Source organism: uncultured Anaerovibrio sp. (genome assembly GCA_902786545.1).
Classification (GTDB): domain Bacteria; phylum Bacillota; class Negativicutes; order Selenomonadales; family Selenomonadaceae; genus Anaerovibrio.
Window position 1 is genome coordinate 1 of the sequence record CADACU010000006.1, and the last position, 57,671, is coordinate 57,671.

Sequence of the window (57,671 nt, forward strand, 5' to 3'; positions counted from 1 at the left end):
TAATGTGCGTCGTTTTTTGGTGAAGAATTATATTGTGTACTATCTTGTGGATGATGAGGCTAGGAAGATTGTGGTTTTGCGCTTTGTTTATGGCAGGAGAAAGCAAGAGGTAATTATACAATCATTATAAAAATGGTAATAGCTTACTGCTAGTATGATTTAGTGGACACAAAAAGTGCGACACATTTTTTGATATCAGATCAAGTAACAATAATGACGAAAATGTGACCATTATGTGTTATACTGTATCTTAGCTACAAGGTTTATTGAAATAGTTTTTTATTTTATGATAGGAGCAAAAAATTGGACGAACAGGATTTTCGGCGAATTTCCGAAGTAAGCTACCTTAATACAGAAAATACCTGGCGTTATCGCTCAATACTGCATTTTTGTTTTAAGCGCCATGAGCACATGCAGACCTATGTTTATCCCGAGGATATATTTCATGAATTAAAGCGGGATCCTATTTTTCGGGAGTATTCTTTTGAGCAGCTGGAGCAGGATTTGACCACTTTGGTTGGCTGGAAAAATCTCATTCCTCATCAGGAAACCAGTCGGGCTAAAACCATAATGGATTTTAAGAAGAAACGATATCGCTATCAGTGTACGCCATATACCGTAGAGATAGAGCGCATGGTGGAAAAGCTTAAATCTATTGGTGAGGAGTTTAGTGGTTCTCTGGAAACCACCCAGTTTGATCGAATTTTGCGTGCTTTACGGGAGTTTTTGACGCCGGACAAACCGGTATCTAATAAGGAGCTTCATCAGATTTGGGAGGATTTGCAGCATTATTTTCATACAATGGTGGAAAATTCCTCTGACTACCTGGCTCATTTAAAAAGCACCAAGGTGGAGGAACGGATGCAGACTATGGCCTTTATAGTATACAAGGACCGTTTTACTCAATATTTACAGAATTTCGTTATCGGTTTGCAGCGTTCAGCCCAGAAAATGGAGAATTTGTTTAAAAGCAGTAATTCAGAGCTGGAAGCTATTTTGTTTCAGCGGTTAGCGGATTATCAGTTATCCATACCCCGTTTGGGTGAGGAAAAAAATGCCCAAGAATATTTTGATGATTTTCAGGAAAGCTTTTTGGTTATGCGGGAATGGTTTATGGGCACCAGTTATCGTGAAAGTGAGTTGTCGGTGCTGTCCAAGGAGACAGTGGATACCATTCGTCGTATTACTAAATTCGCCCAGCGGTTGGCTGAACAAAGACAAGCTTCCCGTAGCCGTAAGGCTGAGTATTTGCATCTGGCCCATTGGTTTTCTCAGGTTAGAAGCAAGAATGAGGCTGATTGTTTAAGTGCCATTGTTTTTGGGCCGGCTGGGGGACGCCATTTTTATGCGGAAAGCCGGGAAATGGAGGACATGAACAGCCATATTGAGGAAGAGCTGCCAACGAGAATTGAGCTTAAGCCACGGGTGAGTACCTATCGTGAACGTCAGCGCCAGGTGCCAATTCAGGACCATGGACAAGCAAAAAATGCAGTACGAAAGGCTTATTTGGATGAACAAAGAAAACTGGTGGATACCATAAATGATCTCGCTTCAGATGGTGTTATTGATTTTGCTGATTTGCCAGTTTTAAGCAGAGATGTTAGGCAGATCCTTCTTGGGTGGGTAGCCAAGGCATTGCACAGAAACCCTGTCCGTACTGAGCTGGGAACCTTGATTGAGCTGGTTTATGACAAAGGAAATCCTACTTCCATTGTGCTTCATTGTGATGATGGGGATTTTTCCATGCCGAAGATGCGGTTTTATATTAGGAAAGGACAGCAGTGATTTATGGTAGAGGATAGTGAGCAGGAGGAGCTGCGGCGGGCGGCCCAGATTTTGTTGGAAAATCGCTGGATTAGTCGCCGAGAAATGCCGGATGAATATTTGTTGATACGCCGTAACGAGAAAACGCTACGGCAATTTTTTCGTGAAAAATGTGGCTGGCCACTCTTGGTAACGGCACATTTTTACAAGTTGGAAAAAATCCCTGCCAATCCATGGCCGTTTATGGGGATTACTGCCATGCAAAGTATAGAGGATTATGTTTTGCTAGCTTGTGTGATGGCTTTTTTGGAGGAATATGAATCCGGGGGCCAATTCCTGTTAGGTGACTTGGCTGAGGCCATGTTGGCCTACTATCCCGAAGATGCGCTTACGCCACGATTAAATTGGGAATCCTATAATTGGCGTAAGTCCCTTATAAGAGTACTGAATTTTTTGGCGGAGGAAGGTATTATTAATATTGTGGACGATGAAAGCACTGGTTTTGTCAATCAGGGCTTTGATGCCGATGGGGTTATTGCTGGTGAGGCATTATATGAGGTAACCAATTTGGCTAGCTATTTCTTGCGATCATTTCCTAGGGAGCTATCGGATTATGATTCATGGGGGGATTTGCTGGAGGCTGATTATGTTACGGATGCCAGTGAGGAAGCCAGATCACTGCGGCATCATCGCAATCGGATTTATCGGGAATTATTATTGAAGCCGGTGTTTTATCGTCAGGAGGAGTATGAGGCTGACTTTTCTTATTTGTGCAACAGGCGGGGCCGCCTGGAGGATATTATTCAGGATTGGTTTGGTCTTCATTTGGAGCTGTATCAAAATGGGGTTATGGCGGTATCCCATGAGCAGTCCACTTGGTTTAATGATGTATTTCCCGTACATTTTCGTGGAATTCACGATATTATTTTGCACTTATCTCATTATTTTCGAGAGCTTTCTCCAGAGCAGGTGAAACAGCCCATGACTATTATTCAATGGCAAGGGCATTTGGAACAGTTATCTAAAAGTACTAAAACTGGCTGGACAAAGGAGTATCGGGAGATGAGTCTGAAACGGCTATCAGAAAGATTGCTGGAGGAAACGACTGCCTGGGGTATGGTAAAGGTTGATGAAGACGGTCTGATTATTGTACAGTCGGCCCTGTTTCGCCATGAAGGGGTATATCCTACTGGTTATACTGGCGAAAAAGAAAAGAAAAAGGCCAAATCGGGGGACGGAGAATGAGTGAAAATAGATGGCAGGCTTATAGAGCTGGTATTTTAAATTATTGGTATTATGACGAGGTGGAATTCTATTTTGCTGATGGCCGGTTGCTGCTGCGGGGCAGTAATGGCTCCGGCAAATCCGTTACCATGCAAAGCCTGGTGACTGTTTTGCTTGACGGTGTGAAACGGGCGGACAGGCTGGATAGCTTTGGTTCCAAGTCCCGGACTATGGATGATTATCTGCTGGGTGAAAAGGAAATCAGTGATTATGATGAGCGCACCGGCTATCTGTTTTTTGAATATAAGCGGGAAAACAGTGACCAGTATATTACTACCGGTATAGGTCTTCATGCCCGCCGTGGCTCCTCAAAGGTGGACTTTTGGGGCTTTATATTGCAAAATGGACGTCGCATTGGTCATGATGTTCAGCTATATCATGTGAATAAAAATCCAGAAACTGGACATGAGCAACGGATTCCTTTGACGAAACGGGAATTAGAGAATGCCATTGGTCAAGATGGACGGGTGACTACTGAACAACGCGAATACATGACCATGGTTAATCAATATATCTTTGGCTACAAGGATATTCAAAAGTATGAGGAGCTTATGAAGCTGTTGATTCAGCTGCGCAGTCCCAAATTATCCCGGGATTTTAAGCCAAGTGTAATATATGAAATCCTGAATGGCTCATTGCCAACCCTTTCTGATGATGATTTGCGTCCTTTGGCGGAAACTCTGGAAAATATGGAAAAAACCCGCTTGGCTATCGAACAGTTAAAACGGGAACAGGGCGCCTTTCAGGCTATTTGTAATGCCTATACCACCTACAATACAGCTGTATTGGCTGAACGGGCTATGGGAGTAGCCAGATGCGACAATATATTGAATAGTCTTGGTGAGAAGGAAAAGCAGCAACGGGAGCTGCTGGCCAATGTTTCAGAACAGGCGGAAAATGCCAGGGAAAGACAACAGGAATTGGCTGTGGAGGAACGGGCCTTGCGTCAGGAACAGTCTGATCTTCAAGAAAATGAGGCTTATAAGGCAGCAGAGAAGAAAAAGGAAAATCAGCTGACACTGGAAAGGGAAGAACGGGAGCAGAACCATCGGGCACAGATGCTATCTGATAAGCGGCGACGGGAGCTGTCCTTATCTGAACAGGTTAAAGGTGAGGAATATAAGCTATATGAGGTTGAAAAACAGGTAGCTGAGGTTTTGGATGATTTAGAAGGTTTAGCCCAGGAGGCGGATTTTTCGGCGCATGTAGCCATTAGCCAGGGCTTTAAGCTAACTGACGATGATGTGGCTGGTCATTTTATGCTGTGGCGCAATGAACGGCAAAATTATATTAAGACCCTACAGCAGCTGCACAAACGGCTTTTGGAATACGAAAATATTCAACAACGGGTCCAGCAAAATGAACGGGAGTTGGGTGAAGAAAATCGGCGCCTCGACCAATATTCCTATGAATATCAGCAATTACTGGAGGAATTGGAGCGGGAACGGGAAAATATTATTAAGGCCTTTTACGAGTGGAAAACCAGCTGGCAGGAGGTTGTTTCCTTCACTGGGGAGCAAGAAAATCAATTGGTGGGCTGTCTGCGGGAGCTGTATTCTTCCAGTCAATGGCTTGAAGTGGAAAAGCATTTAAGCGATGTGGTCAGCTACCATCAGCGGGAATTGGATGGGGCCATAGGTAAGGTGCGGGCCGACATTCAGCATATCGAGGCTAATTTAATCATTGAGCGGGAGGAATTGCGGCTTCTTAGGGAGAAGAAGGAGGCAGAACCGGAGTTAAGTGAAGCATATAAGCAGGCTAGAAACTCTTTGAAGGATAATAATATTGCCTTTTTACCATTATATGAGGCTACGGAATTTCGGTCCAATGTTCCAGAGCATGTCCGTGAGCGTCTGGAATCGGCTCTGTTGGAAGCTGGTCTGCTGAATGCCATTATTTTGGAAAATAATGAAATGGCCAATAAGCTGCCGGAGAATATGCGGGGCAATGTGCTGTTTAGTGGTGAATTGGTTATGCTGGCGGATTCTCTGATAAATTATTTGGAGCCCGTTCCGGGGGATAGCGGTCTGTCACCAGCCCGTATTGCTGACATTCTGTCCAGTATTATAGTGGATGATAATGTGTATCCGTCCAGTGGTGGTACTTCACTGAATCTGGAAAAGGGTGGTTATTGTCTAGGCAGTATTGCCGGACGGGCAGCTGAGCGCTCGGAGGCGTTATTTATCGGTAAGCAGGCTCGGGAAAGGTACCGGCGTCAGCAAATCGAGACCAAGGAGCAGGAAATAGCTGGCTTGACTGATCAGTTAATCAAACAACAGGGCCTGGAACAGGAGCTGCTGTTGAAGAATGAAAGATTGGGTCGGGCAAAGCAGGAATTCCCCTCTAACCAAGAGGCCCAGCAGCTTTATGATAAAGCCAGAGGCAAGGCTAATGAAATAGAGCAACAACGGCTTCGCCTTCAGGAAAAGGATGAGCAGCAAAAAAGGCTAACATTGGAGCTGCGACGGGAACGGTTGGAAATAACGGAAATGCGGGGAGAAACTACATTAGGTTTTTCTGTCCAAGCCTATGAGGAAGCATTGGCCTATATGAATGAATATGGGGAAGCGTATAACAGCCTAACCCTGTTGCAGGCCGATTACGCTCATACGGCAGAGCTGGTAAGTCAGCACAAGCAAGATGTGGAATATGTCAGTGGTGAAGTGGATATATTGAAGGGTGAACTGCAAAACAAAGAAAATGCTATTTTGCAGTTAAAGAAAAACATTGAGGCCTTGACCAGACAGCTGGAGGAAATGGATGCAACCTCTGTTGAGGCTCGTATTAGTGCGGTTATTTCTCGTTTGGCTACAATATCTCAGGAGCTGATGGCTGTTTCCAGATTGGTGGGGGAAAACGAACGAAATAAAGCCACTATCACCGCGGAGTTAAATCTTTTGACCCGGCATCAGACTATTTATAGCCAGCTTCGGGAAAGATGGAATGGCCTTTTACAGGCTGAGCTGCAACGGGGATTTTTTGCGGGTGACAAGAATGATTTGCAGAAAATAATTCAGGAGCGTCAGAAAGCGCGTGATACCCAAAGTCTCCATTCATTGGCTCAACGGGTGGAAAATCAATACGCGCAGCATAGGGATGAAATCGCCGAATATCGCTTCTCACTGCGGGAGGTAATGGATGATGTGGGAGAATTTATTCCTCTGTCACCTGAGGAAGAGCAGCAGTTTTTACCGCCTTGGGAAGCGCTAAGGGATTATGCAGTACGTCAGTTGGCAGTTACTGACATAGGTGGTAAGGGATTAAGTCCTTATGAACAGCTGGAGCAGCTAAAAAACCATTTATTGGAACAGGGAAATCTACTGTCGGAGCAGGATAAGCAAATTTACCAAGAGATTATTCTCAACAGTATCGGTCGGACTATCAGTGAAAAAATATATGGTGCTGAAGACTGGATAAAGAAAATGAATAAGCTCATGGATAAGAGTGAAACCTCCAGTGCATTGAGGTTTAGACTGGAGTGGAAGCCATTAACCGGTGACGATGATGATGAGCTGGATACGGCAGAGCTGGTGGAGTTACTCCATAGTGATCCGGAGCTGATGAAGGATGAGGATATGCAGCGATTGGAGCAGCATTTCTCCACCCGTATCCGAAAGGCTAGGGAGGCGGCGGAAATAATGGAAAAGGATGCCGATGCTTTCCAGGCTTCCGTTAAGGAACAATTGGATTATCGTCGGTGGTTTAGATTCCGCCTATATTACGATAAGGGAGAACATATAAAGCGACGGGAGCTGACGGATAAGGCCTTTTTCCGGCTTAGTGGTGGTGAAAAGGCCATGGCTATGTATGTGCCACTGTTTTCTGCGGCTTACTCCCGCTATTTGGATGCTGGTAGCGATGCTCCGCGACTTATTACACTGGATGAGGCCTTTGCCGGAGTAGATGAACAGAATATGCGGGATATGTTTAGATTGGTGGAGCAAATGGGCTTTAATTACATTATGAATTCCCAGGCAATATGGGGGGATTATGATGTGGTGCCAAGCCTGAATGTATATGAATTGCTTCGGCCCCTCAATGCCAATTATGTTTCGGTATTGGGGTACCACTGGGACGGCAATACAAAGCAGGTGATGGTGGAGGACACAGCAAATGGGTGATGGATTACAGGAAGAGGCAGTTAAATATTTTAAGGCCCATCAAGTCCTTTTTAGGCTGGTAAGGGATTTTTCCCAAAAATATCGTAGCCTGGGTCATTTCGGAGGTAGTGTCAGCCTAAGTTCATTATCAGACACGGAACAACGGGATTTGGGGGCATTTTTGCGGCGGGAAATTAAGGGGCAAACTAGAGTGTCCTTCCGGGAGTTGTCCAATGCTTGGAATAAAACCCGCTTTGAGGGGATTGATATAGAGAATTTTATATTGTCATTGTTGCCGGATAATTTTGTAAGCAAGCAGGAAGAGCGACGACAAAAAGAAAATAAACGGCAGTTAATCCTTGATCAGCTTTTGCGTGAACATTCGTCCGAGTTGGCTACAAAATGGCTACAGTCTTTGAAGGATGGCCAGTTAAGGTTGTCCAAACGGGATTTAAATTATAATATGGAACTGTTGAATGATGTGGCCACTGGTCTTGATCATATTGTTGATGTGTATGAACGGTTGCCAGTATTTGCCAATAGGGCAACCGGCAATCCTCATGCCTTTGATTTTGACCAGCCAGCCGGTCGGCTATTGCTACAGGCGATGGCTTTTCTTCGTGGCTCCAATGTGCCGATGGCAGCTGATGAGCGAACTAGCTTATTATATCAATATCATGTTATTAGGGATGATATATTAAATTTTGCCACGGTGTACGGTTTAGTGGCGTACAGAAAAACAGGGGCAGAAATTGCCTATTGGCGGGAGAGTACAAAATCCTTCTCTCCACTAAATATTCCTTTACGGGAAATAATTCAGGCCCATAAAATAGAACCTATAGGTGGAATAGATATGCCTGTTTATATTGTGGAAAATTCAGGGATATTTTCGGCTTTGATGGATACATTGATAGCTATAGGCAAGGTCCTGCCCTTGATAGCCTTTCATGGTCAGCTTAAGGCGGCTTCCTGGGCCGTTCTTGATCGCCTTGGTAAGAGTGGGGCGAAAATCCTTTATGCTGGCGATTTGGATCCGGAAGGTATCGGTATAGCGCAGCATATTTTGTCCCGTTATGATAATGTGGATTTGTGGCATATGTCGGTGGATGATTATAAAGAAGCAGTTACCGATTTGCCAGATGGGCGCCTGCAAAAGTTGCCTTCATCTGTGCATCCTAAATTGACAGACTTGGTCCAGGAAATGAAAATGCGCAAAAAAGCTCTGTATCAGGAAAGTTTATTGGATAAAATGGTATATGATATCGAGAGGTTATAGTAGTGAGCGGTTGAGATTATGATGCTGTTAGTATGATTTAGTGGACACAAAAAGTGCGACATCAAGTTTTGTCGAATGTTTTTATTAGGCAGCCTGCGGGCTGCTTTTTGTTTGCTGTTGAGACATACTATATTTTGACGATTATAGCAAAATCTGAACAATTGCGTTATGTCGAGTTATATTTATACTTCGACGAAACGCTAAAAAGAATATTTTCCTATATAAATATAGGAAAATCTGCGTTATAATGTATTGGTTAAGTTATGAGATTTTGTAGGAGGGTCCTATGGGAAAGATATTAGGCACACTGGCGGCGCTGATTGAGGGCGCTGAGATTATTGGGAACAGCGATACGGAAATTAAGGATATAGAGCATGATTCGAGGAAGGTTACCGAAGGTACCCTGTTTGCCTGTATGGTGGGTGCCCATGTTGATGGACATGATTTTATTCCTCAGGCCAAGGAAAAGGGCGCAGTGGCCATTATCACCGATAATGAGAATGCCTTTATGCCGGCGGGGATGGATGTGCTTCTGGTGCCAAATCTTTCCGAGGCATTGAAGGTGATTGTGCCATTTTTCCATGATTATCCGGCTCAGAAAATGCGGGTAATCGGCATTACCGGGACCAACGGTAAGACCTCCATCAGCTATATGATTCGGGCTATGCTCCGGAAAATGGGCTTTCGGGTGGGGCTTATCGGTACTATTCAGATAATGATTGAGGACGAGGTGCTGCCTATTCACAATACCACCCCGGATGTGGTGGAGCTGCAGCATACCATGGCCATGATGCTGGAAAAGAACATGGACTATGTGGTGATGGAGGTTTCCTCCCATGCCTTGGACCAGAACCGGGTGGCCGGGGTGGAATTTGATACGGTGGTATTTACCAACCTGACCCAGGATCATCTGGATTATCACAAGACGCTGGAAAATTACAAGCTGGCCAAAGCCAAGCTGTTTGATATGGTGGGCGCCAAGACCAATGTGAAAAATGGCAAGACAGCGGTGGTGAATGTGGACGATGAAGCCGGAGCCTTTATGCTCAGCCATGCGGATTGTCGCCATATTACCTACGGCATTGATAATGCGGCCTTTTTGAAGGCGGAAAATATTCAGGTGCTGTCCAGTGGGGCCAAGTTTGATATTAAGCATAAATTTGGCGTATTGCCATTGGATTTAAAGATTACCGGTATTTTCAATGTATATAATGTAATGGCAGCAGTAGGAGCTGCTATGGCCGAAGGCGTGCCATTGCCGATTATCAAGGCGGCACTGGAGGATTTTACCGGTGTGCCGGGACGGTTTGAGCTGGTACGGGGCGGACAGGATTTTGCCGTAATCGTGGATTATGCTCATACGCCGGATGGCCTGGAAAATATCATCAATACGGCCCGGAAGATTTGCGATAAAAAGATTATTACGGTGTTTGGCTGCGGCGGCGATCGGGACCGGACCAAGCGGCCGATTATGGGCCGGATTGCGGCCGAGCTGTCGGATATTGTTATTGCTACCTCAGATAATCCTCGCACCGAGGATCCGGCCTTTATTCTCAGCCAAGTGGTTGAAGGAGTTGAGGAAGCCTGCGGTGATAAGCAGCATGAGTCGATTATAGACCGGAAGGAAGCGATTTTCCGGGCGGTTCGTCTGGCCGAGGCCGGGGATATTGTGGTGATTGCCGGCAAGGGGCATGAGGATTACCAGATATTAAAGGATAAAACCATTCACTTTGACGATAAAGAAGTGGCAATGGAAGCTATAAAAGCAAAATTGGGAGAATGATTATGCCAAAATTTTCTTTAGCCGATATAGAGCAGGCTTTGGGCCATATTACTGTTTTGGAACATGGACAGCAGGAATTTGCTGATGTGATTACCGATACCAGAAAAATTACCTCAGGGGCGTTGTTTGTGGCCCTGAAGGGGGAGCGGTTCAACGGAGAGACCTTCGTGGAGGAGGCCTTTAAGCAGGGAGCCGCTGGGGTGCTGGTCAGCAATGAATATCAGGCGAATGGTGATAAGCTGGGTGGGACGATTATAAAGGCGGATTTTGATACCCAGACGGCGCTGCAGAAGCTGGCTCATTTTTGGCGGATGAAGTTTGATATTCCTGTGATTGTTATTACCGGCTCCAACGGCAAGACTACCACCAAGGATTTAACCGCCTCAGTACTGTCAGCCAAGCTGCCGGTGTTAAAGACTCAGGGGAATTTCAATAACGAGATTGGTTTGCCGCTGACTTTGCTGAATATGGATGAGACTCATCGGGCCGCTGTAGTGGAAATCGGCATGCGCGGGCTGGGCCAGATTGCAGCATTGGCTCCTGTGGCAGCACCAAGCATTGGTATTGTTACCAATGTGGGGGAAACCCATATGGAGCTGTTAGGGTCTATGGAAAATATCGCCAAGGCCAAGGCCGAGCTGGTGGAGGCTATTCCAGCCGGTGGTACGGTGATTTTAAACAATGATAATGAATATACGGCGGCTATGAAGGACAAGTGTCATAGCGGTGTCAAGGTCATAACCTTTGGTATAGATAGAGAGGCTGATATTAAGGCCTCTGATGTAACAGGAACGGCTACGGAAACTATCTTTAAATGCCGTTTGGGGCAAAAGGGCGAAGTAGCGGAGTTTACTTTGCCAATGGTGGGCCGGCATAATGTGTCCAATGCACTGGCGGCAATTGCGGCTGGTTGGCATTTGGGCCTGGATGCTAAGGCTATTCAGTACGGTTTGACTAATTTACAGATGTCCAGCATGCGGTTTGAAACAAAGCGGATGGGCGAATATAACATTATCAATGATGCCTACAATGCCAGTCCTATGTCCATGGAGGCCGCTATCAACACTTTGCAGGAAATTGCCAAGGGGCGGCGGATTGCCGTGCTGGGGGATATGCTGGAACTGGGTGAGGTCTCGGTGGCGGCCCATCAAAAGGTGGGACGGCAGGTAGCCAACAGTGGTGCTGTTGCCCTGATTGCTTATGGAAAAATGGGGCAGGAAATTGCCAATGGGGCCAAAATGGCCGGGATGGAAAATGTTTTCCATGTGGAGAGCCATCAGGCGGCCGCCGATAAGCTGCATGAAATGCTGCAGCCGGAGGATACCGTGCTCTTTAAGGGATCCCGGGGCATGCAGATGGAAAAGATTATAGAATTAATGTAAAATGAGACTTACTCAGTTGGTTCTTTAAAATCCAACTGAATGTAGTCGAATAAATCCTGGGATTTATGGGTGCTTTACTCCCACTTAAAGGGTGGGAGCCTTAGCACCCGTTAGCACAGGGTAAATTTGGAGGCTTTTACTAAATGTTGTTGGAATTTACAATAGCTGGGACGAATTTTGTGCTGCCAATGAATGCGGCTTATGCGTTGGCCCTGGCCTTTATATTGGTATTGGGGGCTGGCCCGTGGTTTATTCCCAAATTGCACGCGCTGAAGTTTGGACAGAGTATCCGGGAGGAGGGCCCACAGAGTCATCAGGTCAAAAGCGGTACCCCAACCATGGGGGGCATGATGATTATTTTGGGGCTGACGGTGGCCACTCTGGTGTTTTCTCCTTGGACCAAGGAAGTTATGCTGGCGCTGTTTGTGATATTGGGCCATTTTCTGTTGGGCTTTCTGGATGATTATATCAAGGTAGTCAGAAAGCATAATGAAGGGCTGAAGCCTAGGCAGAAGCTGCTGGGACAGATTATAATCGCCGGATTGGTGGCGGTGTTTGGCGGACTGCCGACGGATTTGTGGGTTCCATTTGTGGGAAATATTGATTTTGGCTTTTTCTTTTATGCCTTCATGATGTTTGTTATGGTGGGGATTACCAATGCGGTAAATCTGACCGATGGCTTGGATGGACTGGCTTCCGGTACGGTGGCAGTGGCTTCCTTTTTCTACATGCTGGTCTGCGCAGCCATGGGCAAAGGTGAGCTGGCTGTTATGCTGGCGGCGACGGTGGGGGCCTGTCTGGGCTTTTTGAAATTCAACTATCATCCGGCCAAAATATTTATGGGTGATACCGGTTCCCTGGCTTTGGGCGGCGTTATGGCGGCGGCTGGTATATTGACCCATACGGAGCTTTTGCTGGCCTTGATTGGTTTTATTTTTGTATGTGAAACCTTGTCGGTAATCATTCAGGTGGCATCCTTCAAGAGTACCGGCAAACGGGTATTTTTGATGAGCCCGATTCATCATCATTTTGAGCTGAAGGGCTGGTCGGAGCTTAAGGTTGTCTGGGTGTTCTGGACCGTGGGCCTGGTAATGGGAATTTTGGGCCTGATGGTGTATATGTTTGGGAATTAGGAATTTAGTGCTAATTATGAATTAGGAATGATGAATTAGGAATTAGGAATTAGGAATGGGGATTAGGAATTCCTAATTTATGATAGGGAGATGTAGAAGATGGATTTTCAGGATAAAAAGGTATTGGTAGTGGGTGTTGGCATTAGCGGAAATGCTGTGGCCAAGATTGCCAAGCAGATGGGCGCCGAGGTTACTCTCAGTGATTCCAAGGCGGAAGCCGACATTAAGTACGATTTGCAGGAGTTGCGAGATGCCGGCGTAAAGCTGGTGTTTGGCAAGCAGGAAAATACCTTGCTGGATGGGGTGGATATGGTTATTCTTTCCCCGGCGGTGCCAGTTCGGATTCCTTTGGTTCAGGAAGCCTACAAGCGGAATATTGAGGTTACATCTGAGGTGGAGGTGGCCTACAAGCTGGCCAAGTCACCAATTTTGGCAGTAACCGGTACCAATGGCAAGACCACTACCGTAACCTTGCTGGGCCAGCTGATGCGCACCCGGTATCCAAATGCCGGTGTGGGGGGCAATATCGGTGTGCCACTGTGCGAGGAGGCGTTAAAGGCTGGGGAAAACAGCTGTGTTGTAGCTGAGATTTCCAGCTATCAGATGGAAGCGTCCAAGGACTTTAACCCTCATGTAGCAGTGGAATTGAATGTTACCCCGGACCATGTGGTACGTCATGGCAGCCTGGAAGTTTATCAGCAGATGAAGGAGAAAATGTTTGCCAACCAGACCAAGGACGATTTTTTGGTACTGAATTATGATGATCCAAAGACCAGAGATATGGCTAATCGGGCCAAGGGACAGGTATTTTTCTTCAGCCGGAAGGAAGCTTTGGCAGAGGGAGCGTTCCTCTGTGATGGCTGGCTGACTATCGTATGGCAGGGACAGACCTGCAAGCTGTGCAAAGCGGATGAATTAAAGATAAAGGGTGGCCACAATATTGAAAATGCGCTGGCGGCCGCCGCAGCAGCTTTCCTGGGTGGTGTGCGTATCCCGAAAATCGGGGAAACCTTGAAGGCTTTTGAACCGGTGGAACATCGGATTGAGCCGGTAGCTACTGTAAATGGTGTGCCTTATTACAATGATTCCAAGGCCACCAATACTGATTCTTCCATCAAGGCACTGGAGAGCTTTGACGGACATCTTATCCTGATTGCCGGTGGTGACGACAAGCACACTGATTTGACCGAATTTATGACTTTGGTCAAGGAAAAGGTTGATGAGCTGATTTTAGTGGGGGATGCCGCGGAACGCTTCAAGGAAGCGGCACTTTCTCTTGGATATGCGCCGGAGCATATTCACGAGGCAGGCTATTCCATGGACAAGGCGGTAGAGATTGCCCACCAGGTTTCCGGCATACCACAGACCGTGCTTCTGTCCCCGGCCTGTGCATCTTTTGATATGTACACCGGCTTTGAGGAACGGGGCCGTGACTTCAAACGATTGGTAAAGGATTTGCTTAAATGAAGATAATTGTATCTGGTGGTGGTACTGGCGGGCATATTTATCCAGCCATTACCATCATACGGGCGTTGAAGAAACAAATAAATGATTTGGAGGTCCTTTATGTGGGAACCAGTACCGGCCTGGAGGCGGATATTGTGCCCAAGGAAGGCCTGCCATTTAAGACAGTTGATTTGCAGGGCTTTAAACGGAGTTTGAGCCCTGTTAATATTGTTCGCTTTTTTAAGGCTATCGGGGGCGTTTTCAAGGCGGCGGGGATTGTGCGGTCTTACAAGCCGGATGTGGTAATCGGTACCGGCGGTTATGTGTGTGGGCCAATTCTTATGGCGGCCAGCCTGATGGGGATACCTACCCTTATTCAGGAGCAGAATGTGGTGCCGGGGATAACCAACAAGATTTTATCCCATTTTGTCAGCCGGATTGCCACCGGGGCCATTGAGGCCAATAAGTTTTTCCCACAGGATAAGGTGATATTTACCGGCAATCCTATCCGGGATGAAGTGGTGAATACTGAGAAAATGCCAGGGTATGAAGCCTTTGATCTTGATCCGGCGAAAAAGACGGTACTGGTTTCCGGCGGCAGCCGGGGGGCCCGCAGCATCAACCGGGCGATGGTAGGTGTGTTAAAGCACTTTGCCGGCAGCAAAACGGTGCAGATTTTACACGCCACCGGCAAGGCCGAGAACGGGGATATAATGAATCGGATTGCGGAGGCTGGGGTGAACTTGCAGCAGTATGACAATCTGAAGGTTGTGCCCTATTTGTATGATATGCCGCAGGCCATGGCGATTGCTGACTTGGCCGTGTTCAGGGCTGGGGCTACCGGCTTGGCGGAGCTGACTGCCAAGGGAATACCGGCGGTGCTGGTACCATATCCTTATGCAGCGGAAAATCATCAGGAGTTTAATGCCAGAGCCATTGAAAAGGCTGGGGCTGCCCGGGTGATTTTGAATCAGGACTTGAATTCTGATATACTGATTTCGGTTATTGAACAGCTTTTGGGCAATGACAAATTGTTAAAGGAAATGGCCGAGGCCAGCCAAAGCATTGGTCGGCCGGAAGCGGCTGATACCATTGGCGAAATCATAATTCAATTAGCAAAAAAGAACTAATATAAAATTGAAGGGATGTATTATAATGCTTACAGGCATTAAGAAGGTTCATTTTATTGGAATAGGCGGCGCCGGAATGAGTGCTCTGGCCAAGATCTTGGTGGAAAAGGGCTATGAGGTTTCCGGCTCTGATATGAAGGAATCCACTATGACGGGGATTTTGCGTGATTTGGGGGCTAAAATCTTTATTGGTCATAAGGCGGAAAATGTGGTGGGCGCTGAGGCTATTGTGGTGTCCAGTGCCATCCGGGAGGAAAATCCAGAAGTGGTTGAGGCCAACCGTCTGGGATTAAAGCGACTCCACCGGTCTGATGTCAATGCCTTTTTGATAAATAATTGCAAGGGTATTGCCGTGGCCGGAGCGCATGGTAAAACTACCACTACCTCGATGATAGGGGTTTCCTTGGATTACGAGGGGGTATCTCCTAGTATTATCATCGGTGGCGAGGTGGATTATCTGGGCAGCAATGCCAAGCTGGGCACGAGTGATTATCTGGTGTCCGAGGCCGATGAAAGCGATGGAACCTTCCTGAAATATCATCCTTATATTGGGATTGTGACCAATATTGAAAATGACCATATGGACCATTATGGAACTATGGAGAATATTATCAAGGCGTTTCGCCAGTTTTTAAACCAGGTGCGGGACGATGGCTGGGCGGTGGTTTGCTCGGACAACGACCACATCCGGGATATTCTGCCTGAGGTGCAGTGCAAGGTTGTTACCTATGGTATGAACCAGCCGGCGGATTATATGGCGGCCAATGTCCAAACAACAGCCAGCGAAACCACCTTTGAGGTTGTTCATAAGGGGGAGAAGCTGGGACAGGTTCGGCTCAATGTGCCTGGTATGCATAATGTGTTGAATGCTATGGCCTGTGTGGTGACCGGTATTACTCTGGGGCTTAGTGTAGACCAGATGGCTGAGGGCCTTACGGTGTTTAATGGGGCCAAACGGCGGTTCCAGACCAAGGGCAAGGTAAATGATATTTGGGTGGTGGACGATTATGCCCATCATCCTACGGAAATTGCCACTACTATCAAAGCCGCCCGTCAGACCCAGCCAAAGCGCCTTGTGTGTGCTTTTCAGCCGCATCGGTACAGTCGGACCCAGCTATTGCAGAAGGAGTACGGTAGCTGCTTTGCCGGCACGGATTTGCTGGTGTTGACGGATGTGTATTCGGCTGGGGAGGATCCAATTCCAGGGGTTGATGGTGAGCTTCTGGTGCAGGAGGTGGCCCGTCAGACCGGTCAGAATACAGTATATATCAAGGATAAAAAGGAAATTGCCCAATATCTGAAGTCCATTGCCCAGCCAGGGGACCTGATTATGACCATGGGAGCCGGCGATATTGTAAAATGTGGCGAAGAACTGGTAGAATTGTTGAAATAAACATTTAGGAGATAGAGAATGAGTAAGAAAATAGTTGTGGTTATGGGCGGTCCGTCCAGTGAGGCTGAGGTATCCCGCCGGAGCGGCAATGCCATATTGGCAGCTTTGAAATCCAAGAATTATAATGCCGAAGGTTTAGAGCTGGAGCCGGAAAAATTTGTTGACCAGATCCGGGAGATGAAGGCTGATTTCGTATTTAACGCCCTGCATGGGCAGTTTGGGGAAGACGGGACTATTCAGGGAGCTCTGGATATGCTGGGTATTCCTTATACAAGCTCTGGCTTGCGGGCGGCAGCTGTTACCATGGACAAGGTGGCAACCAAGCATTTCTTTTCATCGGCCGGTATCCCAACCCCAAAAGCCCGTACCTATTATTCCTTTGAATACAAGAACCGGGATTTGGCCAAGGAAATTATGGAGGAGTTCTCCATTCCGGTAGTGGTAAAGGCCTCTTCCCAGGGGTCAAGTATCGGTGTTGTTATCGTAACGGCTCCATATGAGCTGGAGGATGCTTTGCAGGAAGCCTTCAAGTATGATAACGAGGTTTTGGTGGAAAAATATATCAAGGGCCGGGAGCTCACTGTGGCGGTTTACGGCAATGAAGAGAAGCAGGAAGCCTTGCCGATTATTGAAATCACCACCGCTCAAGGCTGGTATGACTATGAAAACAAGTACAAGGTGGGGGGCTCCCAGCACATTATCCCAGCTCCGTTGAGTCCGGAGCTGACGGAACAGGTGCAGTCCATCGCCAAGAAGGCCTTTGCGGTTTGTGGCTGCAGTGGCGTGGCCCGGGTGGATTTTATGCTCAGTGCCAGAAATAACAAGCCATATGCTATTGAAGTCAATACTGTACCAGGTATGACAGAGACCTCTTTGGTGCCGGATGCGGCCCGGGCAGCCGGGATGGAGTTCCCGGAGCTCTGCCAGAAGATTTTGTATTTGGCCGGGTTTGAGGATTGATAATTAGGTGGTGAATATATGGAAGCACCAAGAAGAAAGATAATATCCAAGCGGGCTTTGGTGGGACTGCTGGGTGTGGTGTCGGTTTTCCTTATAATTATCATATTTGCGTTATCGCCGGTGTTTGTTCTGAAGCACATAAAGATTCATGGAAATTACTATCTGCCGGAAGAGGAGGTTTGCCGTCTGGCCGGAGTGACCATGGGGGAGAATCTGTTCCAGCTGAAGATAGATGATATCATGCAGACTATGGCCAAGGATATCCGGGTGGAACGGGCCATAGTAAAACGGGTTTTCCCTGATACTATTGAAATCCAGGTGGTGGAGCGTCCGCCACTAGCCATATTGCAATGTGATTACGGCTATCTGGAAGCCGGGCGGGGTGGCATTGTGTTGGCGGCCCATCGTACTTTAAGCAATATTCCGGTGCCGATTATCTCCGGGGTGGAGGTAAAGGATTTGTTTGTGGGGGACAGCGTGGACAATGACCACATAAACACAGTGCTGAATTATTTGGACAAGCTGGATTGGGAAACCACAGCCAACCTGTCGGAAATAAATATAACTGACCCGGAGAATGTAATAGTTTATATGCGGGGCGGTGTACAGCTGAAAATGGGTGAGATATCCTCATTGGAGAAAAAGCTGGAGATCACCGAAAGCCTCAATCGGGAGATTAAACAGGCCAAGCATCCAATTGATTATGTGGATGCCCGCTTTGATGGCTCCTATTCCATTAAATTAAAAGGGTAGCATACCAACTAGCAGGGGGAAGAAAATGCATATTGAAAAAGGGCGATTGTCGATTGCTTGTGTCTGCATGGTTCTTGGCTTGATGCTGTCCGTGCAGTTCAGAAGCACTCAGGATATCAGGGCTTCTCTGCCATTCCAGCGGGTGGAGGAGCTTTCCGCCAGACTGCATCAAATGGAGGCAGAAAACAAGGAGCTGGAAGCGGAACTGCGTGACCTGAAGGGTATGTCAGGCTCCGAAAAGAACGAAAAAATAGCTGATGATGTTATGATGTTTGCGGGAATGACTGCTTTGGAAGGACCGGGCATCATTCTCACCATTGATGATAGTGGCAAGATTGCCAAAAAGGATAACGATCCAAATCTTTATCTCGTCCACGATGAGGATATTTTAAAGGTGGTAAATGAGCTGCGGGCGGCCGGGGCAGAAGCTATTTCCATAAATGACCAGCGTTTGACGGCCAATTCGGAAATCCGCTGTGCCGGGCCAACTATTTCCGTTAATAATGTCCGGTCGGCACCACCTTTTGAGATAAGGGCTATCGGGGACAAGGATAACCTTATCAATGCCATCAATATGCGGGGCGGCGTAGCCGACTCCCTGAAGGTGTGGGGCATAAAGCTGGATATTCAGCCATCGGACAATGTCTGGATACCGGCTTATAAGGCCAGCAGCAAGTACAAATTGGCCACCCCTTCCACGAAGGAGGCATCAAAATGATATATGCAGTTATTGGTCTGGTTTTGGGACTGTTGGTGGGCTTTGTAGTGCCATGGGGTATCCCGGCGGGGTATTCCAGTCTGTTTTCCGTGGCTTTGATGGCCTGTCTGGACTCGGTATTTGGCGGATTAAAGGCCACCTGCAATGGGAATTTTGATGATAAGGTGTTCATTACCGGATTTTTTACCAATGCGCTTTTGGCGGCATTTCTGGTTTATGTGGGGGACCGGCTGGGCATAGATTTGTATTATGTGGCCCTTTTGGCCTTTGGTTTGCGAATTTTCAACAATCTTGGCATTATTCGCCAGCATTTGCTGCAAAAAAGATCGTAATGCGGACAAGTTAAGTTTTATTTCCTATAGATTTTATATAAGATAGATGCTATAATGTTTTATGTGTGATTAGAATGAAAATTTAGTGAAATAAAATAACTGTGTGGAGGTTTTTTTGGTGCCAATAGAGTTTGATGATTTTGATTTTAACAGCAAGGCTGTTATTAAAGTAGTTGGCGTCGGTGGTGGCGGAAATAACGCCATCAATTGCATGGTTAATGCCGGTGTAAAAGGCGTTGATTTCATTGCAATCAATACTGATGCCCAGGCATTGTCTGAGTCAAAGGCTTCTACCCGTATTCAGATTGGTGAGCGGGCTACCCGTGGATTGGGAGCTGGTGCCCGTCCGGATATCGGTAAAAAGGCAGCTGAAGAAAACAAGGATGAAATCAAGGCTGCATTGGCAGGAGCCGATATGGTATTCATTGCAGCTGGTATGGGTGGTGGTACCGGAACCGGTGCTGCGCCAGTAGTAGCTGAATGTGCCAAGGAGATTAACGCTTTGACCGTGGGGGTTGTAACCAGACCGTTTGCCTATGAAGGTCGTATGCGGATGAAACGGGCTGAGGCTGGTATTGCTGAGTTGCGCCAGCGGGTGGATACGATTATTACCATCCCTAACGAAAAGGTTTTATCTATAATTGAAAAGAATACATCCTTCATTGATGCCTTTAAGTCAGTAGATGATATTCTCCGTCAGGGTGTTCAAAGTATTTCTGACCTGATTAATGATACTGGTTATGTTAACCTTGACTTTGCCGATGTACAGGCAGTAATGCAGAATGCCGGACCAGCCTTGATGGGTATTGGTGAGTCTTCCGGTGATAACGCTCCTATGACAGCTCTTAGAGAGGCAGTGAACTCTCCGCTGTTGGAGGTTTCCGTGAGTGGTGCCAGAGGCGTAATCATTAACTTCATTGGTGAGTCTTCCCACCTCAATATGATGGAACTGAATGAAGCCAGTCAGAGTATTACGGAAGAGGCTCATCCGGATGCCAACATTATCTGGGGTGTTTCAGTGGATGATACCATGGGCGATACTGTTCGGGTTACTGTAGTTGCTACCAATTTTGAGTCTGAGCAGGCCAACAACCGGGCTATGGCGATGCCAAGATTGGATGGACAGCCATCACAGACAGGCGGTATGCGGGTTCCGGTCTTTGGTAAGAGTGCTCAGGGTAATGCTGATTTGGGAATGCCAAAGCAGGATTTCTATAAGGCCAATGGAATTGATATTCCTGTATGGATGCGCCAGAACAAATAATATATATGAACTGCTAGTCCTGCAGGAAGGTGTTTTCCTGCAGGATTTTCTTAATAATATAGTGATTTGATGGTGTATAGCAAATGAAACGATATTCAATGCTTTTGTTTACTTCCTTTATGATGATTGCTGTATCAATATTCTGTGCCTTGTATTTTACCGGTGGGGAAGGTAATTTTGATGACAGCCGCATAAGGGGCAGTGTAATAGTATATACAACTTTGCCGGCAGAGCATGTAAGTCCGTTGGCTGAGGCCTATATAAAGAACCACCAAATCCGGGTTACCTTTGTACCGATGACGGAAAGCGAATTGCTGCAGCGGATAAAGGATACCGGTAAGGCCGATTTGATTATCACGGACAGTCGTCTGTTGAGACGGGCAGCGGGCAGTGGCTGGTTGCAGCCATATATATCCGAGTCTGAGGATGCTGTAGTGGACCATTTCAAGGATGCCAAGGGATTTTGGACCGGGCTGTGGTATGACCCGGTAGTGTTCTGTATCAACAAGGACTATATGGCCCAGCAAAACCACATTCCTGCCTCCTGGGAGGCTTTGGAAGGCATGAAGGATTATCGGCTGGGAATTACGGACTTTATGGCCGCGGATAATGCCGCCAATATATATATGTTTATGGTAGCCCAATATGGGGAGGAACGGGCATTGGAGTACATGAAGAGCTTGCATCCAAAAGTGGTACAGTACGCCAAGTATCTTTCCAGTCCACCCCGGATGACCGGTATGGGGGAAGCGGATATAGCCATTGCTGTGCAGAGTGAGGTGCTTCGCTATGTCGGGGAAGGCTATCCTTTGAAGGTTATTTATCCCGAGGAAGGTACGGCGTATACTCTTACGGGGGCCGGCCTGCTGATAAATGGTCCCAATACTGAAAATGCCAAGGAATTTGTGAATTGGCTGTTGACTGATGAACCACAGTTGGCCATGCAGGCCAAAGGCTTTTTCTTTATGCCGGCCAATTCAGCATTGGCGTCTTCCCGCCAGTTTGCGGGCAAGAATGTGGTGCTGTATACCCAACTGGCGGACTATTCGGCGGACCAGCGCCGACAGTTGCTGGACCGTTGGCTGAAGGAAGTCAGGTTTAATTGATGGAGGTAATGATGAAGGCTGGATTTGTTAGTCTTGGCTGTTCAAAAAATTTGGTAGATACGGAGGTCATGCTGGGACTCATTAAGGAGCGCAGCATTGAGCTGGTAAATGACCCGGCCGAGGCCGATATTTTGATTGTAAATACCTGTGCGTTTATTCAATCTGCCAAGGAAGAATCTATAAATACTATTTTAAATATGGCTGAATATAAGGACCCCACCAAAGGCCATTGCAAGACCCTGATTATTGCCGGTTGTCTGGGCCAGCGATATGGACAGGAACTGCTGGATGAGCTGCCTGAGGCGGATGGAATCATTGGCACCGAGGCCTGGGACCGAATTACTGAAGTAATCGATGAAACCTTAAAGGGCAATCGGCTGGTCATAAAGGGGGATGAGAAGATTTACGATGCTTCAGTTCCTCGGATACCGACCACGCCCCAGCATACGGCTTATGTGAAGATTGCCGAGGGCTGCAACAACCGGTGTGCCTTTTGTGCTATTCCACTCATTCGGGGGAAATTCCGCAGCCGGAAAATTGAGGATATCGTGGCGGAAGTAAAGGCATTGGCGGCCAAGGGGGTAAAGGAAATTGTCCTTATCGCCCAAGATACTACTAATTATGGTCACGATATCTACGGTAAGCCACGACTGGCTCAGCTGCTGAAGGAATTGTGCCGGATTGAGGATATTAAGTGGATCAGAACCTTGTATAGCTATCCGCGGTTTTTCAGTGATGAGCTGATAGATGTTTTGGCCAGCGAGGATAAATTGGTCAAATATGTGGATATTCCCCTGCAGCATGCCAACAACCAGGTGCTTAGGAGCATGCGCCGGCCGGATACCAAGGAGGAAATTGAGGCGTTGCTGAACAAGCTGCGCCAGCGGGTACCAGGGGTGGTAATCCGTTCCACCTTTATTGTGGGGTTCCCGGGGGAAACACCGGAGCAATTTGCGGAGCTGAAGGATTTTATTACGAAGCAGCGCTTTGATCATGTGGGGATTTTCACCTATTCCAAGGAAGAAGATACGCCGGCTGCTGATATGGACCATCAGGTGGATGAAGCGGTAATGCAGGATCGATATCATGAGCTGAAGTCGGTTCAAAGTCTTATCTCCCAGGAGATAAATGAGTCTCTGGAGGGGCAGGTGCTGGAGGTCATCGTGGAAGGCCACACCGAAGATGGAATGCCATTTGGCCGTTCCTACCGCCAGGCCGACGATGTGGATGATCTGGTTTACATTGAAGGTGACACCGAAAGTCAGGTGGGTGATGTGGTGAAGGTCCGTATTTTACAGGGCTTTACCGAAGACCTGGTAGGAGAGTTGGCCGAGGATTGACTATGAATAATGAATTGCTAGAAGAAAAGGTGGGGACGGTGCTGAAAAACCGTTCTTTAACTCTGGCCTGTGCTGAGTCCTGTACCGGAGGACTGTTAACCAGCCGTCTCACGGATGTAGCGGGGAGTTCAGCGTATATTAAGGGGGCTGTTGTATCCTATTCCAATGAAGTGAAGATGTCTCATCTGGGGGTAAAAGAGGAAACCTTGGCCAGTTATGGGGCAGTCAGTAAAGAAACTGCCCGGGAAATGTCCGAGGGAGTGCGGTCACGGATTGGGGCTGATTTAGGTGTTGGTATCACCGGTATTGCCGGTCCCGGCGGCGGAAGTGCTGAAAAACCAGTTGGGTTGGTGTATATTTCGGTTGCTGGTGCCAGAGGGACTGTGGTAAAGCGGAATGTATTTGCCGGAACCAGAACACAAATAAAGCATCAAGCTGTTGATACAGCCTTAAATATGCTACTGGAATACTTAGGATAATTAAGAATTAGGAATTAGGAATTAAGAATTAGGAATGGGTTATTTTAATACTCATTTAATCTGTATTTCAGCGTTTTTTCAAAAAAAGCTACTAGAATGGCTTACATAGAGGGAATAAAAATGTTTGGTGGAGGACTATTTATGAATATTAAGAATAATTTTTCCAAAGGTTTTGTAACAATGGCGTTAGGCGCTGCACTGTTACTGCCAGCAATTGCAACTGTTTCAGCTGAAGAGGTTGCATCGGCACCGGCAACGGCTCCGGTACAGACCACTGAGGCTCAACCAGCTCAGACAGCTCCGGTACAGACCACTGAGGCTCAACCAGCTCAGACAGCTCCAGCACAGACCACTGAGGCTCAACCAGCCCAGGCAGCTCCAGCTAATGCTGAAAATCAAGCTCCTGAAGATAAGGAAATTCAGGTTCAGCTGGGGTATAAGTATACTAGCGAGCGATATGGATACAGCATTAGGTGTCCGGGCAAGCCAGAGATTATTCCAGCCAGCTTCTTTGATGAAACTGCCAAGGGGGATGTGTTGGTATTTTCCGGCAAGGACCGGGAAATTTACAAGGCCTGGATTATTTTGATTAACGCTTATGATGAGGCGGATGTGCCGGATAATTTAGGCACTTTGCCGGAAGAAGAAAAGAAGGCAACTGTGGAAAGATTTCGGGATAAGTTCAATTTTGCTGACGCCAGTGTGGTAGATTTGGGGGATAACCGGTATGGTATGTATGCAATTACACCTAAGGAGCTGGATGTAGATACCAATGGTGACGGCCAGTTTGATGATGTGGTTGTGGCCAGCAATCAGATGATTAAGACCTATCTGAAGGGTGCTTATGGCGGTCATTTCGAGATTTCCCTGCTGGATAATCCAGCCCTCAGCCAGGAAGGAATTGCGATTTATAATGTAGCTCTGACTACATTCCAGCAGTGGCCTACTTCCAAATATCAGGAATTCCTGGATGCATCTAAATTGCCAAAGAAGAATAAGAAATAAAGGCAAGGAAATTAAAAGACATATACCAGTCAAACTGGTATATGTCTTTTTGCTTGGGTTAATAGATACAAATTCTGGAACCTTTGGACACGGTCTGCAGCACCTTTATCATATTCTCTTCGGCGATGGCAATACATCCCATGGTATAAGGGTAACTGCCGAAGCAGTGCAGCATGATTGCTGATCCCTTACCATACTCATTTTGCGGGTTGTAATCCACATATAAGGTATAGTTGTACTGGGGAATATAATCTATCAGATGCTCGCTGTTGCTGCCACATTCGTGAGCTACATATGCGGTATCAATAATCTGATTGTAATATTCCGGATCGCCACATGCATACATGGAATCAGTAATAACCGTATATGTCATGATAGAACCCGGGTCAGGCTTTATGCCCATAGCGTGGCTGAGGGAAAAATCCCCCCGAGGGGTTTTTCTGTCGCCTTCTCTGGTTTTATCCAAACCATTTTCCCCGATATAGGCGGGACATTCCATTATCATATGCCACTGGTTATATTTGTTTTTTTCCAATAAATACAGTGTGGCCCCGGAAATGTCCGACTCTGATTGACGGACCAGAACAAGCTGATGGACAGAATCATCGTATTGGTATTGAGCCAGATAGACATTGCCGTTACCAATGTCTAATTGTTCAGCCTCTGGTATGGTTTCCTGTGGTAGGGCGACCGCTTCAGTTTGCAGCACCTCGCTGGCTTCAGTCTGTTGCGCATGCGTGTCGGATATGGTATTGCCAAAGCAGAATAATCTACCTGCACACATTAGTATGACAGCCACAGTGACAGCGAGTATTTTCTTGTTTATCATTTATTGTTCACCTTGCGTAGCTTTAGAATCAGAAAAAATTAACCTCGGCAATACAGGTATCAGTATATTTGTTGCCATAGTATACATTCGTAACAATGAGCTTTATATTGCTTACCTCCATTGGTTTGCTGAAGTTTACGGACTGCATGCCCATGTTATCGTTAAGATGGACATTTTCGATGCTTCCATCAGAACCATGAAGCTGAATTTCCGATGGACGGGCATTTTTATAGAATAGATCGGTGCTTTTTTGGTGTCCGGTCCAAATTTGCATGCCAGATACCTTTTTGGTTCCATTAAAATTGTAAATAAGGTAAGAGCCCAGACCTACATTGTTTGGCACACTCTCGGACCAGCAGGTGGATGTGTTGCCATCTATTGTCAGGCTGCCTGAATGTACATAACCGTTTTCGTTGTCCTCAGATGAGGCCGTTACCGACGAAATATCACTCATGGCAATTGGTGTTATAGCGGTGGTTGCTGTACTGCTTCCCACGGTCTGGGTTGGGGATGAACCAGCAGGAGCAGCTGCTTTTTGGCCAGAATCGAAGTTGTAGAAGAAATAGAAAATAATGCCTGCTACTACTATTACCAGGCCGATAATAACAGCAATCAGTATGGCGTTATTGTTGCCGGATGACGCCTGAGGGGCGTATTGTGGCTGCGGGTAGGGTGGCTTTGCCAAAGGGGGAGACTGCAGAGGCTGATTTGGCATAGCCGCCATCTGAGGTCGTGGCTTACCACATTTTCCGCAAAATCTTCCCGAGTTTTCGTGTCCACAGGAACAAATCCAATTATTCATAATATAATCCCTCCAGTAACAGGAATATAGTTTTCAGCAAGGCTAAGTTTATCACATAGAACGGCACTATGCAATGAATTCACCTTTGGGAGATAATATTTGCTTTTTTTGACTTTTTGATGTATTATATCAATTGTGAGTTAGCACTCATATGATGCGAGTGCTAAAAATTATGAATAATTATATTTACATAAAGGAGTCTTAAAAATGGCCAAAGAAACCCATGAATTTCAAGCCGAAACGAAACAGCTGCTGAATTTGATGATTCACAGCATTTATACCAATAAGGAAATTTTCCTGCGGGAATTGATTTCCAACGCCTCTGACGCGATTGATAAGCTACATTTTGCCTCCTTGACTGATAAAAGTATTCTGGAGGGCAATGAGGATTACGAAATTTTCCTGGTTCCGGACAAGGACAGCCATACCCTGACCATTTCTGATAATGGTATTGGTATGAACAAGGAAGACATTGTGGAAAATTTGGGTACCATTGCCAAATCCGGTACCAAGGCCTTCCTGGAGCAGCTCAAGAAGGAAAAGGAAGAAAATTCTGAGCTTAGTGACAATCTTATTGGTCAGTTTGGTGTAGGTTTTTATTCTGCTTTTATGGTGGCTGAAAAGGTTACTGTTGTGAGCCGCAAGGCCGGCGAAAAGGCCGCTTTCCGGTGGGAGTCCGCCGGTGATGGGTCCTATACGCTGGAGGAATGTGATAAGGAATCACGGGGTACGACCATAACCATTACCCTGGGCAAGGAGTTCTACGGTGACAAGGCTGAGGATAATTTCACTGAAAACTGGACTATCCAGAGCTTGGTAAAGAAGTACTCTGATTATGTTCGTTACCCAATCAAGATGAATTTTGAGGTGGAGGAGACTCCGCGGGACGAGGAAGGCAAGGTTATTGAAGGGGCAGAAACCATCAAGAAGACTGAACTTCGCACCTTGAATTCCATGAAACCGCTTTGGACCAAGAATAAGTCAGAAATAACCAAGGAGGAATACAGTAAGTTCCTGAAGGCGCAGTTCCACGAGTGGGAGGAGCCAATGGAGGTGTTCCACAATAAGGCCGAAGGAACTGTAGAGTACACTTCTCTGCTGTACATTCCGGCCAAGGCACCATTTAACCTTTATCATACGGATTATGAACCGGGTATTCAGCTGTATTCCCGTCATGTGTTCATCATGGACAAATGCAAGGATTTGTTGCCGGATTATTTGGGCTTTGTCAAGGGCTTGGTGGATTCTCCGGATTTGTCCCTGAATATTTCCCGTGAGCTGTTGCAGCAGAGCCGTGAGCTGAAGACCATCGGCAAGAACATGGAGAAGACTATCCTGAAGTCCTTGGAGAAAAAGCTTAGCAAGGATAGAGAGGGGTATGAAAAGTTCTGGGCTGAGTTCGGTAAGTCCTTGAAAATCGGTATTTATAACAGCATGTTCACCGGCAATGATATTATCAACAAGCTGAAGGAGCTGTTGCTTTTCGTATCCTCCAAGGAGGGCAAGAATGTTTCTCTGAAGGAATATGTGGAGCGTATGCCGGAGAGCCAGAAGAAGATTTACTATGCTACCGGTACTGACCAGGCTACCATTGAGAAGCTGCCACAGATGGAGCTTTTGAAGGAAAAGGGCATTGAGGTGCTTTATCTCCTTGATCCAGTGGACGAATTTGCCATCGAGGCTATCCGCACTTATGCGGACAAGGAATTCCAGTCCATCAGCCGGGGGGACCTGGATTTGGATGATGCGGAGTCCCAGGAGGTCAAGAAGGAGACCGAGGAGCTGGCCAAGACCAATGATGATCTCATCAAGGACATCAAGGAGGCTTTGGCTGACAAGGTGGCTGAGGTTAAGATTTCGGCCCGCTTAAAGTCCAGTGCTGTATGTCTGGTGGCAGATGCCCAGGGACCGTCCCTGTCCATGGAGCATACCTTTGCGGCTATGGACAATCCAATGTTTAAGGCAAAACGGATTTTGGAAATAAATCCTCATCATGCCCTCTTTACCCGTTTGCAGAGTCTCCACTCGGCCGGCAAGGATAGCCAGGACTTTAAGGATTATTGCGATCTGTTGTATACCCAGGCTTTGATTATTGAAGGCATTATGCCGGAAAACCCGGTGGATTTTGCCAACAAGATTGCTGAGCTTATGGCGAAATAATCAGCGGGTTATTGTCGCTGATACCATGGGAACGAGGCGGTTTATCTGCTGAAAGCAAGCAGATATGGACAAAATTATTAAAAAGATGTTGACAAGAAACATTTAATAGTTTATTATATTCAATGTTGACGCGCTAAGCGGCGACAGCGGGGCATGGCTCAGTTTGGTAGAGCACCTGGCTTGGGACCAGGGGGTCGCAGGTTCGAATCCTGCTGCTCCGACCATTTGATTTTTGAGGCTGGATTTTTATCCAGCCTTTTTTGTTTCTTTGTAAAGTGTAAAGATAGATATCTTTGGCTGCTCTTATTAGGAATATACAATAATAATATTGTTCTTTGGCAGGGTTCGTGATAAGATATATTGGCTATACTGAAATTATTATTTGGAGGGTAAGACCTTGTTTGTAAATAAAAAGCTCAGAAAGATAGATGTGGTGCTGATTGCTGCTGTGGCGGCCATAATTATTATGAGCCTGATTACTATCAGCAGTGCTACCCATGTAAATACTCCATCGGATGACCGGTACTGGTTTTTGCAGCGTCAGGGAATTTTTACCCTGATAAATATAGGAATTATTGTGTTTTTTATGAACTTTGATTATAAAATGCTGCAGGCCTACGGCAAAAAAATATATATTTTCAATCTTATTATGCTGCTGGCGGTTATGTTTGTGGGGCAGTCAGCGTTGGGAGCCCAGCGATGGATCCAGTTGGGACCAATCTCTATTCAGCCATCGGAATTTTCCAAGATTATGATGATAATCTGCATGGCATCGTTTTTTCAGGATAAAATCGGCAAGCTGAATACTTTATCGGATCTGTTGCCCTTGCTGGGGTATGTGGGAGTTCCGTTTTTGTTAGTACTAAAGCAGCCTGATTTAGGTACTTCGCTGGTATTTATGGCTATTTTCATTGGGATGATTTTTGCCTGCGGGGTAAATTTAAAGCTGTTGTTTGGCATGTTTGCCGCTGCATTGGCCTGTGCACCGCTGCTTTGGATGTTTGTGCTGAAAGAATACCAAAAAATGCGAATCATGGTTTTTGTGGATCCAAATGTGGACCCGTTGGGGTCGGGCTATCATATAATTCAGTCCAAGATAGCCATTGGTTCCGGGATGATTTTTGGCAAGGGCCTGTTTGGTGGGACTCAGAGTCAGCTGAACTTTTTGCCGGAAAACCATACTGACTTCATTTTCGCTGTGGTGGGGGAGGAACTGGGCTTTATTGGCACTACCTTCCTGCTGCTGATGTATTTGGTGTTGCTGTGGCGGGGAATTAAAATTGCCCAGATGGCCCAGGACAGCTTTGGTATGCTGCTGGGAGTGGGGATTACTTCCATGCTGGTGTTCCATGTACTGGTAAATGTAGGGATGACCGCCGGGATTATGCCGGTAACCGGTATTCCGCTGCCGTTTATGAGCTATGGGGTCAGTGCGTTGACTACCAATATGCTGGCGGTGGCCATACTGCTGAATATTTATTTACGAAACCAAAAACTCCAATTCTAAGGTTTCCATAGTTATAGAGGAGCTTGAGCAATGATAAAATTAGAACCTGAGATTTTGCAGGCGGTGGAAAAACCAGCCCGTTATACAGGTTATGAGCTGAATGCTGTCCATAAGGACTGGGATGGGGTGGAATGTCACTTTGCCCTGTCACTGGCTGATGTTTATGAGGTTGGCATGTCCAACCTGGGACTTAAAATACTATATGAGGTACTGAACAACCGGGAGGATACGGTCTGTGAGCGGGTCTATGCTCCTTGGACTGATATGGAGACGATAATGCGGGATAGGAATATCCCGCTGTTTTCGCTGGAAAGCTTTACGGAAATCAATAAATTTGATTTTCTGGGCTTTTCCCTGCAATATGAGATGATTTACTCCAATGTGTTGAATATGCTGGATTTGGCCGGAATACCAATCTGGACCCGGGACCGGCAGGAGTCAGACCCGTTTGTTGTGGGGGGCGGCCCTACGGTGTTTAATACCGAGCCAATCAGTGACTTTTTTGATTTCTTTATCCTGGGTGAAGGTGAAGAACTGATCGTTGAGGTGGTGGATACCTTCGTGAAATGGAAGGCGAATGGCCGCATCGGCGGACGCAAGGGATTTTTAAAGGAAGTTGCGAAATTGGAAGGTATATATGTACCTTCCTTTTATAAAGTTAACTACAATGACCAAGGGCGTTTTCTATCCATAGAACCTGTGGAGGCAGAAGCCAAACCGAAGATTTTCAAGCGGGTCATTAAGGATATGGATAAGGTGCATTTTGTGGAAAAGCCGGTGATGCCGTATATCGGTATTGTCCATGACCGCATTATGTTGGAGTTGTTCCGGGGCTGCACCCGGGGATGCCGGTTTTGTCAGGCAGGGACCTCCTATCGGCCGGTGCGGGAGCGTAGTCGGGCGTATTTGCGTCAGCTGGCCCGTAAGCTGGTGGACTCCACCGGTTATAATGAAATGTCATTGACCTCGCTCAGTTCGGCGGATTATTCCTGTCTGGGGGAAATGGTGGACGATTTGTTTGCGGATTTTGAAGGGGAAAAGGTCAGCTTTTCGTTGCCTTCTTTGCGAATTGACAGTTTTTCCATTGACTTGGCCCATAAAATGCAGCAGGTGAGGAAGAGCGGCCTCACCTTTGCACCGGAGGCCGGTACTCAACGCTTGCGGGATGTGATAAATAAGGGCGTAACCGAAGAAAACCTGATGACAGCGGTGGAAGCGGCCTTCCGGCAGGGCTGGAAACAGGTGAAGCTTTATTTTATGATGGGACTGCCTACGGAAACCGATGAGGATATTGTGGGGATTGCCCAGTTGGCGGAAAAGGTGGCCAGAAAATACAAGGAGGTTACCGGCAAGTGGGGTGTTACGGTTACTATAAGCGTTTCCTGTTTTGTTCCAAAGCCACACACTCCGTTTCAGTGGTTTGGTCAGTTGCCAAAGGATGAATTTGAACGCCGTCAGCGGCTGTTGAAGGATAGTATAAAGGAAAAGGCCGTGAAGTTCCATTATCACGATGCCCGGGTCAGTGTGCTGGAAGGCGCGATTTCCCGGGGCGACCGTCGCATTAGTCAGGTGATTTATCAGGCTTGGCAGGATGGAGCGAAATTTGATGGCTGGACTGATTTGTTTAAAAATGAGGTTTGGCATGAAGCTTTCCGCAAATGTGGTATTGATTTACGGGAATACAATGAACGGACCAGAGATTTGGATGAGCCGTTGCCGTGGGAGCATACTACTCCTGGTGTTAGCCGGGAATTTTTGCGGCGGGAATACGACAAGGCCATGCGTGGTGAATTGACGGAGGATTGCCGTCGGGGAAAATGCTCGGCCTGTGGTGTTTGCCCATCGCTGGGCGCCAAGGTCGTGGACTATAAACGAAATGGGGGTGAGGGCTGATGTATAAGTATCGGGCCCAGCTCACCAAGGGAGACGAGATACGATATATTTCCCATTTGGATTACGCCGGGGTAATGGAGCGGGCTATTCGTCGCGCCAAGTTGCCGGCTGCCTATAGTGAAGGATTTAATCCCCATCTGAAAATGTCATTTGCTTCACCGTTGTCCCTGGGAGTGACCAGTGATGCCGAATATATGGACTTTGAACTGACCAGGCCGTTGTGTCAGCCAGAGGTGTTTGATAAATTAAGCAAGGCTTTGCCACCGGGGATCAAGCTGATGAAGCTAAAGCCTGTCAAGGAGCCAAAGGCGTGTCAGGGTAAGAAGCATAAGGCACTTATGGCTGAAGTGGAGCAGGGAATATACGAGATATTGGTCCCTTTGATGGGGGATTGGGATGCGGTTGTTAAGGCCGTAAAGAGCTTTAATGCTGTATCAGAGATAAACTATCATCGGGTTACCCCGAAAAAGACCAGGGATATTGAGGTAAAACAATATGTGCTGGAACCGGTGCAGGCCGGAATGGCCGGGGCATTGGTGAAGCTGTCCATGAATATTGCCATTACCCAGTCCGGCAGCATCAAGCCGGTGGAAATTATGGAACTGATGGTGAAGGAATTTGGCCTGCCGGTGGATATGGGCAAGGCCATGATAAACCGCAGCCAGCTGTTGGGACAGGGTAAACCACTTATAGATCTGGTTTAGAACTAAGCCTGTATTACTTGGAAAGGAGGATTTGCCGTGAAAAAGATATATGTAAATGTTATGCCGGAGGAAACCAGAATGGCCATCACGGACGATGGACAGCTCATTGGTTTGGAGCTGGAGCGGGCCAACAGTGCTCATCTGGTAGGCAATATTTACAAGGGGCAGGTCCAAAATGTTCTTAAGGGAATGCAGGCGGCTTTTGTGGATATTGGTCAGAGCAAAAATGCCTTTTTATATGTAGGTAACGGCAAGGTGGCCACCGAAATGCGGTCAGATGCCCCTCGGGAGAATATTACTCTGGGGCAGGATGTGATTGTGCAGATTACCAAGGATGAAGTGGGCAGCAAGGGGCCACGGGGGACGATGCACCTTACCATTCCGGGCCGGCATGTGGTACTGATGCCCAATTCGGCTTATATAGGGATTTCCCATCGTATTGATGATGTGGATGAACGGCAAAGATTGCACGATATTGTGGCTGAGGTTTGCCCGGCGGGAATGGGTATCATCATCCGTACGGCGGCGGCAGGTCAGCCAGCGGAAAGTATAACCAGTGATATCCGTTATCTGGTGCGGGTGTGGGAGGAAATTATGGCCAAGTCCAAACGGGCCGGTCACAGTGCCTTGCTGTACCGGGATGCTGATTTGGTTATCCGCATTGTCCGGGATTATTTCACTGATGATGTGGATCGGATGATTATTGATGATGAAAAAACCTATAAAAGGGTTCGGGATCTGGTGAAAACGGTATCACCCCAGGCGGAGGACCGGATTGAACACTATTCCGGTACCAATATTTTTAAGGATAATGGTCTGTCAGAGGCCATAAGCAATCTCAATAGCCGTATCGTGGAGCTGAAGTCCGGCGGTTTTTTGGTTATCGACAAAACCGAAGCGATGACAGTTATTGATGTTAATACAGGCAGCTTTGTGGGCGACTTCAATTTGGCGGATACGGTATATAAGCTGAATATTGAGGCGGCGGATGAAATTATGCGCCAGCTGCGGCTTCGGGATATTGGCGGTATGATTTTGGTGGATTTCATTGATATGGAACAGGAAGAACAAAATCAGGAGCTGTTGGAGCGACTGCGCCAATGTGCTGCTGCGGACCGGTCCAAAACCAATGTGGTGGATATTACGGCTCTGGGATTGGTAGAAATTACCCGACGCAAATCCAGAAAGAATCTGGACAGTCTGCTGTATTGTCAGTGCCCGGCCTGTCAGGGAGCTGGTGCTGTGATGTCACCGGAAAGCATTGCCATAAAGGTGTGCCGTGATATCAGGCGGGTGGAGGCCAATCATCATGCCCCGGAGGGGTATGTATTGCAGCTGCATACCCAGGCTGCCAATGAAATAAAGACAATGGATATATTCCAAAATTTGAAAAAGGAATTTGGTGTTGTGGTCGAGGTGAAATCGTCCCGGGAAATTATGCCGGGGTGTTACAATTTGACTCAAAAATAAGGTCATGTGATAACGCTGTAAAATAACTAAAAAACAGGTTGCATTATTATATGGCTTATGATAAACTATCACACGGTGTAATTAAAAAACGCACGCCAGAGGACGGTTACCCTGTGCCCAAAGGGTGGTGTAATCGGATGAGGCTGGCGGAGGAAAAGAAAACAGGAGGTGCACCATTATGTCAGTTGTTTCTATGAAACAGTTATTAGAAGCCGGTGTTCATTTCGGACATCAGACCAGAAGATGGAACCCTAAGATGGCTAAGTACATCTTCACCGAGCGCAATGGTATCTACATCATTGACCTTCAGAAGACCGTAAAGAAGGCAGAAGAGGCTTACAACTTTGTTCGCAGCGTTGCTGAAGAGGGCAAGTCCATTCTGTTCGTTGGTACCAAGAAGCAGGCTCAGGAAGCTATTAAGGAAGAAGCTATCAAGGCTGATATGTATTATGTTAACGAGCGTTGGCTCGGTGGCATGATGACCAACTTCAAGACCATTCAGACCCGTGTTAAGCGTCTGAAGGAGCTTGAGACCATGGCTGAGGATGGTACTTTCGATGTTCTTACCAAGAAGGAAGTACAGGGTCTGAAGCATGAGATGGAAAAGCTTGAGAAGTATCTCGGCGGTATCAAGGAAATGAAGGAGCTCCCAGGTGCTCTGTTCATCGTTGATCCTCGTAAGGAAAGAATTGCTGTTGCTGAGGCACACAAGCTCAATATTCCAATCGTTGCTATCATCGATACTAACTGTGACCCAGATGAGATTGATTACCCAATCCCAGGTAACGACGATGCTATCCGTGCAGTAAGACTTCTTACCGGCAAGATTGCTGATGCTGTTATCGAGGGCCGTCAGGGTCAGTCCACTGAGGCTCCAGCTGAAGCTGAAGAAGAAGCTGAGTAATATAGGATAAAAATATAAAGGGGTAAGGGGATATCCCTTATCCCTTATTTATTGTGAAATCGTAATAAATCGAGTCTGAAAGACGAAGATGCACTTAGATTTCGCGTAAGAGCTGATGAAAGCCCGTATGCTTTCATCTTGCTTAGTATCAAATAATAAGTTGATTAACAGGAGGAACTAATAATGGCACAGATTACTGCTGCATTGGTTAAGGAATTGCGTGAACTTACTGGCGCCGGCATGATGGATTGCAAGAAGGCTCTGGTTGAGTGCGATGGTGATAAGGATAAGGCGATTGATTATCTTCGTGAGAAGGGTATTTCCAAGGCTGCCAAGAAGGCTGGCCGTATCGCTTCCGAGGGTGTTGTAGCATCTGCTTATGATAAGGCAAGCAACACTGCATGTCTGGTTGAGGTTAATTCCGAGACTGACTTCGTTGCCAAGAATGACAACTTCAAGGAATTGGTAAAGAAGATTGCTGAGCATATCATCGCTACCAAGCCAGCTGATTTGGACGCTCTCAATGCTTCCATGCTGGATGGCAAGACTGTTGCTGATACTATGACTGAGGCAGTTGCTTCCATCGGTGAGAAGCTGTCCCTCCGCCGTTTTGTTGTATACACTTCTGATAAGAAGCTGGCTACCTATATCCACATGGGTGGTAAGATCGGTGTAATCGTTGAACTGACTGGTGGCAGCGATGAACTGGCACAGGATGTTGCTCTTCAGATTACTGCACAGAAGCCGCTCAGCATCGACCGCAGTGGCGTTGATCCTGAGTATCTGGAGCATGAGCGTGCAGTACTGCGGGCACAGGCTCTGGAAGAGGGCAAGCCAGAGGCAATTGTTGACAAGATGGTTGAAGGCCGTCTGAATAAAAATTATAAGGAAATCTGCCTGGTTGAGCAGGAATTCTTCAAGTCTTCCGAGCATGAGACCATTCAGGATATTTTGGGTGATGTTAAGGTACTCCGTTTCGACCGCTTCGAGATGGGTGAGGGCCTCGAAAAGAAGAATGAGGATTTCGCAGCTGAGGTTGCAGCTCAGATTAAATAATTAAAAAGGTATTCTCGTGAAAAAAGGGACTAGCAAAAGCAGTCCCTTTTTTTGAGAAATACAAGGAAATTTGATATTTGTGTCGAAAAACATATAGGAAAAGTCTATTGATAAATCATAGATATGGAGGTTGTTGCAGTGGGGAAGTATAAGCGCGTCGTATTAAAGCTCAGTGGTGAGTCTTTGGCCGGTGAACAGGGCTTTGGCATCAATCCCGTTGTGGTAGAAGCCATTGGCAAGCAAATCAAACGCGTACATGAAGCAGGTATAGATGTGGCTATCGTAGTTGGTGGTGGCAACATCTGGCGTGGTCTGGCCGGCAGTGCTGAGGGTATGGACCGGGCCCAGGCAGATTATATGGGAATGTTGGCCACAGTTATCAATTCCCTGGCTATTCAGGATGCTCTGGAGCAGCAGAATGTACCAACCCGGGTTCAGAGTGCCATTGAAATGCGCCAGGTAGCGGAGCCGTACATCCGTCGTAAGGCAATCCGTCATATGGAAAAGGGCCGGGTAGTAATATTTGGTGCTGGTACCGGTAATCCATATTTTTCAACTGATACTACCGCAGCATTGCGGGCAGCGGAAATTGAGGCTGATGTTATTTTGATGGGCAAGAAGGGGACTGAGGGAATTTACGACAAGGACCCTAATGAATTTGCTGATGCCAAGAAGTTTGACAATATCAGCTATTCAGAGATATTATTGCGCCGGTTGAGTGTTATGGATTCCACTGCAACCAGTCTGTGTATGGACAACGATATTCCATTGGTTGTATTTAAGATTGATGACTATGAAAACATTTATCGGGCAGCCATCGGTGAAGATATTGGTACGACAGTAGGGGGGAAATAAATTATGATTAGCGATGTTATTGCTTCCAGTGAGGAACGGTTAAAAAAATCCATTGAGGCATTGAAAAGGGAATTTGGTGCCCTCCGGGCTGGCCGTGCTACTCCATCTCTTTTGGATAAGGTGATGGTGGATTATTATGGTACACCTACCCCGGTAAATCAGGTAGCTAAGGTTTCGGTGCCTGAACCAAGAATGATTATGATTCAGCCATGGGAAAAGGCCATGCTCCACGAGATTGAGAAGGCGATTATGAAGTCTGAGCTGGGACTTTCCCCAAATTCAGATGGTACAGCAATCCGTCTGTCCATTCCTCAGCTTACCCAGGAACGCCGTAAGGAACTGGTAAAGACTGTCAACAAAAAGGGTGAGGAAGCCAAGGTCGCTATTCGTAACATCCGCCGGGATGCCAATGAGCATATAAAGAAGTTGGAAAAGGACAAGGAAATCACTGAGGATGAGTCCAAGAAGGGATTGGAGAAGTTCCAGAAGATTGTTGACGGCTATATTAAGAATGTAGACTCCCTGAAGGAAGCCAAGGAAAAAGAAATTATGGAAGTCTGATATGGAAATTGATGTAGTTGGTAGACCGTGGCATTTGGCGAAAGCCTTGCTTAATGATGCCAATATACGGTATAATGTAACGGTAACACATCCAACCAAAGATTTTTTCAAGCTGGAGCCTGACGGATATTATGTCGTCAGACAGCGTGTGTTAGATGATGGTACAGTAGATATTAGACTGGCAGCCATACTGCTGAAGGAGGTGTCTAGTAATGGCTTACAAGATTGAAGATGGTTGTATCTCTTGCGGCACTTGCGCCGGAACTTGCCCAGTAGAGGCTATTTCCGAGGGTGATGGCAAGTATGAAATCAATCCGGATGTTTGTGTTGAGTGCGGTGCTTGCGCAGGTAACTGCCCTGTAGGTGCCATTGTTGCTCCTGAATGATGCACATCGGTTGTTTTGACTGACAGAGTGTCAATATGCCCCTCATAACTGATTTTGAGGGGCTTATTTTCTTTGGTAACGGCACTTAACTGCGATGAGCTGACAAGTGACGCCTGAATTTGGTGTATGTCATGATAAATGGGGCCAACGCAACTTATTTTTCTTGATTGGGAGTTTTTGTTATGTTAAAAAAATTATTCGGAAAAAAGAAGAGCTCCAACAAACAAATAAATACAGAAAAAGAATTACTGGATAATATAGATAGAAGCAGGCTGCCAAGGCATGTGGCCATCATCATGGATGGTAATGGCCGCTGGGCCAGCGGCAAAGGGATGGTGCGCTCCGCCGGACACGCCTCTGGGGTGAAAACACTGAAAACCATCCTGCGGGCAGCGGTGGATTTAAAAATTGAGGCTTTTACCGTATATGCTTTTTCTACGGAAAATTGGAAGCGTCCTACTGCTGAAGTAGATTTTTTGATGAAGCTGTTCGCTGATTCCCTGGCAAGGGAATTGGATGAAATGGACGAGCTGGGGATTCGTATAAAATTCATTGGTCGATTGGATGGGTTTTCGCCGTATTTGCAGGAGCAGTTTGATAATGCTTGCCGGCGCACCGCTGACAATACCGGCGTAAGGTTTAATGTTGCGGTTAATTACGGTGGACAGGATGAAATGGTGCGGGTTGCCCAGGCTTTGGCTGAGGATGTCAAGGCGGGTAAAACCTTGCCGGAGGATATAACTGCCGATATGATAGAAAGCCATTTGGATACCAGCGGTATGCCACCGGTAGATTTAGTTATTCGGACCAGTGGTGATATGCGGCTTAGCAATTTTCTGATTTGGCAGACGGCTTATGCGGAATTGTGGTTTACTGATACCAACTGGCCGGATTTTACCAAGGCTGAATTCTTTGAGGCACTGGTGGATTTTTCCAAGCGGGACAGACGGTTCGGTGGTCTCAGCAAAAAGAAATGAGGATAAAATAGAATGCTTACTAGAATAATTACCGGAGTTGTTGGTATAGCACTGGCCACCTTTGTTATTCAGACTGGCGGTACACTGTTCGCGGTAGCTGGCCTGCTTTTGGCCCTGGGAGCCTGGTATGAATATTGCCGGGCTTTTCGTCAGAAGGGGCTGAATCCGGCTCTTTTGACCGGTGGTGTGCTTATTACCTGTATGTGGGGCTGTGGCTGGCTGGGAAACAGTCAGTACCTCACCGGGGCCGTTATGCTTTCGGCTCTTGTTATTATGCTTATCACGGTTTTTCGTCACGGGGTATTTGATGTTATATCGGCAGCTGTATCGGCCACCGGTATATTTTACATTGGCCTGGCCTTTGTTCATCTTGTAATGCTGCGGTTTGCAGGAGGAGAAGCTGTTATTCCAACCAGTATTGGTGATTTTCAGATAGGGTGTGCTTTTATCTGGGTGGCACTTATTGGCACCTGGGCCAGCGATACCTTCGCCTACTTTGCCGGCTGTGCCTTGGGCAGGCATAAGCTTTGCGAACCGATAAGTCCCAAGAAAACCATTGAAGGGTTTATTGGCGGCCTTATTGGTACTACCGCCTCCGTGGCCGGCTTGGGTGTATTTTTCGGGTTTGATGTGCCGATGATGGCAGTGCTGGGGTTGATTATCTGTGTTATTGCTACCTTGGGTGATTTGGTTGAATCAGTAGTAAAAAGATACACCGGCATAAAGGATTCGGGGAATATTATACCTGGACATGGGGGGATTTGGGATCGGTTTGACAGCGTGATTTACACGGCACCCTTCGTATATTATTTTATGTATTTCACCGTGATGGCGGGATAGGATAAAGACCGGGAATTAAGGAGAAATGGCAGTGAAGAATTTAGTTGTTTTAGGTTCGACAGGTTCCATAGGTACTCAGACACTGGATGTGGTCAGAAACAAGCCGGAGCTGTTTCATGTGTCGGTACTGGTGGCGAACCGCAGCGATGAGCTTATTGAACAGCAGATAAATGAATTTCAACCGGATGTAGCGGTTTTATCGGATGAGGAGGCAGCCAAGCGGCTGAAAAGCCGGTATACCGGCAAGACCGTAATCAAGGGTGGTCGGGAAGCTGTTATTGAGGCAGCGGTATATCCTGAGGCAGATACAGTAGTGACTTCCTTGATGGGCTTTGCTGGTTTGGAGCCGACTATGGCGGCACTGGATGCCGGAAAGAATATTGCCCTGGCCAACAAGGAGACGCTGGTGGTTGCCGGTGAGCTGGTAATGGCCAAGGCCAAGGAAAAGGGCTGCGCTATTTTGCCGGTGGACAGTGAGCATTGTGCATTGTTCCAGTGTTTGCAGGGGCAGGATCGAAGCGCAGTTGAAAAGTTGATTTTGACGGCGTCCGGTGGCCCTTTCCGTGGGAAAAAAGCCCAAGAGCTTACCAATGTTACCAAAGCAGATGTGCTGGCCCATCCAACCTGGAATATGGGACAGAAAATCACAGTAGATTCTGCCTCGTTGGTGAACAAGGGCCTGGAGGTCATTGAGGCCAAGTGGCTGTATGGAGTGTCCTATAACGATATTCAGGTAGTAGTTCATCCCCAGAGTATTGTACACTCCATGGTACAGTATCGGGATGGTACGGTGATGGCCCAGTTGGGGTGCACAGATATGCGTTTGCCTATTCAGTACGCCTTGACATATCCTGAACGGGTGGAATCAAAGTTCCCGCGGGTTGATTTTTATGAATTGGCCAAGCTTACCTTTGAAAAACCGGATATGGATACCTTTCGCGGCTTAAAATTGGCCTTTGAGGCCGGCAAGACCGGTGGAACTATGCCTTGCGTTATGAATGCGGCCAATGAAGTGGCCGTGGAAGCCTTTTTGAAAGGTGGGGCAGGTTTTTTACAGATTTATGACTTGATTGAAAATGCTATGTCAAAGGCCCAAGTAGAATATAATCCATCCTTGGAGCAGCTGCTGGAGGCTGATCGTTGGGCCAGGGAAATAACCCGTCAAGCGTTGTCTAAATAAGGGAGTAAAGCATTATGTTGTTGACTATAGTATCGGCGGTATTTGTCTTTGGACTGTTGGTATTGGTTCATGAGTGGGGCCATTTTATCACGGCCAAGATGACCAATATGCGAGTGGATGAGTTTGCTATTGGCTTTGGGCCGAAGCTCATCAGCTGGCAAAAAGGGGAGACCCTTTACGCACTTCGGGCGATTCCTTTAGGGGGATTTAACCGGATTGCCGGTATGGATTTGGATGAGGAAGAAAATGATGCCGGTGACCGGGCTTATTTTAAGCGCCCGATTTGGGCCAGAATGATTGTTATTTTGGCTGGTTCGGTTATGAATTTTGTGCTGCCGGTTGTTTTGTTTTTTCTGATTTTCCTGTGTGTGGGTGTACAGACACCAAGCACGGAGCCGATTGTCGGTGCGGTGATGGCTAATCGTCCGGCGGCATCAGCCGGAATTATGGCCGGGGATCGGATTACCAGTATCAACGGCCAGACCATAAATGAATGGGCCAACATATCGGAAGTATTTAAGGATTCAGCGGGCAAACCCTTTGAAGTCACCTATTTGCGGGGGGATGAGTCCAGACATACCACGGTTATCCCGGTACTGGATGAAAGCTCCAATCGGGTGGTTATTGGCATTCAGGGAAGTGTGGTTTCCCAGGAGGTGTCCATTGGTGAGGCGGCCAGCCTGTCCGTAGAAAAGACCTGGCGGATTTTCAAGGCTATGCTGGAAGCTTTGGCTATGCTGGTGACCAAGGAAGGGGCTTCGTCGGAGCTGTCCGGTCCCATTGGTGTGGCTCAGATGGCGGGGGAGGTAGCCCAGCACGGATTTATTCCATTGCTTAATTTTGCAGCATTTTTGAGCCTGAACCTGGGAATTGTCAATCTTTTGCCGGTGCCGGCCCTGGATGGCGGTCATTTTATTACTTTGGTAATTGAGGCAGTCCGGGGGAAGCAGATGAGCAAGAAGGCTATGTATTATATCCAGGCTGTCGGGGTAGTAATCCTGATGAGTTTGATGATTTTTGCGACATTCAATGATATTACCAGATGAGGAAGGTCAGCGAAATGATAAAACGAAAAGAAACAAGACAGATTCATATCGGGAAGGTTGCCATTGGTGGCGGGGCTCCGATATCTGTTCAGTCCATGACCAATACCAAAACCACTGATACAAAGGCCACTGTGGAGCAGATAAATGCCCTGCAGGCAGCTGGCTGTGATATTGTGCGGTTGGCTGTGCCTGATATGGATGCAGCCTTGAATTTGGGCAATATAATAAAGAAGGTTAATGTGCCATTGGTGGCGGATATTCACTTTGATTATCGGCTGGCTTTGGAGGCCATCAACCAAGGAATTTCCGCCCTGCGGTTAAATCCGGGCAATATCGGCGGTGAGGATCGGGTCAAGGCGGTAGTGTCCGAAGCAAAACGCCATAATATTCCTATCCGCATCGGCGTAAATGCCGGCTCATTGGATAAAAAGCTGCTGGCCAAGCATGGCGGTGTTACCGCGGAGGCCTTGGTGGAGTCGGCGATGGAGCATGTGCGGATTTTAGAGGCACAGGATTTTACCGATATGAAAATATCCCTAAAGGCTCATGATGTACCGCTTACCATTGAGGCCTACCAACTTATGTCGGAAACAGTGGATTATCCGCTGCATTTGGGCATTACCGAGGCTGGTACCGCCCGTAGCGGTATGATTAAATCTGCCGTAGGGATAGGCGCCCTGTTAAGTCAAGGCATAGGCGATACCTTCCGCATTTCCCTGACCGGGGACCCAGTGGTGGAAGTGAAGGTTGCCAACGAGATTTTAAAGTCCCTGGGGATGCGGGAATATGGTCCAACCCTGATTTCTTGCCCGACCTGTGGCCGTACCAGCATCGATTTGGCTGGTATTGCTGAGGAAGTGGAAAAACGGCTGGAGAATGTCAAAAAGCCGATTTCAGTGGCAGTTATGGGCTGCGTGGTTAACGGTCCAGGCGAAGCCAAAGGTGCCGATGTGGGGATAGCCGGCGGCAACGGCGAGGGACTGGTATTCAGAAAAGGTGAAATAATCCGTAAGGTGAAGGAAACTGAGCTGGTTGAGGAATTATTCAAGGAAATAGATAAGATTACACAGGAGGATTAAGATAGTGCGAGCTACAAATCTTTATGCACCAACTTTAAGAGAGACCCCGGCAGAGGCCGAGGTAAAAAGCCATCAGCTGATGCTTCGGGCCGGTATGATACGGAAAGCGGCCGGGGGGTTATATACATATATGCCACTGGCCTGGCGTACATTGAAGAAAATCATGCAGATTGTCCGGGAGGAAATGGATGAAGCAGGTGGCCAGGAGATTGCCATGCCGATTGTTCAGCCATCAGAAATCTGGCAGGAAACCGGCCGGTGGTCCGTATATGGTGATGAGATGTTCAGAGTAGCTGACCGGCACGGTCGTCAGTTCTGTCTTGGTCCAACCCATGAGGAAATGGTAACCACTCTTATACGGGATGAAGTTCGTTCTTATAAACAGTTGCCTTTAATGCTGTACCAGATTCAGAACAAGTATCGGGATGAAATTCGTCCACGGTTTGGCCTCATGCGGGGGCGGGAGTTCATTATGAAAGACCTCTATTCCTTTGATAAGGATGAGGAGGGGATGAATGAGTCCTATAAGAAGATGTATGATGCTTATACTAGGGTATTTTCCCGGATGGGGCTGGAATTCAGACCGGTAGAGGCTGACAACGGTGCCATTGGCGGTGGTCATTCCCATGAGTTTACTGTATTGGCTGAAGCAGGTGAGTCTAACATTGCTTATTGCAGTAAATGTGATTATGCCGCGTCCGATGAAAAGGCTGAGCTTAATGTAATTAAGGCAGCTGAGGAAGATATGAAGGAACTGGAAAAGGTTTCCACCCCGGGTGCACACACTATTGAAATGGTGGCTGATTACCTGAAATTGCCATTGGACAAGACTATCAAGGCAGTGGCTTTCCAGAGTGAACACGATGAGCTGATTTTGGCCTTTGTGCGGGGGGATCATGAGGTCAATGATGTTAAGGTATTAAACCTATTTGATGATGTGATTGACTTGCATATGGCCACTGATGAGGCGATTGCCGCTGCTGGCGGAGTGGCTGGCTTTATGAGTCCGATTGGCTTAAAGGAAGGTACTAAGGTAGTGGTTGATGCCACTGTAATGGAAATGTACAATGCCTGTGCCGGGGCCAACGAGAAGGATATGCATTATATCAATGTAAATCCAAAGCGGGATTTCAAGGATGTAATAACAGCAGATATCCGTATGGTAAAGGAGGGCGATGCCTGCCCACATTGTGGTGCTCCTTTGAAGATGACCAGAGGTATTGAGGCTGGCCAGGTATTTACCCTTGGTACCAAGTATTCCAAGGCCCTTCATGCGACTTTCCTGGATGAAAACGGTAAGGAAAAGCCTTTGGTTATGGGTTGCTACGGTATTGGCGTAAGCCGCACCATGGCGGCGGCCATCGAGCAGAATAATGATGAGAATGGCATTATTTGGCCGAAAGCCATTGCTCCGTTTGAGGTGGTTGTGGTACCGGTTAATGCCAAAAATGAAGATCAGCTGCGCATTTCTGAGGAGATATATCACGAATTGAAGACCAAGGGTGTAGATGTGCTGTTGGATGACCGTAAGGAACGGGCTGGTGTTAAATTCAAGGATGCTGACCTGATTGGTTACCCATTGCGGATCACTGTTGGGCCAAAAGCGGTGGAGGAAGATTCTGTGGAGCTGAAAATCCGTCGTAATGGTGATATGGTGAATGTGACTAAGGCAGATGCGGCAGCTAAGGCAGTGGAGCTGTTGGCGAAACTCTGATAAAAAGATTAGCTTTATTTTTGATCTGTCTGATTTTGACTATCAGCATACTGTCATGTGGGGGGATGAGCCTAATGAAAAATGCTGGTATATCAGTGAAGGCATTGACAAAATAAGACCGTTTGTGGGATATTTAAACGGTAAATATTGCCAAGGTAATTTTCTTGACAAACCATATAACGGTGGCTATAATAAATGAGGTCGATATTTATATGATGAAAATTGATATAAAAGAAGCCGATAAAAAGCTTGGTTTAGCGGTTCCTTTCCAGTTTTTGGCCAAGGCTGAGGACATCGGTGCTACTCATGACGATTATTCCTTTGATGGGGATATTGAAGTCAAGGGAGAGCTGGTGGCAACTGGTAGGGGATACCGGGTGAGTGGACAGATTTCCTGTACCAAATCCTTTGTCTGTGATCGTTGTTTGGAGCAAGCCTCCCAACAGCAGACCCATGACTTTGATGAGGAGTATCAAAAACGGGGATCTGGCTATTCGGAAGATAACCAGGATGTGAATTATTTTGATGGTGATCAGGTGGATATTTCTTCGATGATTAGAGATGTACTGCTGTCCGATCAGCCGTTAAATAATATATGCAACGCTGATTGTCGCGGTCTGTGCCTGAAGTGTGGTGCAAACCTCAATCATGGCGATTGTGGCTGTGACCGTACCGTTATTGACCCAAGACTGGCGGCATTGCAGCAATTATTGATTAAGAAATAATTCTACTTTATTGAGTGTATTTCGTTAAGGAGGTGTATCCTAAATGGCAGTACCAAAGCGTAAAATGTCTAAGGCTCGTCGTGATTCCCGTCGTGCCAACTGGAAGTTAGAGGTTCCTGGTTTCGTTGAGTGCCCACAGTGCCACGAGCCAAAGATGCCTCATCATGTTTGCACAGAGTGTGGTTACTATGATGGCAAGGAAGTTATTTCCGCAGCTGAATAATTGACTGCTGAATGGGCAGGCTAACAGCCTGCCCATTTTTAATGCAGTGCAGGAAAACAGGCAGTAAATTGTACATATAATTCAAAAAATTAGTAGCTGATAATATTTTTCTTGCCTTTTACAATAATTCTATATATAATCATATAAGTTAGTAGTAGGTGGTACTAATTTTTGCGGACAGTTGAAATGCAAGTTATTGCAGGATGTCGGATTACCAAAGGGATTGATGGGTTAAGGGATGAATTCATTTGTTAAGCTGACAACCTGTGATGGTTGGAATGTTTGATTGTTTATGGTAATATGATAGTGTTGTTGTAAGGTGAGAAATATGGCGCGTGTAAAGAAACAGGAAAGACACGAAATTTTGAAGCGTCAGGTCAACGAAAAACCTTTTCTGACCGATGAGGAATTGTCCAAGCTGTTGAAGGTCAGCATTCAGACTATTAGGCTGGATCGGACCGAATTGGGAATTCCGGAGGTGCGCGAACGAATCCGGAAGGTAGCCCAGGAAGCTCGGGAGAAGGTCACCACCATTGAAAAGGATGATTTGGTGGGGGAGCTTATCGAGTTGGAACCGGGCCATTCAGGGGTTTCCCTCTTGAAGGTAACTGATGATATGGTGTTTGCCAAGAATCAGATTGCCAAGGGCCATTATATTTTTTCACAGGCCAATTCATTGGCTTTGGCTCTGATTGATGCCCCAATGGCAGTTACCGGCGTGGCAAATATCAAGTACAAGGTTCCGGTAAAGGTTGGCGAAATGCTGGTTGCTACTGCTGAGGTTATAAGACAGCGTCGCAACAAATTCTTTGTCTGGGTGAAGACGAGAAATGACCACGAAGAAGTTTTTCGGGCCAAGTTTATTGTAGTTTCGTTGACTGAAGGATAATTTAGGAGGCTTAAAATTGAAACTTGCAGTAGATGCAATGGGCGGGGATTACGCACCAAAGCAGATCGTTATGGGGGCAATTGAAGCCGCAAAGAAATATGATTGTGAAATTGTTCTGGTTGGAGATCAGGAACAAATTGAAGCTGAGCTAAGGGCGAATGATGCTCAGAATATAAAAAATATCTCAATTCACCATACCACTCAAGTCATTGAAATGGGTGAACATCCGGTGGATGCCATAAGAAAGAAGAAAGACTCCAGCCTGGTGGTGGCCACCAGGTTGGTAAAGAGCGGTGAGTGTGATGGAGTTGTTTCGGCGGGAAGTACTGGCGCAGCAACGGCAGCAGCTAAGTTGCTGCTCCGCACCATAAAAGGGGTGGACCGTCCATCTATTGCGACACCATTACCTACTTCCGATGGTTTGGTACTGCTTTTGGATTCCGGGGCCATTGTGGACAGTAAACCGAGGGATTTGACTGAGATGGCACTTATGGGTTCCATTTACAGTCAATATGTCTATGGGATAAAAAATCCAAAGGTGGGGCTGTTAAATGTAGGTGAAGAGGAAACCAAGGGCAATAAGAAGGTCCAGACAACTTATCCTATGCTGAAGAGTATGGATTCCATAAATTTCATCGGAAATGTTGAAGGCCGGGATATACCAACAGGTATGGCTGATGTGGTAATTTGTGATGGATTTGTTGGTAATATTGTGTTAAAATTTGCAGAGGGTTTGGCAGTAACCTTGCTTGACCTTATCAAAGATGCCATTAAAAACGGCGGTGTGCTGGCCAGACTGGGGGCCTTTTTGGTTATGCCGGCCCTTAAAAAGCTGGGCAAGCGTCTGGATGTTACCGAATATGGTGGTGCACCTTTGCTGGGAGTTAATGGCTGCTGTATAATTTGTCATGGCTCCTCCACTGCTAAATCTATTTGCAGTGCCATCAATGTGGCCAACGAATATGTTAAGGGCAATGTGGTTGAACGCATAAGAGATAGTATAGAGAAGGAGGAGATGCTCAAGAATGACAGCGAAACAATTTAATGCGGGAATATTGGGTACAGGTTACTATCTCCCGGAAAAGATACTCACAAACAGCGATTTGGAAAAGATCGTTGATACAAGTGATGAGTGGATTACTGAGAGAACTGGAATTAAAGAGCGCCGGATTGCGGCTGATGATGTAGCTACATCGGATTTGGCAATCAAGGCAGCTGAAATGGCCCTGAAGGATGCCAATGTATCTCCAGAGGATCTCGATCTAATAATTGTAGCTACATTGACCTCTGACCGGATTATCCCATCTACTGCGTGTATGATACAGGACCGGCTGGGGGCCAAAAAAGCGGCAGCCTTTGATTTGTCCGCCGCTTGTGCCGGATTTGCCTATGGACTTACAGTGGCGTCTCAGTTCATTGAGTGCGGCGCCTACAAGAAGACCTTGGTAATTGGGGCAGAAACTCTTTCAAAATATATAAATTGGGAAGACCGCAACACTTGCGTGCTGTTTGGTGATGGCGCCGGCGCAGCAGTGTTGGGACCAGTGGAGGAAGGCTACGGACTCCTGGGCTTTGATCTGGGCAGTGACGGTTCTGGCGGTGACGCTATTCAGATACCGTCCAGCGGCAGTGCTATGCCGGTGAGCAAGGACTCCATTGACCAAAGACTTAATCTCATCCATATGAATGGTAAAGAAGTATTCAAATTTGCTGTTAAGGCAATGGGAAATACCGTTAAGCGTTCTTTGGAAAACATTGGCATGAAGCAGGAAGAGATTGATTGGCTGGTGCCACATCAGGCCAACATCCGTATCATAAACTCTGCTGCCAAGCGTTTGAAGATGCCAATGGATAAGGTTGTAGTTAATATTCATAAGTATGGAAATATGTCGGCGGCCTGCATACCGATTGCATTGGCTGAGGCTGCTGCTGAGAAGCGCTTTAAGAAAGGCGATATAATAGCACTGTCTGGTTTCGGCGCGGGTCTTACCTGGGCGTCATGCATTATCAGGTGGTCTAAGGAGGATTAACATGTTTGAGGAAAATGCCATTTGTAAATTATTAAATATTAAATACCCTATTTTCCAGGGTGGTATGGCATGGATTGGTACAGCTGAGCTGGCTTCCGCTGTTTCCAACGCAGGTGGTCTGGGCATTATTGGTGCCGGACATATGCCGCCGGACATTCTCAGGGCAGAAATTCAGAAGACCAAAAAGTGGACTGATAAGCCATTTGGTGTAAATATAATGCTGATGTCTCCTTTTGTTAAGGAGGTTATGCAGGTGGTTGTGGACGAGCGGGTTCCAGTGGTTACTACTGGCGCCGGCAATCCAGCTGAATATCTGCCAGCATTAAAGGAAATTGGCACCAAGGTTATTCCTGTGGTGGCTTCCGTAGCCTTGGCAAAGCGTTTGGTGCGTTCCGGCGTGGATGCAGTTATTGCCGAGGGTACTGAATCCGGCGGTCACATTGGTGACATTACTACTATGGCATTGGTTCCACAGGTAGTTGATGCCGTTGATGTTCCGGTAATTGCTGCCGGCGGTATCGGTGATTCCCGTGGTATTGCTGCGGCTATTGCTTTGGGTGCTTCCGGTGTTCAGATGGGCTCAAGATTTGTTGTATCCGAAGAGTGTATTGCTCATGAAAATTATAAAAATCTGGTTTTGAAGGCAAAGGACCGTTCTACCGTGGTTACTGGCCGTTCTACCGGTCATCCTGTCCGGGTTATCAGCAATAAGATGACCCGTGAATATGCTGAGATGGAAGCCAGACAGGCAAGTGTTGAAGAACTGGAGAAGTTCGGCGCTGGCCGTCTGAATTTGGCTACTCATAAGGGTGATGTGGAAAACGGTTCCGTAATGATTGGCCAGATTTCCGGTATGTTTGATGACATTAAGCCTGTTGCTAAAATCATTGAGGATTTGGTAGCTGGTCTTAATCCAGTCAAGGATCGAATTAACGATTTCGTTAAATAATTTTGCTATGGAGAATTAAAAATGAGTAAACTTGCATTTGTTTTCCCTGGTCAGGGAGCACAGAAGGTTGGTATGGGCAAGGATTTCTATGACCACTATGATGTGGCCAAGAAGCTGTTCAAGGAAGCTGATGAGGCACTTGGTTATTCCATTATGAAGATGTGTTTCGAGGGTCCGGAAGAGGATTTGAAGCTTACTGCCAATACCCAGCCGGCTATTCTTACCATCAGCTGCATTGCCAACGAAATTCTTAAGGAAAATGGCATTCAGCCTGATATTACAGGAGGTCACAGCCTGGGTGAGTATTCCGCTCTGGTAGCCGCTGGCGTGCTTAAGTTCCAGGATGCGGTATCACTGGTACATAAGCGTGGTGAATTTATGCAGGAGGCTGTTCCGGTTGGTGAAGGCGGAATGGCAGCCATTATCGGTGTTGATAGAGATAAAATTATAGAGATTTGCGGAAAAATTAACTCCGAAAGTCCTGTTCAGGCCGTAAACTTGAATTGCCCTGGACAGACGGTAATTGCCGGTGCTACTGCTGGTGTGGAAAAGGCTGTGGAAGAGCTGAAGGCAGCTGGTGCCAAGAAGGCGGTTATTTTACCTGTAAGTGCCCCATTCCACAGCACTCTTATGAAGCCTGCTGCTGAAAAGCTGGCTGTTGAGCTGGATAAGGTTACCTTGTCAGATGCTAAAATTCCAGTAGTTGTTAATGTTAATGCCCACATTTTAACCAATGCAGACGAGCTCAAGGCAAGTCTGGTTGCTCAGGCGGCCAGCCCGGTTCTTTGGGAGGACTGCGTTGCCCAGATGCAGGCATTTGGTGCCAATACTCTGTTGGAGGCTGGCCCAGGCAAGACACTGTGCGGCTTTAATCGGCGTATTGACAAGGAAATTAAGAGCCTTAATGTTGAGGATGTTGAGTCATTGGAAAAAACGCTTGACTATTTCAAGGAGGTTCGTTAATATGCACTTAGATGGAAAGACAGCGCTTGTTACTGGCGGTTCCCGTGGGATAGGCCGGGCCATTGCTTTAAAACTGGCTTTCGAAGGAGCTGCAGTAGCTATTAACTATGCAGGCAATGCCAAGGCAGCTGAAGATGTTAAAGCAGCTATCGAAGCCGCTGGCGGTAAGGCCATGGTCGTTCAGGCGGATGTATCCAATGGCGAGGCCGTTGAGGCGATGGTCAAGGAAGTTGTCGATGCCTTTGGTGGTATTGATATTTTGGTTAATAATGCGGGTATTACCCGGGATGGTCTGCTTATGCGGATGAAGGAAGAGGATTGGGACGCAGTGCTGGACACCAACCTGAAGGGCGTGTTCTACTGTACCAAGGCTGTTTCCAAGCTGATGATGAAGAAGCGTTCCGGTCGCATTGTAAATATGGCTTCTGTAGTTGGTCTCACCGGTAATGCCGGTCAGGCGAATTATGCGGCTGCTAAGGCCGGTATACTTGGTTTTTCCAAGTCTATGGCCAAGGAGCTTGCTTCCAGAGGTATTACAGTTAATATGGTTGCACCTGGCTATATCAATACAGATATGACTTCTGTATTGCCGGAAAAGGTGCGGGAGGCCATGGTTGAAGGGATACCTATGGGGCGTGTTGGCAATCCGGAGGATGTGGCCAATGCTGTAAGCTTCCTGGTATCTGATGAAGCATCTTATATTACTGGCCAGGTCATCAATGTTGATGGCGGTATGGTTATGTAATATGGATTATAGATGAACCTTGTTTAAGGAGGTGAACTAAATGACAACTTTTGAAAAAGTAGTAGAGATCGTAGTTGATCAGTTGAGTGTTGATCCTGATGATGTAGCAATCGAGTCCACTTTCATCGATGATTTGGGTGCTGATTCTCTGGATATCGTTGAGCTCATCATGGCATTTGAGGAAGAGTTTGGTATTGAGATTCCAGATAGCGCGGCTGAAAAGATTAAGACTGTTCAGGATGTTGTAACTTTCATTGATCAGAACAAATAAGCTTTTGCGTCTTGCCTTTAACGAAAGTCCCGTGAAATTATTTCGCGGGACTTTCTAAAAAAGGTGAGTACCGCCCATGAATGGAGGAGTAATTTTGAAACTTCCTGAGCTTAAGATTGGCGACAAAATTGCAAAGATGCCAATCATTCAAGGCGGCATGGCAATCCGTTTATCAACTGGCAGGCTGGCAGCAGCTGTTGCGAACCAAGGTGGTATCGGTTTGATTGCTGCTTCTGGAATGACAAATGATGAACTTCGATATGAAATCAGGATGGCACGGGCTTTATCCAAGGGGATTATCGGTATCAATATAATGTTTGCAGCAAAGAAATTTGCTGAAATTGTAACAACAGCTATTGATGAAGGTATTGACCTGGTGGTGGCTGGTGCAGGGTTTTCCCGTGATATTTTTGGACTGGGACAGAAATCCGGTACTCCTGTAGTTCCTATTGTATCATCTGTAAAATTAGCGAAAATTTCTCAGCGTCTTGGTGCTGCAGCGATTGTGGTGGAAGGCAAGGAAGCTGGCGGTCACTTGGGAACTGATCAGTCCATTAAGGACATCATTCCTGATATCGTGGCGTCCGTTGATATTCCAGTAATTGCTGCTGGTGGTGTTCTCCATGGTCAGGACATAGCTGATTTAATAAAGATGGGTGTAAGTGGTGTCCAAATGGGCTCCCGCTTTGCTGCCAGTGTTGAGGCCAACAGTGCCCCAGCTTTGAAGAATTATTATTTAAAGGCCAAGCCGGAGGATGTAGTAGTTATTCATAGTCCGGTAGGTTTGCCTGGCCGTGCAGTGAAAAATCCATGGGCTGCAAGAATCATGGAAGGTCCTGTACCGCCAACCAAATGCGATAACTGTCTGAAGGCCTGCAAGCACAATTTCTGCATTATCCGGGCGCTTAGTCGTGCCCAGCAGGGTGATGTGGAAACAGGTCTTGTATTTACTGGTGAATATTTGCCAACAATAGATAAGATATTGACTGTAGAAGAGATATTCCAGCAGATAAAGGCAGAGGTTGCCGCTATAAATTGAAATGTGAGGTGTTAATTTTGTCTAATCGTGTTGTAATTACCGGCCTAGGCGTAGTCAGCCCAGTTGGTACCGGCAAGGATGTTTTTTGGAAATCCCTGCTGGAAGGCAAAAATGGTATTGATAAGATTACCCGCTTTGATGCAACTGAGTACAAGTCCCAGATTGCTGGTGAGGTAAAAGATTTTGATCCTGCTGACTACATGGACAAGAAGGAGGCTAAGCGCATCGACCGTTATGCCCAGTTTGCTGTTGCTGCAGCAAAGATGGCTGTTGAAGATGCCAAGCTGAACCTTGAGGCTGAGGATTGCGACCGTATCGGTACCTTCGTAGGTAGTGGTATCGGTGGTATAGAGACCATGCATGGTCAGTATGAGAAGCTGTTTGACAAGGGACCTAACAAGATTAGTCCATTCTTTATTCCTATGATGATTGGTAATATGGCTGCTGGTCATGTTTCCATTGCTTTGGGATTGAAGGGTCCAAGCAGCTGCGTAGTAACAGCTTGTGCAACTGGTACTAATAACATTGGTGATGCTTTCCGCGTGCTTCAGCGGGGGGATGCTGATGTTATGGTGGCTGGTGGCACAGAGGCCAGCATTTCTCAGGCCGCTGTAGCAGGTTTCTGTTCTATGAAGGCATTGTGCAGCGACCACAATGATGATCCGGCACATGCTTCCCGTCCATTTGATGCAAACCGCAGTGGTTTCGTTATGGGTGAGGGCGCTGGTATTGTTGTTATGGAGACACTGGAGCATGCCGAAAAGCGTGGTGCGCACATCTATGCTGAAATCGTTGGTTATGGTGCAAATTCTGATGCTTATCATATCACCAGTCCGGCACCGCACGGCGAGATGGCAGCAAAATGTATGGCAACTGCTCTTAAGGATGCCGGGTTGAAACCATCTGATGTTGATTATATCAATGCCCATGGTACTTCCACACACCTCAATGATTTGACTGAGACTGAGGCTATCAAGACTGTATGGGGCGAGCATGCCAAGGATGTATCCGTCAGCTCCATCAAGTCCATGACTGGTCACCTTCTTGGTGCTGCTGGTGGTATTGAATGTATTGCAACTGCGTTAGCTGTTGAGAATGATATGCTGCCACCAACTATTAACTATGAAACTCCAGACGAGGGTCTGGACCTTGATTATGTACCTAACAAGGCCAAGGCAAAGACTGTCCGTGCGGCACTGTCCAATAACTTGGGCTTTGGTGGACATAACGCTTGTATTGTATTAAAAAAATATTCTAAGTAAAAAGTTGAGTGATTTATTATGAAGGAGCGTGTGACCCCGGAACGCAGGAAGCGGCTGGAAGGGTTGGCAAGCCGGTTGGGTGTCAGGTTTAATAACATCTGCTGGCTCCATCAGGCCCTTACCCATACTTCCTACGCCAATGAGTCTCGCTTTAAGGTAGAACATAATGAACGCTTGGAGTTTTTAGGAGATGCGGTGCTGGAGCTTGCTATCAGCACCTATCTTTTTGAACATTTCCCAGAACTTCCTGAGGGAGAGCTTACCAAATCCCGGGCAGCAGTGGTATGTGAGGCTAGTTTGTCCAGTCGGGCTGCTGAACTGAATTTAGGGGATTATTTACTGCTTGGTCACGGAGAATTGCTTTCCGGCGGGCGTCGGCGGTCTTCAATGCTGGAGGACGCTTTTGAAGCAGTAATTGGAGCCATTTATATGGACCAGGGATGGATGAAGGCATTGAATTATGTTATCCGTCAGCTGGAGGATCATCTGAAGCAGGTGGAGTCCGGCGTAACCAAGGTCAAGGATTATAAGACAATTTTGCAGGAGCTTATTCAGTGTCATGGTGAGAATAAAATCCACTATGAAATGCTGGGGGCAACTGGCCCGGATCATGCAAAAATCTTTGAGTTTGAGGTAAGGCTTAATGATGAAGTTTTAGGAATTGGAACCGGTCCAAGCAAAAAAGCTGCGGAGCAGCAGGCTGCCAAACAAGCATTAGAAAAATTAAATAATTAAGCAAAAATTTTAAAGGACTGTTGCGTTATTCGTTACAGTCCTTTATTATTAGATTATGGAAACCTACAAAAATAAAAAATTATGAGATAGTTGGGTTAAGTACTGTGTTATAGGAGGAAACAGTATGAAAAAGATTATTTTCTTAGGTACAGGTAATGCTATGGTCACCAAGGTATTTAACACTTGTTTTCTCATTGAGGTTGATGGGGGCGAGCTGTTTTTGACTGATGCTGGTGGTGGCAACGGTATATTGCGTCAGTTGGAGTTGGCCGGAGCTGATTACAACAAGCTGCATCATATGTTTGTCACCCATGCCCATACCGATCATATAATGGGGGGTGTATGGGTCATCAGAAAGATTTCTTCGCTGATGAATAGCGGAAAATACAACGATGTATTCCACATTTATTGTCACGACGAAGTAAAGGATATTCTGCTCAACATGTGTGAGATGATGCTGAAGCGGAAAGATTTTGAAAATATTGGCGAGAATATAATCATCCACGAAATTTGGGATGGACAGGTAATAGAGCTGCCGCATTTTTCCATTGATGTATTTGATATTTATTCGACAAAAGCCAAGCAATATGGCTATCAGATGAAGTTTGCGGATGATGGCAAGCTGCTGACCTGCTTGGGAGACGAGCCATACAACGAGGGGTGTGTAGAGTATGCCCAGGGCTCTGACTGGCTGCTTTCCGAGGCCTTCTGCAAATACGAGGACCGGGAAATTTTCAAGCCATATGAAAAGCATCACAGCACCTGCAAGGAAGCTGCTGAGCTGGCCCAGACCTTAGGCGTAAAAAATCTGGTTCTCTATCATACTGAGGATAAGACCATAGATACCCGGAAAAAGGCTTATTCTGCTGAAGCAAAGCAGTATTTCAGCGGCAATGTTTTTGTGCCTGATGACCTGGAAGTTATTGAAATATAAAAATCTAATGAAATTTTAATCAAACCTTAGTATAATGACAATGTTTTACTAGGCTCGAATTATTTCGTAGTAGATATAATTCGAGTCTGGTTTTGCTGATGAATAAATTTGTTAATTTTGGATGTATGTCTGTTAAGGAGGAATATAATTTGTTATCAAAAAGAGGTATAGTGATATTTGCTGTGATTGTTATTGCGGCAATCATTGGTGGGTATATGTTCCTGATGGGGCAGATGGCCGGCATGCGCCGGGGGGGTGGCGAGCCGCAGGTGAAAGCCATGGAGGTTATTCGCCGGGATACGCCGCTAACTCTGGAATATCCGGGGACAGTAAAGGGGAAGGATACTACCAAGGTAACTTCCAAGGTTTCCGGAACTATTGTGGAAAAATACATCAAGGGCGGCGACCAGGTGGAAGCTGGCCAGGCCTTGTATCGCATTGATTCCAGGACCTATCAGGCAGCGCTTTTGAATGCCCAGGCTAATCTGGCTCAGGCTCAGGCCAATCTTAACAATGCCAAGGTGGAATTGTCCCGTAATCAGCAGTTGTTTGCGGCCAATGCCGTATCTGAGCAGGTTGTAACCAATCAGCAGGCCCAGGTTAATGCGCTGGAGGCCAATGTTTCCGCTATGGAAGCTTTGGTGCAGACTGCCCAGCAAAATTTGGATGATACAGTGGTTTATGCACCGATGAGCGGCAAACTGGCCGTTGATGATGTAGCTGTGGGAACATTTGCAGCAGCTGGAACTACAGCATTGGTTACGATTGGTACCAGCAATCCGATGATGGTACAGTTCAGTATAAGTGAGGCAGAGTATCTCAAGTATGTAGGCCAGGATGTTGTACCTGGCATGGCCTTGCCAACCAAGAATGTCCGTATTGTGCTTAGTGATGGTAAGGAATATCCGGCATTGGGCAATGTGGTTGAAGTGGACCGGTCTATGGAAGGTAATACTTCATCCCTTTTGGTTAAGGCTCAGTTTGATAATTCCCGTGGTGTGTTGATTCCTGGTATGTTTGCCCGTGCCCGTCTGGTGGGGGATACTATCAAGGATGCTATTTTGGTGCCACAGCGGGCTGTACAGCAGTTATTGGGTAAATCCTTCGTTATTGCTGTAGGTGAAGATAACAAGTCTGTGGTTATCCCAGTAGAATTGGGTGAAACAGTAGGCAGCTATTATGTTATCAAGAAGGGTCTCTCCGGCAAGGAAAAAATTGTGGTTGAAGGCTTGACCAATCTGGCTGAAGGTACAGAAATGAAGGTAACCATGGTTACTGCTGAAGAAATGGGTTTCACATTTATTGATAAACACGAATAAGGGGGTAGACGGGTGTCTAAATTTTTCATACATAGACCGATATTTGCTATAGTTATATCCCTTATTATCGTTATCGGTGGTCTGTTAGCGGCTGTTCAGCTGCCTATAGCCATGTATCCTCAGATATCACCACCGACTATTTCAGTAAGTACTACTTATATAGGCGCCAATGCCAATGTACTTAATGAAACGGTGGCCCAGGTAATCGAGCAGCAGGTCAACGGTATTCAGGGCATGGATTATATGAATTCCAATGCCTCGGACTCGGGTTATTATTCCCTGTCGGTTGTGTTTGAGCTGGGTACTGATGGTGATATGGATGCGGTAAAGGTGCAGAATTCGGTTGCTGTAGCCAATTCCAGCTTGCCGGACAGCGTTAAGACCAATGGTGTGGTTACCAAGAAGTCATCCAATGATATGGCCTTGATGGTGTCCATGCTGTCACCTAACAGCACCTTTGATACAACTTGGATAAAGAATTATGCAGATATTTATGTTATTGATAAGATAAAGCGTGTAGATGGTGTAGGTTCAGTGCAGATATTCGGTGCTGACCATTCCATTCGCATTTGGTTGAATCCGGACCGCTTGGCGGAAATGAATCTTACGGTTAACGATATTGCTGCTGCCGTAAAGGAGCAGAACTTGCAGGCTCCGGCTGGTACGGTGGGTGCATTGCCTATCAGCGATATGCAGGAAAAACAGTTTACCGGCAAGATCGATGGCCGTTTGGTTACACCGGAGCAGTTTGGAGAAATTGTTGTCAAGACGGACAGCAATGGCTCCATGGTGCATTTGAAGGATGTGGCCAAGATTGAAAATGGCGCCACTCAATATATGGTATTCCCTAAGATGAATGGGATAAAAAATACTGTAGGTTTTGGTATTCAGCTGACAGAAGATGCCAATACAATGACCACTGTAGCGGAATGCCGCAAGATTTTGGCAGAAGCTGAGAAGGAATTCCCACCTGATT

Annotated in this window: 51 protein-coding genes, 1 tRNA gene and 1 pseudogene (1 of these 53 running past the window's edge); 51 read left to right on the forward strand and 2 right to left on the reverse strand. The window is 46.7% G+C overall.

The annotated features are described in order from the left end of the window. Positions 1 to 303: 303 nt before the first annotated feature. The 19 genes from QZV24_RS01990 (at position 304) to QZV24_RS02080 (ending at position 24,648) form a co-directional block, all read left to right on the forward strand. Positions 304 to 1,785 (forward strand): TIGR02677 family protein, encoded by a 1,482-nt coding sequence (locus QZV24_RS01990; RefSeq protein ID WP_294519333.1) that lies wholly within the window; start codon positions 304 to 306, stop codon positions 1,783 to 1,785. Positions 1,786 to 1,788: 3 nt separating this feature from the next. Then, positions 1,789 to 3,009, forward strand: a complete 1,221-nt coding sequence (locus QZV24_RS01995; protein WP_294519336.1) for a TIGR02678 family protein — start codon at positions 1,789 to 1,791, stop codon at positions 3,007 to 3,009. After that, positions 3,006 to 7,169: a TIGR02680 family protein gene (locus tag QZV24_RS02000; protein WP_294519339.1), complete on the forward strand. Its 4,164-nt coding sequence runs from the start codon at positions 3,006 to 3,008 to the stop codon at positions 7,167 to 7,169. The genes QZV24_RS01995 and QZV24_RS02000 overlap by 4 nt, the downstream gene beginning before the upstream one ends. Beyond that, complete coding sequence (locus QZV24_RS02005) at positions 7,162 to 8,424, forward strand: TIGR02679 family protein (protein WP_294519342.1); 1,263 nt, start codon at positions 7,162 to 7,164, stop codon at positions 8,422 to 8,424. Before QZV24_RS02000 ends, QZV24_RS02005 begins: the two co-directional genes overlap by 8 nt. A 286-nt stretch (positions 8,425 to 8,710) precedes the next feature. Further along, positions 8,711 to 10,207 (forward strand): UDP-N-acetylmuramoyl-L-alanyl-D-glutamate--2,6-diaminopimelate ligase, encoded by a 1,497-nt coding sequence (locus QZV24_RS02010; RefSeq protein ID WP_294519345.1) that lies wholly within the window; start codon positions 8,711 to 8,713, stop codon positions 10,205 to 10,207. Positions 10,208 to 10,209: 2 nt separating this feature from the next. Next, on the forward strand, positions 10,210 to 11,589 hold the full coding sequence (gene murF / locus QZV24_RS02015; RefSeq protein WP_294519349.1) for a UDP-N-acetylmuramoyl-tripeptide--D-alanyl-D-alanine ligase: 1,380 nt from the start codon (positions 10,210 to 10,212) through the stop codon (positions 11,587 to 11,589). A 188-nt stretch (positions 11,590 to 11,777) separates the two neighbouring features. Further along, complete coding sequence (mraY, locus tag QZV24_RS02020; protein ID WP_294519525.1) at positions 11,778 to 12,722, forward strand: phospho-N-acetylmuramoyl-pentapeptide-transferase; 945 nt, start codon at positions 11,778 to 11,780, stop codon at positions 12,720 to 12,722. Between the two features lie 99 nt (positions 12,723 to 12,821). Beyond that, positions 12,822 to 14,189 (forward strand): UDP-N-acetylmuramoyl-L-alanine--D-glutamate ligase, encoded by a 1,368-nt coding sequence (gene murD, locus QZV24_RS02025; RefSeq protein WP_294519352.1) that lies wholly within the window; start codon positions 12,822 to 12,824, stop codon positions 14,187 to 14,189. Continuing rightward, a complete protein-coding gene (gene murG, locus QZV24_RS02030) occupies positions 14,186 to 15,298 on the forward strand; it encodes an undecaprenyldiphospho-muramoylpentapeptide beta-N-acetylglucosaminyltransferase (RefSeq protein WP_294519355.1) in 1,113 nt (370 codons plus the stop codon). Before murD ends, murG begins: the two co-directional genes overlap by 4 nt. Positions 15,299 to 15,323: 25 nt before the next feature. Beyond that, positions 15,324 to 16,691 carry a UDP-N-acetylmuramate--L-alanine ligase gene (murC, locus tag QZV24_RS02035; protein WP_294519358.1) on the forward strand — a complete coding sequence of 456 codons (1,368 nt, stop codon included), beginning with the start codon at positions 15,324 to 15,326 and terminating at the stop codon, positions 16,689 to 16,691. Positions 16,692 to 16,709: 18 nt separating this feature from the next. After that, on the forward strand, positions 16,710 to 17,651 hold the full coding sequence (locus tag QZV24_RS02040; protein ID WP_294519360.1) for a D-alanine--D-alanine ligase: 942 nt from the start codon (positions 16,710 to 16,712) through the stop codon (positions 17,649 to 17,651). An 18-nt stretch (positions 17,652 to 17,669) separates the two neighbouring features. After that, a complete protein-coding gene (locus tag QZV24_RS02045; protein ID WP_294519363.1) occupies positions 17,670 to 18,404 on the forward strand; it encodes a cell division protein FtsQ/DivIB in 735 nt (244 codons plus the stop codon). A 25-nt stretch (positions 18,405 to 18,429) separates the two neighbouring features. After that, positions 18,430 to 19,122 (forward strand): DUF881 domain-containing protein, encoded by a 693-nt coding sequence (locus QZV24_RS02050; protein WP_290657854.1) that lies wholly within the window; start codon positions 18,430 to 18,432, stop codon positions 19,120 to 19,122. Next, positions 19,119 to 19,454: a small basic family protein gene (locus tag QZV24_RS02055; protein ID WP_294519368.1), complete on the forward strand. Its 336-nt coding sequence runs from the start codon at positions 19,119 to 19,121 to the stop codon at positions 19,452 to 19,454. The genes QZV24_RS02050 and QZV24_RS02055 overlap by 4 nt, the downstream gene beginning before the upstream one ends. A 124-nt stretch (positions 19,455 to 19,578) precedes the next feature. After that, positions 19,579 to 20,718, forward strand: a complete 1,140-nt coding sequence (gene ftsZ, locus QZV24_RS02060; RefSeq protein WP_294519527.1) for a cell division protein FtsZ — start codon at positions 19,579 to 19,581, stop codon at positions 20,716 to 20,718. A gap of 83 nt (positions 20,719 to 20,801) precedes the next feature. Continuing rightward, positions 20,802 to 21,824 (forward strand): ABC transporter substrate-binding protein, encoded by a 1,023-nt coding sequence (locus QZV24_RS02065; RefSeq protein WP_294519371.1) that lies wholly within the window; start codon positions 20,802 to 20,804, stop codon positions 21,822 to 21,824. Between the two features lie 11 nt (positions 21,825 to 21,835). After that, positions 21,836 to 23,164 carry a 30S ribosomal protein S12 methylthiotransferase RimO gene (gene rimO / locus QZV24_RS02070; protein ID WP_294519374.1) on the forward strand — a complete coding sequence of 443 codons (1,329 nt, stop codon included), beginning with the start codon at positions 21,836 to 21,838 and terminating at the stop codon, positions 23,162 to 23,164. Between the two features lie 2 nt (positions 23,165 to 23,166). Further along, on the forward strand, positions 23,167 to 23,643 hold the full coding sequence (locus QZV24_RS02075; RefSeq protein ID WP_294519377.1) for a CinA family protein: 477 nt from the start codon (positions 23,167 to 23,169) through the stop codon (positions 23,641 to 23,643). Between the two features lie 141 nt (positions 23,644 to 23,784). Beyond that, complete coding sequence (locus QZV24_RS02080; RefSeq protein WP_294519380.1) at positions 23,785 to 24,648, forward strand: hypothetical protein; 864 nt, start codon at positions 23,785 to 23,787, stop codon at positions 24,646 to 24,648. A 58-nt stretch (positions 24,649 to 24,706) separates the two neighbouring features. On the opposite strand, the gene QZV24_RS02085 is transcribed toward QZV24_RS02080, so the two are convergent. Together QZV24_RS02085 and QZV24_RS02090 are read right to left on the reverse strand one after the other, a co-directional pair. After that, the gene (locus QZV24_RS02085; protein WP_294519384.1) at positions 24,707 to 25,477 is read right to left on the reverse strand and encodes a L,D-transpeptidase family protein; all 771 of its coding nucleotides are present in this window, start codon (positions 25,475 to 25,477) and stop codon (positions 24,707 to 24,709) included. Between the two features lie 28 nt (positions 25,478 to 25,505). After that, a complete protein-coding gene (locus QZV24_RS02090; RefSeq protein ID WP_294519387.1) occupies positions 25,506 to 26,279 on the reverse strand; it encodes an NADase-type glycan-binding domain-containing protein in 774 nt (257 codons plus the stop codon). A gap of 207 nt (positions 26,280 to 26,486) precedes the next feature. On the opposite strand from QZV24_RS02090, the gene htpG reads away from it, so the two are divergent. The 32 genes and pseudogenes from htpG to QZV24_RS02250 form a co-directional block, all read left to right on the forward strand. Beyond that, positions 26,487 to 28,439, forward strand: a complete 1,953-nt coding sequence (gene htpG, locus QZV24_RS02095) for a molecular chaperone HtpG (protein ID WP_294519389.1) — start codon at positions 26,487 to 26,489, stop codon at positions 28,437 to 28,439. Between the two features lie 147 nt (positions 28,440 to 28,586). Next, a tRNA-Pro gene (locus tag QZV24_RS02100) sits at positions 28,587 to 28,663 on the forward strand. Between the two features lie 173 nt (positions 28,664 to 28,836). After that, a complete protein-coding gene (gene rodA / locus QZV24_RS02105) occupies positions 28,837 to 29,946 on the forward strand; it encodes a rod shape-determining protein RodA (protein ID WP_294519392.1) in 1,110 nt (369 codons plus the stop codon). Positions 29,947 to 29,976: 30 nt separating this feature from the next. Next, positions 29,977 to 32,543: pseudogene (locus QZV24_RS02110) on the forward strand (TIGR03960 family B12-binding radical SAM protein). Positions 32,544 to 32,579: 36 nt separating this feature from the next. Continuing rightward, positions 32,580 to 34,013, forward strand: coding sequence for an Rne/Rng family ribonuclease (locus QZV24_RS02115; RefSeq protein ID WP_294519395.1), 1,434 nt, complete (start codon positions 32,580 to 32,582; stop codon positions 34,011 to 34,013). A 178-nt stretch (positions 34,014 to 34,191) separates the two neighbouring features. Then, complete coding sequence (gene rpsB / locus QZV24_RS02120) at positions 34,192 to 34,917, forward strand: 30S ribosomal protein S2 (RefSeq protein ID WP_290657614.1); 726 nt, start codon at positions 34,192 to 34,194, stop codon at positions 34,915 to 34,917. Between the two features lie 183 nt (positions 34,918 to 35,100). Continuing rightward, positions 35,101 to 35,973 (forward strand): translation elongation factor Ts, encoded by an 873-nt coding sequence (tsf, locus tag QZV24_RS02125; protein WP_294519398.1) that lies wholly within the window; start codon positions 35,101 to 35,103, stop codon positions 35,971 to 35,973. A gap of 123 nt (positions 35,974 to 36,096) precedes the next feature. Beyond that, entirely contained in the window at positions 36,097 to 36,828 is a 732-nt protein-coding gene (gene pyrH / locus QZV24_RS02130) for a UMP kinase (RefSeq protein ID WP_290657612.1), read from the forward strand. A 3-nt stretch (positions 36,829 to 36,831) separates the two neighbouring features. Next, positions 36,832 to 37,389, forward strand: coding sequence for a ribosome recycling factor (frr, locus tag QZV24_RS02135; RefSeq protein WP_290657611.1), 558 nt, complete (start codon positions 36,832 to 36,834; stop codon positions 37,387 to 37,389). Between the two features lies 1 nt (position 37,390). After that, positions 37,391 to 37,618, forward strand: coding sequence for an aliphatic sulfonate ABC transporter (locus QZV24_RS02140; protein WP_294519402.1), 228 nt, complete (start codon positions 37,391 to 37,393; stop codon positions 37,616 to 37,618). After that, positions 37,602 to 37,775, forward strand: a complete 174-nt coding sequence (locus QZV24_RS02145; protein WP_290657607.1) for a DUF362 domain-containing protein — start codon at positions 37,602 to 37,604, stop codon at positions 37,773 to 37,775. Before QZV24_RS02140 ends, QZV24_RS02145 begins: the two co-directional genes overlap by 17 nt. A 182-nt stretch (positions 37,776 to 37,957) precedes the next feature. Continuing rightward, entirely contained in the window at positions 37,958 to 38,752 is a 795-nt protein-coding gene (locus tag QZV24_RS02150; RefSeq protein WP_294519405.1) for an isoprenyl transferase, read from the forward strand. A 12-nt stretch (positions 38,753 to 38,764) separates the two neighbouring features. After that, on the forward strand, positions 38,765 to 39,592 hold the full coding sequence (locus QZV24_RS02155) for a phosphatidate cytidylyltransferase (RefSeq protein WP_294519408.1): 828 nt from the start codon (positions 38,765 to 38,767) through the stop codon (positions 39,590 to 39,592). Between the two features lie 31 nt (positions 39,593 to 39,623). Next, positions 39,624 to 40,772: a 1-deoxy-D-xylulose-5-phosphate reductoisomerase gene (locus tag QZV24_RS02160; protein ID WP_294519411.1), complete on the forward strand. Its 1,149-nt coding sequence runs from the start codon at positions 39,624 to 39,626 to the stop codon at positions 40,770 to 40,772. A gap of 14 nt (positions 40,773 to 40,786) precedes the next feature. Then, positions 40,787 to 41,818 carry an RIP metalloprotease RseP gene (rseP, locus tag QZV24_RS02165; protein ID WP_294519414.1) on the forward strand — a complete coding sequence of 344 codons (1,032 nt, stop codon included), beginning with the start codon at positions 40,787 to 40,789 and terminating at the stop codon, positions 41,816 to 41,818. A 14-nt stretch (positions 41,819 to 41,832) separates the two neighbouring features. Then, positions 41,833 to 42,897, forward strand: a complete 1,065-nt coding sequence (gene ispG, locus QZV24_RS02170; RefSeq protein ID WP_294519417.1) for a flavodoxin-dependent (E)-4-hydroxy-3-methylbut-2-enyl-diphosphate synthase — start codon at positions 41,833 to 41,835, stop codon at positions 42,895 to 42,897. Between the two features lie 4 nt (positions 42,898 to 42,901). After that, positions 42,902 to 44,611: a proline--tRNA ligase gene (locus tag QZV24_RS02175; RefSeq protein ID WP_294519420.1), complete on the forward strand. Its 1,710-nt coding sequence runs from the start codon at positions 42,902 to 42,904 to the stop codon at positions 44,609 to 44,611. Between the two features lie 212 nt (positions 44,612 to 44,823). After that, a complete protein-coding gene (locus QZV24_RS02180) occupies positions 44,824 to 45,336 on the forward strand; it encodes a DUF177 domain-containing protein (protein WP_294519429.1) in 513 nt (170 codons plus the stop codon). A 43-nt stretch (positions 45,337 to 45,379) separates the two neighbouring features. Further along, positions 45,380 to 45,559, forward strand: coding sequence for a 50S ribosomal protein L32 (gene rpmF / locus QZV24_RS02185; RefSeq protein WP_027396398.1), 180 nt, complete (start codon positions 45,380 to 45,382; stop codon positions 45,557 to 45,559). Between the two features lie 328 nt (positions 45,560 to 45,887). Beyond that, positions 45,888 to 46,448: a transcription factor FapR gene (gene fapR, locus QZV24_RS02190; RefSeq protein ID WP_294519444.1), complete on the forward strand. Its 561-nt coding sequence runs from the start codon at positions 45,888 to 45,890 to the stop codon at positions 46,446 to 46,448. 16 nt (positions 46,449 to 46,464) lie between these two features. Then, complete coding sequence (gene plsX / locus QZV24_RS02195) at positions 46,465 to 47,493, forward strand: phosphate acyltransferase PlsX (RefSeq protein WP_294519473.1); 1,029 nt, start codon at positions 46,465 to 46,467, stop codon at positions 47,491 to 47,493. Continuing rightward, positions 47,474 to 48,478, forward strand: coding sequence for a beta-ketoacyl-ACP synthase III (locus QZV24_RS02200; RefSeq protein WP_290657588.1), 1,005 nt, complete (start codon positions 47,474 to 47,476; stop codon positions 48,476 to 48,478). The genes plsX and QZV24_RS02200 overlap by 20 nt, the downstream gene beginning before the upstream one ends. Before the next feature lies 1 nt (position 48,479). After that, positions 48,480 to 49,427, forward strand: a complete 948-nt coding sequence (fabK, locus tag QZV24_RS02205; protein ID WP_290657586.1) for an enoyl-[acyl-carrier-protein] reductase FabK — start codon at positions 48,480 to 48,482, stop codon at positions 49,425 to 49,427. A 21-nt stretch (positions 49,428 to 49,448) separates the two neighbouring features. After that, positions 49,449 to 50,390 carry an ACP S-malonyltransferase gene (gene fabD, locus QZV24_RS02210; RefSeq protein ID WP_294519477.1) on the forward strand — a complete coding sequence of 314 codons (942 nt, stop codon included), beginning with the start codon at positions 49,449 to 49,451 and terminating at the stop codon, positions 50,388 to 50,390. Position 50,391: 1 nt separating this feature from the next. After that, positions 50,392 to 51,135 (forward strand): 3-oxoacyl-[acyl-carrier-protein] reductase, encoded by a 744-nt coding sequence (fabG, locus tag QZV24_RS02215; RefSeq protein ID WP_294519480.1) that lies wholly within the window; start codon positions 50,392 to 50,394, stop codon positions 51,133 to 51,135. Between the two features lie 40 nt (positions 51,136 to 51,175). Next, complete coding sequence (locus QZV24_RS02220) at positions 51,176 to 51,406, forward strand: acyl carrier protein (protein WP_294519483.1); 231 nt, start codon at positions 51,176 to 51,178, stop codon at positions 51,404 to 51,406. 94 nt (positions 51,407 to 51,500) lie between these two features. Further along, positions 51,501 to 52,445: a nitronate monooxygenase family protein gene (locus QZV24_RS02225; RefSeq protein ID WP_294519486.1), complete on the forward strand. Its 945-nt coding sequence runs from the start codon at positions 51,501 to 51,503 to the stop codon at positions 52,443 to 52,445. Between the two features lie 17 nt (positions 52,446 to 52,462). Continuing rightward, positions 52,463 to 53,707 carry a beta-ketoacyl-ACP synthase II gene (fabF, locus tag QZV24_RS02230; protein WP_294519489.1) on the forward strand — a complete coding sequence of 415 codons (1,245 nt, stop codon included), beginning with the start codon at positions 52,463 to 52,465 and terminating at the stop codon, positions 53,705 to 53,707. 18 nt (positions 53,708 to 53,725) lie between these two features. Further along, positions 53,726 to 54,442: a ribonuclease III gene (gene rnc, locus QZV24_RS02235; RefSeq protein ID WP_290657574.1), complete on the forward strand. Its 717-nt coding sequence runs from the start codon at positions 53,726 to 53,728 to the stop codon at positions 54,440 to 54,442. A 124-nt stretch (positions 54,443 to 54,566) separates the two neighbouring features. Next, positions 54,567 to 55,376 carry an MBL fold metallo-hydrolase gene (locus tag QZV24_RS02240; protein ID WP_294519500.1) on the forward strand — a complete coding sequence of 270 codons (810 nt, stop codon included), beginning with the start codon at positions 54,567 to 54,569 and terminating at the stop codon, positions 55,374 to 55,376. Between the two features lie 149 nt (positions 55,377 to 55,525). Next, the gene (locus QZV24_RS02245; protein WP_294519503.1) at positions 55,526 to 56,695 is read left to right on the forward strand and encodes an efflux RND transporter periplasmic adaptor subunit; all 1,170 of its coding nucleotides are present in this window, start codon (positions 55,526 to 55,528) and stop codon (positions 56,693 to 56,695) included. A 12-nt stretch (positions 56,696 to 56,707) separates the two neighbouring features. Then, on the forward strand, positions 56,708 to 57,671 hold the 5' portion of the coding sequence (locus tag QZV24_RS02250) for an efflux RND transporter permease subunit (RefSeq protein ID WP_294519506.1). 2,231 nt of this gene lie beyond the right edge of the window; only the first 964 of its 3,195 coding nucleotides appear in the window; it begins with the start codon at positions 56,708 to 56,710; its stop codon lies off the right edge, out of view.

Bases quoted from the DNA above. Each gene is read 5' to 3' on its own strand.
- QZV24_RS01995 (WP_294519336.1), top strand. From the start codon at position 1,789: ATGGTAGAGGATAGTGAGCAGGAGGAGCTGCGGCGGGCGGCCCAGATT.
- QZV24_RS02000 (WP_294519339.1), top strand. From the start codon at position 3,006: ATGAGTGAAAATAGATGGCAGGCTTATAGAGCTGGTATTTTAAATTAT.
- QZV24_RS02005 (WP_294519342.1), top strand. From the start codon at position 7,162: ATGGGTGATGGATTACAGGAAGAGGCAGTTAAATATTTTAAGGCCCAT.
- QZV24_RS02010 (WP_294519345.1), top strand. From the start codon at position 8,711: ATGGGAAAGATATTAGGCACACTGGCGGCGCTGATTGAGGGCGCTGAG.
- murF (WP_294519349.1), top strand. From the start codon at position 10,210: ATGCCAAAATTTTCTTTAGCCGATATAGAGCAGGCTTTGGGCCATATT.
- mraY (WP_294519525.1), top strand. From the start codon at position 11,778: ATGAATGCGGCTTATGCGTTGGCCCTGGCCTTTATATTGGTATTGGGG.
- murD (WP_294519352.1), top strand. From the start codon at position 12,822: ATGGATTTTCAGGATAAAAAGGTATTGGTAGTGGGTGTTGGCATTAGC.
- murG (WP_294519355.1), top strand. From the start codon at position 14,186: ATGAAGATAATTGTATCTGGTGGTGGTACTGGCGGGCATATTTATCCA.
- murC (WP_294519358.1), top strand. From the start codon at position 15,324: ATGCTTACAGGCATTAAGAAGGTTCATTTTATTGGAATAGGCGGCGCC.
- QZV24_RS02040 (WP_294519360.1), top strand. From the start codon at position 16,710: ATGAGTAAGAAAATAGTTGTGGTTATGGGCGGTCCGTCCAGTGAGGCT.
- QZV24_RS02045 (WP_294519363.1), top strand. From the start codon at position 17,670: ATGGAAGCACCAAGAAGAAAGATAATATCCAAGCGGGCTTTGGTGGGA.
- QZV24_RS02050 (WP_290657854.1), top strand. From the start codon at position 18,430: ATGCATATTGAAAAAGGGCGATTGTCGATTGCTTGTGTCTGCATGGTT.
- QZV24_RS02055 (WP_294519368.1), top strand. From the start codon at position 19,119: ATGATATATGCAGTTATTGGTCTGGTTTTGGGACTGTTGGTGGGCTTT.
- QZV24_RS02065 (WP_294519371.1), top strand. From the start codon at position 20,802: ATGAAACGATATTCAATGCTTTTGTTTACTTCCTTTATGATGATTGCT.
- rimO (WP_294519374.1), top strand. From the start codon at position 21,836: ATGAAGGCTGGATTTGTTAGTCTTGGCTGTTCAAAAAATTTGGTAGAT.
- QZV24_RS02075 (WP_294519377.1), top strand. From the start codon at position 23,167: ATGAATAATGAATTGCTAGAAGAAAAGGTGGGGACGGTGCTGAAAAAC.
- QZV24_RS02080 (WP_294519380.1), top strand. From the start codon at position 23,785: ATGAATATTAAGAATAATTTTTCCAAAGGTTTTGTAACAATGGCGTTA.
- QZV24_RS02085 (WP_294519384.1), bottom strand. From the start codon at position 25,477: ATGATAAACAAGAAAATACTCGCTGTCACTGTGGCTGTCATACTAATG.
- QZV24_RS02090 (WP_294519387.1), bottom strand. From the start codon at position 26,279: ATGAATAATTGGATTTGTTCCTGTGGACACGAAAACTCGGGAAGATTT.
- htpG (WP_294519389.1), top strand. From the start codon at position 26,487: ATGGCCAAAGAAACCCATGAATTTCAAGCCGAAACGAAACAGCTGCTG.
- rpsB (WP_290657614.1), top strand. From the start codon at position 34,192: ATGTCAGTTGTTTCTATGAAACAGTTATTAGAAGCCGGTGTTCATTTC.
- tsf (WP_294519398.1), top strand. From the start codon at position 35,101: ATGGCACAGATTACTGCTGCATTGGTTAAGGAATTGCGTGAACTTACT.
- pyrH (WP_290657612.1), top strand. From the start codon at position 36,097: ATGGAGGTTGTTGCAGTGGGGAAGTATAAGCGCGTCGTATTAAAGCTC.
- frr (WP_290657611.1), top strand. From the start codon at position 36,832: ATGATTAGCGATGTTATTGCTTCCAGTGAGGAACGGTTAAAAAAATCC.
- QZV24_RS02140 (WP_294519402.1), top strand. From the start codon at position 37,391: ATGGAAATTGATGTAGTTGGTAGACCGTGGCATTTGGCGAAAGCCTTG.
- QZV24_RS02145 (WP_290657607.1), top strand. From the start codon at position 37,602: ATGGCTTACAAGATTGAAGATGGTTGTATCTCTTGCGGCACTTGCGCC.
- QZV24_RS02150 (WP_294519405.1), top strand. From the start codon at position 37,958: ATGTTAAAAAAATTATTCGGAAAAAAGAAGAGCTCCAACAAACAAATA.
- QZV24_RS02155 (WP_294519408.1), top strand. From the start codon at position 38,765: ATGCTTACTAGAATAATTACCGGAGTTGTTGGTATAGCACTGGCCACC.
- rseP (WP_294519414.1), top strand. From the start codon at position 40,787: ATGTTGTTGACTATAGTATCGGCGGTATTTGTCTTTGGACTGTTGGTA.
- ispG (WP_294519417.1), top strand. From the start codon at position 41,833: ATGATAAAACGAAAAGAAACAAGACAGATTCATATCGGGAAGGTTGCC.
- QZV24_RS02180 (WP_294519429.1), top strand. From the start codon at position 44,824: ATGATGAAAATTGATATAAAAGAAGCCGATAAAAAGCTTGGTTTAGCG.
- rpmF (WP_027396398.1), top strand. From the start codon at position 45,380: ATGGCAGTACCAAAGCGTAAAATGTCTAAGGCTCGTCGTGATTCCCGT.
- fapR (WP_294519444.1), top strand. From the start codon at position 45,888: ATGGCGCGTGTAAAGAAACAGGAAAGACACGAAATTTTGAAGCGTCAG.
- QZV24_RS02200 (WP_290657588.1), top strand. From the start codon at position 47,474: ATGACAGCGAAACAATTTAATGCGGGAATATTGGGTACAGGTTACTAT.
- fabK (WP_290657586.1), top strand. From the start codon at position 48,480: ATGTTTGAGGAAAATGCCATTTGTAAATTATTAAATATTAAATACCCT.
- fabD (WP_294519477.1), top strand. From the start codon at position 49,449: ATGAGTAAACTTGCATTTGTTTTCCCTGGTCAGGGAGCACAGAAGGTT.
- fabG (WP_294519480.1), top strand. From the start codon at position 50,392: ATGCACTTAGATGGAAAGACAGCGCTTGTTACTGGCGGTTCCCGTGGG.
- QZV24_RS02220 (WP_294519483.1), top strand. From the start codon at position 51,176: ATGACAACTTTTGAAAAAGTAGTAGAGATCGTAGTTGATCAGTTGAGT.
- rnc (WP_290657574.1), top strand. From the start codon at position 53,726: ATGAAGGAGCGTGTGACCCCGGAACGCAGGAAGCGGCTGGAAGGGTTG.
- QZV24_RS02240 (WP_294519500.1), top strand. From the start codon at position 54,567: ATGAAAAAGATTATTTTCTTAGGTACAGGTAATGCTATGGTCACCAAG.